Source organism: Limnobacter sp. UBA3528, assembly GCF_002377005.1.
Lineage (GTDB): Bacteria > Pseudomonadota > Gammaproteobacteria > Burkholderiales > Burkholderiaceae_B > Limnobacter.
The window spans coordinates 449-57,631 of record NZ_DFOZ01000011.1 but is presented as its reverse complement, the minus strand read 5'-3'; the positions used below and the strand labels follow the sequence as shown (position 1 = coordinate 57,631).

The window sequence follows — 57,183 nt, the reverse complement described above, 5'->3', positions numbered from 1 at the left end:
TTCGCCCCCAAACAACAGGTGAACCCCTTCAGGAGTCACAATCTCCAGGCGACCTTTTTTCAGTTTGGTCAGCAATTTCAGGGTCCACTGTGCCGACGAAGGTGCGTGGCTGGGCAGTTGGAACTGGGAAAAAGTAATGGCTTGAGTCATGCTTCGAGTTCAGTCTGCGTAATTGTTTGACGGGGTGGGGCAGGCTTGCCATGAAACTTCGCGCCTTTAAACAGCAGTTTCACCGCTTGCCAATGAATTTTTGCAATTACGGCCAATGTAAACCAGCCGTATTTCAATAAGGTTTTACCCCAAAGCAGGGTGCTTGGATGCATCAGTTCTCCGCTCACGCTGGTGCTGAGCTGTTGAACCGATCCTTCAAAGTAATTAATGCGCGCCATGATGCGGTCTGCGTTGCTCACAAACCTGAACTCATAGCGCCCTGACACCGGGAAAAACGGCGACACGTGAAATTCTTTTCGGGCATGCAGCAGCATGCCTTTGTTCAGTGGTGCTTTGCTTTCCGGGGCCGTTAGCAAATAAAAATGTCTTTCACCAAAGGTGTTGTTCACTTCACACATGACAGCGCGGCACTGTTGCGCCTCATCGTGGAAATACCAAAAACTGACTGGGTTGAACACATAGCCCAACACCTTGGGAAAGGTGTGCAAATGCACTGGGCCTTGCAGTGCCATACCCGTTTCCTGTTCAACTTTGCTCACCAACTGGCTGACAAACTCAGGAAATTTCAAGGTGTGCGGCTCAAACCCGTAATTGCGTGCCGAAACCGACACCAAGCCTTTGCCGTCAATCACCGGGTAGGCATGTGTGGGTTTTGAATCGGATTGCGTCGAAAAAACAAGGCGTACAAAGCAGGCACCCGCAGTAAAGCCGTTGGCCTTGGGAAGTGCCCGGTGATGCTTCACCAAGCCCCAGGCCAGTTTTACTTCGTTGAGTTGAAAACGCCCCTGCGCCATCAAGCCGCCTTTTGTCTGGTTTTTGCCAACTTGTCGATCACTGCGCGTGCGGCGTTCAAGCCTGACGTATGCCCGTCTTCGTGAAAGCCGTATTTCATCCAGGCACCTGCCAAATAGACATTGTTCAAGCCCTGAAGTTCGGTCAGGGCCTGTTGAGCCTGAACCGCTGGCACGTCAAACACGGGGTGGGAATAATGAATTTCCCGGAATACCTGCTTTGCATCAGGCTGGATAATCGGGTTCAGCGTCACGAAAATCGGTTTTTTCACTGGCAAAGGTTGAAGCAGGTTGCTCCAGTAGGTTACCGACACACTGGGTTGGGGATTCAACACGTCGCTCAAGTAGTTCCAGGATGACCACGTACTGCGGGTTTTGGGCATCAGTTTCACATCTGTGTGCAAGAAGGCCACATTGGGTTGGTATTTAATGTGTTCAAGCTGGTTTTTTTGCAGGTCGTTGCCCTTGAGCATGCCCAGTGCTTCATCGCTGTGGCATGCCATTATTACATGGTCAAATTCCAGGTCGCCCAGTTTGGTTTTTACGATCGGTTTTGCACCTGTGGAATTGACTTCCAGCACAGGGGTGCTGTGGTGCACTTCGTCGACGAAAGGCAATATTTTTTGCACGTAATTGCGCGCACCGTTTTTCACAGTGAACCACTTGGGCCGGTCATTAACTTGCAGCAAACCGTGGTTGTGACAAAACTGAATGAATGTGGCCAGAGGGAACGCCAGCATCTGCTCGCTGGGGCAAGACCAAATGGCCGCAGCCATGGGAATCAAATACCAGTCGCGGAACTCTGCACTGTATTTTTCCTCGATCAGGTAGTCGCCCAACTGCATTTTCGCTTTGCTTTGAAAGAGTGCTGCTCGGCCAGAGTCGGCCACCATCGCAGTGGCTTCTTTGTTGAAGCGCAAAATATCCAGCAACATGCGAATAAAACGCGGGCGCAACAAATTTCGGCGCTGCGCAAATACAGTGTTCAGGTTCGTGCCTGCCCATTCAATATTCAACTCAGGCAAACACACTGAAAAGGACATGTCCGATTCCACGGTTTCTACCGCAAGTTCATCAAACAGGCGAATCAGGTTGGGGTAGGTGCGCTCGTTGTACACCAAAAAGCCAGTGTCTACGGCAACCTGTTTTCCCTCGACTTCAATGTCTACGGTGTTGGTGTGGCCCCCAATATAATCATTGGCTTCAAACAACGTCGTGTGTGCATGTTCGCGCAGGGCATAAGCGGCGGTAAGGCCAGAAATTCCTCCACCCACAATGGCGACTTTGGGCAGTAATTCTTTTGAATTCTTGATCATGTGTACTCAGGGTTAAAAAAAGCAAGGGTATTCACCAGCATCCTAACCTTTTATTTACTGCAGTAAGTGAAATTGACTCTGGCTTTTCGAGCCAGAGCCAGGTTACCGACTAATTTTGTTTGCGTTTGTCTTCTTCAATCCATGCAACTGCTGAGTGATTGTGGATCGATTCAAAGTTTTCACTTTCAATCTTGTAAGCCAAAACCTTTTTGCTGGCCCTCAGGCGAATGGCAACATCACGAACCAGGTCTTCAACAAATTTCGGGTTGTCGTAAGCGCGCTCGGTGACATATTTTTCGTCTGGGCGCTTGAGCAAGCCCCACAGTTCGCAAGAAGCCGATTCTTCAGCCATGCGAATCAATTCTTCGACAGCGATGCCATCGGCCACCAGGGCGCGAATCGTGATGTGGCTGCGTTGGTTGTGCGCGCCATACTCGGAAATTTTCTTGGAGCAGGGGCACAGGCTGGTCACAGGCACCACCACGGTCATAAACACATCCGTGTTTTTGTCGCCATTGTTGTCCGCTTCCAGGGTCACCTCATAGTCCAGCAAGCTGGCGACACCCGACACGGGTGCAACCTTGCGCACGAAGTAGGGAAACTTCATGGTGATGGTGCCGGCGTTGGAGTCCAGGCGTTGAAGCATGTCCCGCATCATTTGTTTCATGCCCACCGGCGTGAGGGCGCTTTCCTGGGTTTGAAGAATTTCAAGGAAACGCGACATGTGCGTGCCTTTCACATCGCTGGGCAGAAACACTGACATGTCGATGGTGGCCACAGATGGTTGAGGGCCTTCCAGTGTTTCCACAATGATCGGGTGTTTGATCGCGCGCACCCCAACGCGTTGAATGGCAATGTTGCGCTTGTCCGCGCGTGATTGTTCGTCAGGTAAAAAAAGTCCGTCCGGTGCATTCATGAAGAAGCGCTCCAATAATAATTACTGCTCTGTGATTGGATGTGCATCGAGTGCACGGCGAATTGCCTGGGTTATCTGGGGGCTGGTGGGTGAAACACCGCTTTTGAAGGTGCCAACCACTTCGCCCTTGCGATTGATCAGGTACTTGTGAAAATTCCAGCCAGGTTGTTCTCCGCTGGCTTTGGCCAATTGCTTGTACAAGGGGTTGGCCGAATCCCCTTTCACCACGGTTTTTGCAAACATTGGAAATTTCACTCCGAATGTGTTGTTGCAAAAAGCCGCAATTTCCTTGTTCGATTTGTATTCCTGATTGCCAAAGTCGCTGGATGGAAAGCCCACCACACTGAAGCCTTTGGATTTGTACTGGCTGTGTACTTTCTCCAGTTCTTCATATTGGTTGGTGAAACCGCAGAAACTCGCTGTATTCACCACCAGTAGTACTTGTCCCTTGAAGTCACAAAGGGAAATCGTTTTCTCGTCTTGAAGTCTTGGAAATTCGTGATTCAGCACAGCGGGACATTGCTCGCCAGGCTTTGCCTGCGCAGAGTTCCACAACACCAAGCCAAGCAGCGCGATCATTCCGGCCAGAACCCGTTCCCCAAGGTTTACCCGGACTGGACTAGACAGATGCTTGTCTTTACAATGCGCTTTATCCACTTGAATGTCTCTATATGTGTGGTGAAATCTCAGCCAATATGCTAATTTGATTAGTAATCAGGCTTTGAGTTCCATTATTATTCGTTCAGAGTGGCAAGTCAATTTGTCTAGGACAAAACAAAGATGTTGAAGTTTCACCGTGGTCAGGTTCAGGTATGAATGAGCGTGCAGATTTAAGTCAACCCTCATTTTCAATTGCAGCAGTCGAGCGGGATACCGGCTTGCCCAAGGACACCCTGCGTGTTTGGGAAAAACGCTATAACTTCCCGCAGCCTGGCCGTGATTCTTTCGGCGAGCGCATTTATTCCATTGATCAGGTTGAAAAACTGCGAGTCATCAAGCGCCTGCTCGATGGTGGGCATCGCCCAGGAAAAATCATCGGGTTGAGCATTGATGAGTTGGTGAAACTGGCCGAGGTCAGCAGTGCGGGGTCGCGCATGAATGTGGCGCCTGACAGCCTGGATGAGCTGAACAGTTACATGGAACTGATCAAGCGGCACGATGCCGAAGAATTCCGCCAAACCATGTCGCGCCTTGCGCTGACGATGGGGCTGCATCGTTTCGTGGTGGAGGTGGTTGCACCCATGAACGCAATGGTGGGCGATGCCTGGGCGCGTGGTTATTTTGAAATTTTTGAAGAGCACATCTACACCGAAACCGTTCAGGTGGTGTTGCGCAACGCCTTGAACACCATTCCGTCCACACGCAAAGGCCCGCGGGTGTTGCTGACCACACTGCCCAACGAATTGCATGGTTTGGGTTTGCTGATGGCTGAGTGCATTTTTTCCATGGAGGGCGCACAGTGTATTTCTTTGGGCACTCAAACCCCGATTTACGACATTGTGTTGGCCTCGCGCGCGCAGAACATCAATATTGTGGCCCTGTCATTCTCTGTTATTCAAAGTTCGCCCGCCGTGCTGGAAGCAGTGGCCGAGTTGCGTGAAAAATTGCCTCCGATGGTTGAAATTTGGTGTGGTGGCTCTTCTACAGCATTGCGCAAAAAGCCTTCTGAAGATTTCGTGTTGTTGTCCAGCCTAGAGTCCATCAGTGAATCAATTGCAGACTGGCGACTGCGCAACAAATTCAATCAGAATTAATTTCCGTGCCGGATAAGCGGTCTTTCAAAGGCAATAAATCTTATTTGCCCAGCAAGCTTTGCACCGTGTGCGGGAAGGAAATGACCTGGCGCAAAAGCTGGGCCAAGAATTGGGATGACGTAAAATATTGCTCAGAGGCCTGCCGCAAGGCGGCGCCCAGAGCGGGCAGCAAATAAGCAGGCAGTAAATAGCATGAGCAGCAAAACCAAAGCCGTGGTTGTGTTGGGCGATCAACTCGACCTTAACAACCCCGCACTTCTGGCCAACCCCCCGAAATCAGCAGACATACTCATGGTGGAGTCACCTGTTGAATCCACTGTGGTGTGGGTTCACAAAGTGCGAGTCGCTTTGTTTCTCAGTGCCATGCGCCATTTTGCAGAAGAATTGCGCAAGGCGGGTTACACCGTGCATTACCGCAGCTTGCGCGACACGGGCCCAAACAACTTGACCACTGAAGTTGCAAACCTGTGCAAACAGCACGGGTACACCAGCATTGATATGGCCGAGCCAGGTGAGTGGCGCCTGGAACAAGAATTTTTGAAGTTTGCGAAGTCGGAAAATCTGAAGTTGCGACTACTTGAAGACACACATTATTTGTGCAGTCGGTCGGAATTTGCAAAGTGGGCCAGTGGCTACAAACAAATGCGCATGGAGTATTTTTATCGCGAAATGCGCAAGCGCATCGGTGTGTTGATGGAGGGTGCCGAGCCTGCTGGCGGCAAGTGGAATTTTGATGCAGACAATCGCAGTGCATTTCCCAAAGCCGGCCCCGGCGATATTACACCCCCTGCATTTTTTGAACCCGATGAAATAACGCAAGCGGTGTTCGCTGAGGTTGAAGAAAATTTCCCGGATCATCCCGGTACGCTTAAAAATTTCGCATGGCCAGTCACACGCACACAAGCTTTGCAGGCGCTCGATACTTTCATCGAGAACCGGTTCGCCAACTTCGGTACTTATCAGGACGCCATGTGGACCAACACGCCGTTCGGCTGGCACTCGCTTGTTTCCAGTTCAATCAATCTGCATTTGTTACATCCGCTCGAGGTGATACAAAAAGCAGAAGCGGCCTATCGCGCTGGCAAAGTGGATGTGGCCAGTGCAGAAGGGTTCATTCGCCAAATTCTGGGTTGGCGTGAATTCATGCGCGGGGTGTATTGGCTGGACATGCCCAAGATGCGTGAAGACAATTATTTGCAAGCCAAACTTGACCTGCCCAAATGGTTCTGGACTGGCAACACCCACATGAATTGCCTGAAAGATTCGATTGGTCAAACGCTGGACTACGGTTATGCGCACCACATTCAACGCCTGATGGTGATCGGCAACTTTGCCCTGCTGGCGGGGCTTGTACCACAGCAGGTCGAAGACTGGTTTTTGGCGGTGTATGTGGATGCTGTGGAATGGGTTGAACTGCCGAATGTGGCCGGCATGGCGCTGTTTGCCAATGGCGGGCGGTTCACCAGCAAGCCTTACATTGCATCGGGCGCTTACATCAAGCGCATGAGCAACTATTGCACCGGTTGCAAGTACAACCCGGCTGAGAAAACCGGTGAACAGGCCTGCCCGTTCACCACGCTGTACTGGGGTTTTCTGGATCAGCATGAAAAAATGCTGTCAGCCAACCCGCGCACTGGTTTGATGGCCAAAAACATTGCGCGGCTGAACGATACGCAACGCACCGCACTTCGGCAAAAAGTGGCCGACACCTTCAAGAATATTGAACAACTGTAAGCCCGTGCTTTGTTAAGGTAAAGCCTTGTTGTTGAAGTTCAAGGAGTAGAAGCATGGGTTTGCTGGTAGATGGTCAGTGGCGAGACAAGTGGTATGACACCAGTTCAAGCGGTGGCAAATTCCAGCGCGAAAGCGCCAAATTGCGCAACTGGGTTACCGCCGATGGCAGTGCAGGACCAAGCGGTGCAGGCGGCTTTAAGGCAGAAAGTGGGCGCTACCACCTGTACGTATCGCTGGCCTGTCCATGGGCACACCGCACCCTGATTTTTCGCAAGTTGAAGAACCTTGAAAATCACATTGATGTGTCAGTGGTCAGCCCCGACATGCTCAGCAATGGCTGGACATTCAATTTGGATGCCGGCAGTACTGGCGACTTGTTGTTCGGCAGCGAATTCATGCATCAAATTTACACACGCAACAAAAGCGACTATTCAGGGCGGGTCACTGTGCCTGTGCTGTGGTGCAAGAAAACCAATCAGATTGTCAGCAATGAGTCGTCTGAAATCATTCGAATGTTCAATTCCGCATTCAATGAAATCACCGGCAACCACGAAGATTTCTATCCCGAGAATTTGCGCAGCATGATCGACAGGGTCAATGGCCTGGTGTACGACAACATCAACAATGGTGTGTATCGCGCAGGTTTTGCTACTGCGCAGGGTGCCTACGAAGAGGCCTACAACGCCGTGTTCATGGCGCTTGATTCAATCGAGAAAATTCTGGAAAACAACCGCTACCTGGTGGGCCCACAAATTACGGAAGCCGACTGGCGCCTGTTCACCACCCTGATTCGGTTTGATGCGGTGTACCACGGTCATTTCAAGTGCAATCGCCAAAGGCTTGAAGATTTCCCGAATATTTCGAATTACGTGCGCGAGTTGTATCAGTGGTCGGGAGTTGCTGAAACCGTCGATTTTTACCACATCAAACGCCACTACTACTACAGCCACGACATGATCAATCCCACCCGTGTTGTGCCCGCAGGCCCTGCCATCGACTTTGCGCGCGGGCACAACCGCACGCGTTTGCCTGCAAACCACGCTGCATAATTCGATGGTAATCTTGGGCAACACTCATTTTCATGTTGCCCATGGCCCGCCACCCTGAACTGCAAGGTTTTCAAGTAGACCCAGTCATTGAACAACTACCCAACCATGTCAAAGTGTATGTGGTAGGAGGTGCTGTGCGCGACGCGTTGATGGGGCGTGCCAGCAGTGACCGGGACTGGGTCGTCGTCGGTGCAACCGTTGACCACATGCTGGCCGCTGGCTTCACACCGGTGGGTTCTGACTTTCCCGTGTTTCTTCATCCGCGCACCCACGAAGAATATGCCCTGGCACGCACCGAGCGTAAAAGTGGGCATGGCTACAAGGGATTCACCTTTCATGCAGAACCCTCGGTTACCCTTGAGGAAGACTTGGCTCGCCGTGACTTCACCGTTAATGCCATGGCCATGAATTCAGAGGGCGGGCTGATCGACCCGTTTCAAGGTCTTGCCGATCTTGAAAACAAGTGTATGCGGCATGTTAGCCCCGCATTCAGTGAAGACCCGTTGCGTGTACTTCGCTTGGCGCGCTTTTTGGCACGCTTCCTTGACTTCTCGGTGGCTGAAGAAACCATGGACTTGTGCCGCGAACTTCAGGCCAGCGGGGAATTGAAACACCTGGTGCCCGAGCGTGTGTACGCCGAATTGACCAAAGGCATGGGGGAGGAAAAGCCCTCTCGCATGATCAAGTTGATCAGCAAACTCAATGGGTGGGGTGAATTGGCGCCTGCCTGTTCAGTGCCGTTTTCAAGTTTTGACAAGCCTGAATACGATTGCCTCAACAGTCTTTCCGGGGCAGAAGCGCGCTGGGTTTATTCGCTTGGTTTTTTCCTGAACTTGGCACACATCAAAGCCTTGGCCAAGGCATGGCGTTTGCCCCGCACTATCGAAGACCTGTCGGTGTTGGCATGCCATTGCCTTGCCTTTGTGCAGCAGCAAAGCACCGACCCCGACAGTTTCGCCCGGTTTTTCGGTCAGGTAGATTTGTACAGAAAGCCTGCCCGTTTGCGGCAGGTGAACCAGCTTGTAGCACAAATCCATGGGGAAGGGCGGGTGCATGCTTTTGTCGAGCAGGCTGTGGCGGAATTGGAACAGGGGAATTACAAAGCTTTTCTTGGTGATAAAATTGCAAATCACCCGCCTGGCGAACAGGTGGCCCAAGTGGCTGCGAACGCCCGCTTGGCGTGGGTGGAAGAATTGCATTCCAAATACTTTTGATTCTTGAAGTGAGGACGACCTCACCGCTCAACCTTCGATCGGGGACGGCCCCATTTAGTTAAATGGGAGTTGTCATGTCCTGGTTAATTCTGTTTGTAGCAGGTCTCTTTGAAATCGTATGGGCCATCGGCCTGAAGTACACCGATGGTTTTACCCGCCTTGTTCCTTCTGCCATCACCTTGACTGCTGCAGCAATCAGCTTCGGTTTGTTGGGCTTGGCCATGAAAACCTTGCCGGTGGGCACCGCCTACAGCGTGTGGGTCGGTATTGGTGCGGCAGGTACTGTAATGATGGGTGTTGTTTTATTCAATGAGACCGTCAATGCACTGCGCATTGGCAGTGTGGTGCTGATTGTTTTGGGTGTTCTGGGTTTGAAGCTGTCATGAAGAATATTTGTGTGTACTGTGGCTCCAGCGCGGGCAATCGGGCTGAATACACCGAAGGCGCGAAAGCCTTGGCCCGCGCCTTGGTGGGTAATAATCTGGGCTTGGTGTACGGCGGGTCCAATCTGGGTTTGATGGGTGTGGTGGCCGAAGAGGTATTGGCCCTGGGCGGCACAGCCACCGGCATCATTCCTGAATCGTTGGTGACCAAGGAGTTGGCCCACCCTGCATTATCTGAGCTGATCGTGACCCGCAACATGCACGAGCGCAAAGCCATGATGGCCGAGCGCTCTGACGGCTTCATCGCCTTGCCCGGAGGCCTGGGAACTTTCGAAGAGCTGTTTGAAATCCTGACCTGGGCGCAGCTCAGCTTTCATCACAAGCCTGTGGGTGTATTGAATGTGAATGGCTACTACGATGGTTTGCTCTCGTTTCTGGATCATGCCCGCAACGAGTCATTCATTCGTCCCCAGCACCGCAGCATGTTGATGGCAAATACCTGCGCCGATTCGCTTCTCGAGGCCTTCAAAACCTACACCGCACCCGCGGTGGTGAAGTGGGTTTAAGCGGCCATGCACAATGTCATGCACCCAGCTTTTGATATTCGGGATGCCACCTTGGCTGACATGCCCGCCGTGCAGGCGCTTTATGCGCATTACGTACTCAAGGAGTTGGCCACCTTTGAACTGGTGCCCCCCACCCTTGAAGAAATGTGCGCGCGCAGGCAAGCCATACTGGACAGCCATTTGCCCTACCTTGTGGCCCATATCGATGACGTGATCGTGGGCTATGCCTATGCAGTCAGCTACAGGCCCAGGCCTGCTTACCGTTACACCGTTGAAGACTCCGTTTACCTGTCACCCAACCACACCGGCAAGGGCATTGGTGCTGCATTGCTCAACGAGTTGATTCGCCGTTGCGAACAAGGTCCATGGCGGCAAATGGTTGCAGTCATTACTCAAGGTGGTACGGCAGGTTCGGCTGAGTTGCACCGCAAGCTGGGCTTTCAGGAAGTTGGGCGTATGCCCAATGTCGGTTACAAGTTCAATCGCTGGGTAGGCACGCTGATTATGCAACGTGCTTTGGGTGAGGGTGGCAATTCTGCACCCCCGCCACTTTGAGGAAATGACTCTGGACATTAGCAATTACACCCTGATCGTGGGGCTGGCTTTTTTGGTGGCGGGTTTTGTCAAAGGCGTCACAGGCATGGGCTTGCCCCCGATCGCAATCGGTTTAATGGCCGTTGCCGTTGCGCCCGTGCAGGCAGCCGCACTGATTGTTGTGCCCTCCATGGTCAGCAATGTGTGGCAAATGCTGATTGGCCCTGGTTTTTTCAAGGCGGTACGCCGCTTTGCTGCCTTGTTGGTCATGGTGTGTGTTGGGGCCGCTTTCGGGGTCGGCGTTTTAACTGGCAGCACGCCTGCCTATGCCACGCTGGCTTTGGGCCTGGTGTTGTTTGTGTATGCCGTGCTCGGCTTGTTCAAGTTCAACATGCATGTCACTGCGCACAAGGAACGTTGGGCCTCGCCCCTGGTGGGTGGGCTGACCGGGTTTCTGGCCGGTGCAACCGGGGTGTCGTCGGTGCCTTCAGCCCCCTACATGAATTCATTGGGCATGGACAAAGACGAGTTGTTACAGGCTTTGGGTTTGGTGTTTACGGTGGGTACTTTTGCTTTGGCGGTGGGCTTGTACGTCAAGGGGCGGTTTGAACTGGCAGCTGCTTGGGAATCAACTTTGTGCCTGGTGCCGACCATGGCCGGCGTGCTGGCTGGGCAAAAATGCCGTGCCTTGCTGAGTGCCGAAACTTTCAAAACCGTTTTTTTCCTGGGCTTGCTGCTGTTGGGCGGCTACATGATTGCCCGTGTGCTTTGGCTGTAGGCTGATATACACTAAAAGCCGGAAAACCCTAGGGAGAAAAACATGCGTCGCATGTGGGTTGCAATCTGCGTCATCTCAGGCCTTATCGGCCTTCTGAATACAGGCCCGCTGCTAGCCGCACCAATTACGGCAGAGAAAGCCGTTGCCCGTTTGAATCAGGAAGTACAGGTTCAAATGAAAGTGCGTTCCAGCAAACTGCGCACCGATCGCGATGAAGTTGACCTGAATTCACACACCAGTTTTCGTGATCCAGCCAACTTGACAGTCGTTGTCGATGGTCGCGTGGCCGCCTGGTATTCCTATCAAGGTATTCACGACTTGCCAAAATTCTTTTTTGGTAAAAATATTGTGGTGTCGGGGATTGTTGAGCAATTCGGCGATCAAACCCGAATTGTTGTCGTCGATCCAGCCCAAATTCAAATCGTGAAGTAAGCCCATGTATTTGCCCAAGCAGTTTGAGGAAACCTCAATTCCGGTGTTGTTGAGTTTGATCAAGGCTCACCCCTTGGCCACAGTCATTACGCTGTCAACCTCAGGGCTGAACGCCAACCATATACCCATGGTCGTGGCGGAAAATGCGGATGCAACGATGGTGTTGCGCGGCCATGTGGCCAGGGCCAACCCAATGCTGGCTGATTTGGCGGTGTCTGCGCAAACCCTGTTGGTGTTTCAAGGGGCTGAGCATTACATCACACCCTCATGGTATGCCACCAAAAAAGAAACCGAGAAAGTCGTTCCCACCTGGAATTACGCGGTGGTGCATGTGAAAGGTCAAATGCGCGTAGTGGATGACGCCGAGTGGTTACACCAGCAACTGGAAGACTTGACCGCGCAACAGGAAAGCAGCCGAAACACGCCTTGGTCAGTGAATGACGCACCCGCAGAATTTCTGAATCAAATCAAACAGGCCATTGTGGGTTTTGAAGTCCAAATCGAAAGCATGGTTGGCAAATGGAAAGTCAGCCAGAACCAGCCGTCTAAAAACAGGGTCACTGTGGTGCAGGGGCTGGAAGAGGACGGCACAGAAAAAGCCCTTTACATGCGTGATTTGGTGAAAAAACACCTTTAGCCCATTTGTTGCACCATGCCTTCGTCCCGGTTAAAAAGCGGTCAGTGTTTGTGTTGTGGGCGTTTTACTGCGCTAACCTTTCATCACCTCATTCCCAAAAAATTACATCGACGTGCTTTCTATCGAAAAAAGTTTGACAGGGAAACTTTGAACCGGGGTGTCAATATTTGCAGACTGTGTCATGACGGCATTCACGATTTGTACGATGAAATGCAATTGGCCAAGCAATTTTCAAGCGCCGAAACACTGCTGGCCGATGAGGCCTTGCAAAGGCATTTTGCCTGGGTCGCCAAAAAGAAATAAGTCAATCCGTTAAAGGGGCTATCGCCATGAATGAAAACTGGTTGTTTTACCTGAACAGAATTCGCGAAAAGCTCTGGGTCAAGCCTTTGGTAATGTGTTTGCTGTCGATTGTGGCTGCCTTTCTGGCAACCTTGGCTGATCGGCCTGGCGTGGGCGACTGGTTACCCACCGTTAGCAAGGAGTCTGTGGAAACCCTGTTGGAGTTGGTGGCCTCGACTATGTTAGTGATTGCCATGTTTTCCGTGGGCTCAATGGTGTCCGCTTATGCCTCCGCCAGCAGCTCGGCCACACCCAGGTCGTTTCCGCTGGTGGTTGCTGATGACACCTCACAAAATGCCTTGTCTACGTTTATCGGGGTATTCATTTTCAGCGTGGTGGCCCTGATTGCGCTGAAAAATGATTTCTATGAAAAGGCGGGTGTCTTTGCCCTGTTTGTGCTGACGATCTTGGTGTTTGCAATCGTGATTCTTGCGTTCATTCGGTGGGTGGACAGCATTGCCAGGCTAGGGCGTTTGGGCAATACAATCGACAAAGTTGAAGCTGCTACATCGAACGCCTTTGGGCAGCGTCTCGGTATGCCTTATCTGGGCGGGCAAAAAAGCGATGGAAGGGTAGCGAATGGGGTACCTGTGGTTCGTTCCTCAATCGCTTACCTGCAGCGAATTGACATGGTCAAATTACAATCACTGGCTGAAAAATTTGATCTGAAGGTTCATGTTCAATCATTGCCTGGTACCTTTTGTACTCCCAACCGCGCGATCGCCACGGTAGAGCAGCCCTCGCAGGCTGAGGACTTGGCTGAAGAATGTTTGCAGGCCATTGCCGAGTGTTTTGTGTTGTCTGACACGCGCACTTTTGATCAGGATCCTAGGTTCGGTTTGGTGGTGTTGTGTGAAATTGCCAGTCGCGCGCTATCTCCTGCGGTCAATGATCCTGGCACCGCAATTGATGTCATCGGAACTTTGGTTCGTTTGTTTCATCAGTGGGCAGGTGATCAGCAGGACAAAGCCCCAGAGGTGCAATACGATCGAATCATGGTGCCGGGTTTGGACGAGCGGGATATGTTTGACGACGCATTTACTGGCATTGCCCGGGATGGCGCGGGTGCGGTCGAGGTGGCGATTCGCTTGCAAAAAGCGTTTGAAAGCCTCTCAGCGCTTAAGTATCAACCCGTCTCTGAAGCGGCTATCAATCATTCCCGATTGGCGCTGGCCCGCAACGAACTCGCCATGACCTTGCCGCAAGACATTGAGGCTGTCAGAAGCGCAGCCAGGTTCTAGACAGGGAATACTTGGTACAATCAGAGGCTTAGCTCAACCCTGCCTGAACTGTCCCCATGCTTGCCCAACAACGAAATACGCTGATCGCCGCATTTGAAGCGGCCGCTGCTGCTGCCCTTAACCAGCCTTTTGAGGGCGTGGTTACGCTGGAGAAACCCAAAGACGCCAGCCACGGCGATGTGGCGTGTAACCTGGCCATGCAATTGGCCAAGCCTGCCAAGCGCAACCCACGTGAGTTGGCTCAGCTACTGGCTGATCATGTGAAAGCGAACCCTGCCTGCGTCAGCCTGGTTGATGCTGTGGATATTGCGGGCCCGGGCTTTATCAATATTCGTTTAAGCCAGAATGCTCGGGTAGCTGTTGTGGCACAAGTGCTTGAGCAAGGCACTGAATTTGGCAAATCCGGTGCACACGCTGGTGAAACTGTCTTGATCGAGTTCGTGTCGGCCAACCCCACCGGCCCCTTGCATGTGGGGCATGGCCGGCAGGCTGCGCTGGGCGATGCCATGGCAGCGGTCATGCAAACCCAGGGCTGGAAAGTTCACAAAGAGTTTTATTACAACGACGCGGGCGTGCAAATTCAAACTTTGGCCACGTCCGTTCAGGCCCGCGCCAAAGGGCTTAAGCCCGGTGATGTTGAATGGCCCGAAAGTGCCTACAACGGCGACTACATTGCCGACATTGCCGAGGATTTTCTGGCTGGCAAGGAAGTGAAGGCCGCCGACGGCGAACCCGTCAAAGGCACTGGCAACGTAGACGACTTTGAATGCATTCGTGCTTTTGCTGTGGCTTATCTGCGTGCCGAGCAAGACCTCGATTTGAAGGCCTTTGGCGTCAATTTCGATCAGTTTTACCTGGAAAGCTCCTTGTATTCCGAGGGCAAGGTTGAAGCGGCAGTCGCTCTCATGGTTGCGTCCGGTAAAACTTTTGAGGAGGGTGGCGCGCTTTGGTTGCGTTCCACCGATTACGGCGACGACAAAGACCGCGTCATGCGCAAATCCGAAGGTGGTTACACCTACTTCGTGCCCGATGTGGCCTATCACATCCAGAAATTCAAGCGTGGTTTCGGCAAGGTGATCAATATTCAGGGTACCGACCACCATGGCACCATTGCGCGTGTTCGAGCCGGTTTGCAGGCTTGCAACGTGGGCATTCCGCAGGGCTACCCTGACTATGTGTTGCACAAAATGGTCACAGTGATGAAGGGTGGTCAGGAAGTGAAAATTTCCAAGCGTGCGGGAAGCTACGTGACCGTGCGCGACCTCATCTGCTGGTCGGGCGGTGTCGATGAAACCCAGCCCATGCTGAGCCAGCCCGAAGCCTTGACCAAAGGCCGTGATGCGGTGCGCTTCTTCCTTGTGAGTCGCAAGGCTGACACCGAATTCGTGTTTGATGTGGATTTGGCCTTGGCCCAGTCTGATGAGAACCCGGTGTATTACGTGCAGTATGCGCACGCCCGCATTCATTCCATTCTGGATCAGGCTGAAGTTGACCTGTCCACCATTCATGGCGCTGATTTGACCCTGTTGGCGGCACCATCCGAGCTGGCTTTGCTCCGAACGTTGGTTTCTTACCCGGACATTTTGTCCAAGGCCGCCGAGGAACTGGCGCCACACCACATTGCGTTTTACCTGCGTGAACTGGCTGGTGCTTTCCACACTTTTTACAACGCTGAACGCGTACGTATTGACGACATGGCCCTGAAAACCGCGCGGGTTGGGCTGTTGGTGGCTGTGGCCACTGTGTTGTCGAATGGCTTGGCGGTGTTGGGTGTTTCGGCGCCGAAACGGATGTAAGCAGATTTTGATTGTTTGGGCTCAAAACCCTTGTTCAATAAGGGTTTTGAGCGAGAATTGAGGAGGCGCCACTCTAGGCGCAAGTGCCTTGTTTTTGGTACCATGAAAGGCTAAGCAGTCTAAAGGTTTTGCATGAACGCACCCGTCGAATTAAACACTCTGAAACCCTCAGCCGGCGAAACCGCGCGTCTGCGGGAAATTCCGTACAACTACACCTCGTTTTCGGACCGTGAAATCGTGATCCGCCTGCTGGGTGAGTCGGCTTGGAACATTCTTCAAGAGCTGCGTCAGGAGAGAAAAACCGGCCGGTCAGCCCGCATGCTGTTTGAAGTATTGGGCGACATTTGGGTGGTTCGTCGCAATCCGTATCTGCAAGACGACTTGCTGGACAATCCCAAACGCCTGACCGCGCTGATCGAGGCCCTGTTTCACCGCTTGAGTGAAATTGACGCCCGCCGGGTTGAGGTGAAAGAAGCGGCTGTTGAAGTCGATTCTGAAGACCGAAGCGCCAAAGTGCGCGAATTGCTCACTGTGGCTGAAAAAGCCGTGTTCGAGTTCCAGCGCGAACTGGAAGCCATGGCCATTTTGCGTGGCCATGCCCGCAAAGCGCTGGGCGAGCACACCGCGAAAGACAACATTAAGTACGACGGTTTGTCCCGAGTTTCCCACGTCACGGACGCAACCGACTGGCGTGTTGAATACCCCTTTGTGGTACTCACCCCCGACCGTGAATCTGAAATTCCCGGGTTGGTGAAGGCCTGTATCGACTTGGGGCTGACAATCATTCCACGCGGAGGCGGCACAGGCTACACCGGTGGCGCAGTGCCACTCACGGCCATGTCCGCCATCATCAACACCGAAAAGCTGGAAGAACTCGGCCAGGTGACAATGGAAGTGCTGCCTGGCTTGAGCGAAGAATATGCCACCGTGTTCTCCGGCGCGGGTGTTGTAACCAAGCGCGTATCAGAGGCGGCAGAGCATGCAGGCCGGGTGTTTGCTGTAGACCCCACATCGGCTGAGGCCAGCTGTATTGGCGGCAACATCGCCATGAACGCAGGCGGCAAGAAAGCTGTGCTGTGGGGCACAGCGCTGGACAATCTGGCTTGGTGGAGAATGGTTGACCCGCAAGGTGACTGGCTTGAAGTCACCCGGGTTAACCACAACCTGAGCAAAATTCATGATGCACCACAGGCCGATTTCGACTTGGTGTGGTCAGATGGCCGCCAGGCGCCGAATGCCAAAATTCTGAGAACCGAACGCTTGACAGTGGAAGGCGCGCGTTTCCGTAAAGTGGGTTTGGGCAAAGACGTAACCGACAAGTTTCTGGCTGGCTTGCCCGGCATTCAGAAAGAGGGTTGTGACGGCCTGATCACTTCTGCCAAGTGGATTTTGCACCGCATGCCCAAGCACACCCGCACGGTGTGTCTGGAGTTTTATGGTCAAGCCCGCGACGCAGTGCCCTCGATTGTTGAAATCAAGAATTACCTCGACGGCGAAGGCAAAGCCATGGGCGCCATTCTGGCGGGCCTTGAGCACCTCGACGAGCGCTATTTGCGCGCCGTGAAGTACAGCCCGAAATCCAAGCGTGGCGCATTCCCGAAAATGGTGTTGTTTGGCGACATTGTGGGTGACGACGAAAACGCAGTGGCCCAAGCGGCCTCTGAGGTGGTTCGCTTGTCCAATGGTCGCGCTGGCGAAGGTTTTGTGGCGGTCAGCCCCGAAGCCCGCAAAAAGTTTTGGCTGGACCGTGCCCGCACAGCGGCCATTGCGCGCCACACCAATGCTTTCAAGATCAACGAAGACGTCGTGATTCCCCTGCCGCGCATGGGCGAGTACACCGATGAAATTGAACGCATCAACATCGAGCTGTCCATTCGCAACAAGCTGAAGCTGGTTGCAGCGCTACGTTCGTTCTTCGAAAAGCCGCTTACATTGGGCAAAACCGACGAAGTCGATTCCACCAAGCTGTCTGTCGAAGACATTGTAGGCGACCGTGTGGGCCGCGCTGTTGAACTGCTTGAATCGGTACATGAGCGCTGGAGCTGGTTGCTGGGCAATATGAACATGCCTTTGGCGCAGGCCAACCCGGTATTGAAAACCATTGGTTTGGGCCACCTGGATGCTGCGCTTGAAAAGCGCTTGGCCGACCAGCCCGAAGCCACCATGTTCGATGTGCTGCAAGACCGCACCATTCGCGTTAGCTGGAAAACAGAACTACGCCACAACCTGAACCGCATTTTCGAGGGCGGGGTGTTTGTGCCGGTGATGGAAGAGTGCAAAGCCATTCACAAGCAAGTGCTGCGTGGGCGCCTGTTCGTGGCGCTGCATATGCACGCTGGCGACGGGAATGTGCACACCAACATTCCAGTGAATTCCGACGACTATGAAATGTTGCATGAAGCGGAACACACCGTGGACCGAATCATGCAGATTGCACGCAATCTGGATGGCGTTATTTCCGGCGAGCATGGCATTGGCATTACCAAATACCAATACCTGACCAAGGAAGAGTTGCAGCCTTTCCAGGACTACAAGCAGCGCATTGACCCTGAAGGTCGCTTTAACAAGGGCAAGCTGTTGCCCGGTGGCGACTTGACCAACGCTTACACGCCCAGCTTCAACTTGATGGGCCATGAAAGCCTGATCATGAGCCAAAGCGACATTGGCTCCATTGCGACTTCAGTGAAAGACTGCCTGCGCTGCGGCAAGTGCAAGCCTGTGTGTTCAACGCACGTGCCTCGCGCCAACCTGCTGTACAGCCCGCGCAACAAAATTTTGGCCACCTCATTGTTGGTTGAGGCCTTCCTGTATGAAGAGCAAACCCGCCGTGGTGTGTCTATCAAGCATTGGGAAGAATTCGAAGACGTTGCAGACCACTGCACCGTGTGCCACAAGTGTTTGACGCCTTGCCCGGTTGACATCGACTTTGGCGATGTATCCATGAACATGCGTGCCTTGTTGCGCAAGATGGACAAGAAAAGCTTCAACCCCGGCACAGCCCTGGCCATGACTTTCCTGAATGCGAAAGACCCGGCCACCATCAAAGCCATGCGTGTTGGCATGACGGGTATTGGTTACAAGCTGCAACGCGGCGCTTACAAAGTGGCCAAATCGCTGGGCATGTTGAACAAGCAAACAGCCAAGCCACCTGCCACGGTGGGCAAGGCACCGATTCGTGAGCAGGTGATTCACTTCATCAACAAGCCCATGCCCGGTGGTTTGCCCAAGAAAACGGCGCGCGCGCTGCTCGACATCGAGAACAGCGATTACGTGCCAGTGATCCGCAACCCGAAAACAACGCAAGCCGATACGGAAGCTGTGTTCTACTTCCCCGGTTGTGGTTCCGAACGTCTGTACAGTCAGGTGGGTTTGGCCACGCAAGCCATGTTGTGGAATGTGGGCGTACAAACCGTGTTGCCGCCAGGTTATTTGTGCTGCGGCTACCCGCAGCGTGGGGCAGGGCAGTACGACAAAGCCGAGAAAATGATCACCGACAACCGTGTGTTGTTCCATCGCGTGGCCAACACACTGAACTACCTCGACATCAAAACCGTGGTGGTCAGCTGTGGCACGTGTTACGACCAGTTGCAGGGTTATGAGTTCGAGAAAATTTTCCCTGGCTGCCGCATCATCGACATTCATGAATTCCTCATGGAAAAAGGTGTGAAGCTGGACAACGTCACGGGTACGCAGTACATGTACCACGACCCTTGCCACACGCCCATGAAAACTTACGACCCCTTGAAGGTTGTGAACCAGTTGATGAACAGCGAGTTGCAAGGCCAGAACATTACGAAAAATGATCGTTGCTGCGGCGAGTCGGGCACCTTCGGTGTGTCGCGCCCAGACGTGGCCACGCAGGTTCGATTCCGCAAGGAAGAGGAGATGCGCAAGGGTGCCGACAAGCTGCGCGAGAAAGCGCCCGAGGCCGACGTGAAAATTCTGACCAGCTGCCCGTCTTGCTTGCAAGGTTTGAGCCGATACAGCGACGACGCCAACTTGACCGCCGATTACATTGTGGTGGAAATTGCCAAGAATGTACTGGGCAAGGAATGGCTACAGAACTACGTGAAAGAAGCCAACGATGGCGGTATCGAGCGCATCCTTGTCTGATTCCGTTTCACAAAATCCCAATTGCCCCCTGTGTGCCACACCGGGCGGTGATTGGGTGTTCAATTGCAGCAAGTTCCGTGTGATTGAGGCAGTCGATGCAGATTATCCCGGCTTTCTTCGCCTGGTCTGGAACGACCATGTGCGGGAGTTTTCCGATTTAAGCCGTGAAGATCGCATGCTGTGCATGGATGCGGTGGTGTTGCTTGAACAATTCGTGCTTCGCGTATTTAAAGCCGACAAAGCGAATATTGCAACGCTGGGTAACGTGGTGCCGCATTTGCACTGGCACGTCATTCCCCGTTTTACAGACGACAAACACTTTCCTGCGCCCGTGTGGGCTGCAGCCAAACCGGGAGTGTCGCTGTCGCCCCGCCAGCAGTGGGTGCTTGATTCAAAGCCCAAATGGATGTTGGCGCTGCGTGCTGAATTGCTGGCAGCATTTCCGGGCTGAGTCGCTTCGCTCGCTCAGGCGCATACCCTCTCGCGCCAGAAAACCTGTATTTCCCTTTTTGAGATTCACCCTGACTCACCTCGCTCGGCAAAAAAGCGGGCCGAGTCTCGGTGCCGGCCTTTGGCCGACCGTGGCGGGTGAATTCAAACGGGCAGGTTTTCTTGATCGGCGCAGCGAGGATATTGCTACCTTCGCAAGCGAAGCAACGCGCTGACGATTGGCGGTTTGTGTGCTGCATCGCGTTGCCGGATTTGCAAGACTTCCCGGCGGCTTCGCAGCGCGGGGCGATTCCGTCAGGAATCGATGCGAAGACGCCACTGCGTTTCGCATGCCCCAAGCCAGAAGCATCAAGCCGGAATGGAAGTCTTGCTAAGGCGAGGTGATGTGGCATTCAAACCGAACTAAGCGCCAACTACCGTCGTTGCTTCAGCCAAAGCCGCTTTCGAAGCAGCGGCACCAGCCTTCGCCAGCGGCATCAGAATGGTGAAGGTACTGCCTGCATTTGGCCGGCTTTGAATGTCCAGTTCGCCATCGTGGCGTTGCACCACATGTTTCACAATCGCCAAGCCCAAACCCGTGCCGCCACTTTCTCTTGAACGGCTGCGGTCTACACGGTAAAAACGCTCAGTCAAACGCGGAATGTGTTCTGCCGAAATACCAATGCCGGTGTCGCGCACCACAAAAGCGGCACAGGCTTTGCCAATTTCGTTTTCTGCGCGTCGAAGCGTAATCGTGATGTTTCCTTTCTCCGGTGTGTAGCGCACCGCATTGGTCACGATATTCGAGAATGCGCTGAAAATTTCAGCCGAGTTGCCAAAGCCCATCAGGCCCTTTTCAACATCCACAGAAATATTGTGTTTTCCGGCCGACAATTGTTGTGCTTCATCGCCTGTTTTTTGGGCAATTCCGCTCAGGTCAACTGGCTCGCCACCTTCGCCTGCGTTGGGTGAAGACTCCAGCGCCGACAAGGCCAGCAGGTCTTCCACCAGGTTTTGCATGCGATTGGCCTGGGTGTACATCAAATTCAGGTATTCGGTTTGCTGTTCTTTGCTCAACGGCAGGTCCCGGAATGTTTCCAGAAAACCGCTCAGCACAGTCAACGGTGTTTTCAGCTCATGTGACACATTGGCAATGAAATCGCGTCGCATTCGTTCCAGTTTTTCAACCTGGGTGACATCGCGAGACAACACCAGCATTTGTTGGTCGCCGTAGCTGACCAATTGCACCGACAAAACCTTGCTTCGGCTGCGGGGCGCAGTCATGATCAAGGGTTGCTCCCAAGAGCGGCTGCGAATGTACTTGGAAAAGTTTGGGTTGCGAACCAGGTTAATGAGGGGCTGCCCTATGTCGCTGCCCAATTTCAAGCCCAGGTGGTCTTGAGCTGTGTCGTTGCACCAGGAAATGTGCCCCTCGGAATCAAGCGTGACTACCCCGTCGGGCAGGGCTTGCGCGGCAGTGCGGAATGACACCAGTGCATTGGTGAGTGCCTGTTGTTGACGTTGGTGTAAGCGCAGGTAGCGAAACAGCTTTGCGGCAAGGTCATCCCACCAGCCCGACACGTCGGGCACGTTTTCAACCTTGAAGTTGTCCAGCCATTCGATAATTCGAAGGCCGGAGCGCACATGCAGGGCATAAATGAAAAGCGAGGCCAAGATAGACCCCGCCACTGCGCCTTTGTGGCCAGCAACCATTTGACCCACGATGGCGGCTGCACCCAGCACCATGGCCAACAGTATCAATCGAAAAAAGATGAACGCCATAGGTGCGTATTCTAGGGGAATATCCCTTCCAGGGGAGCCCTTAGTTTAGTGCACCCTCATTTTGCGTTGCAGTAAAACGGTAGCCGGCACCGCGAACCGTCTCAATGAGGCGGTCATGTCCGGAAATGGTCAGAGCCTGGCGCAGTCGTCGAATATGTACATCCACGGTGCGCTCTTCAACAAATACATGGTCGCCCCACACTTGGTCCAGCAACTGGGTGCGGCTGTGCACGCGCTCTGGGTGGGTCATAAAGAAGTGCAGCAAGCGGAATTCTGTGGGGCCCATGTCGATAATCTTGTCATGGCCCATAATTCGGTGTGTCACCGGGTCCAGTTTCAGGCCGTGTACTTCAACAATATCGTCAGTCAACTGGGGCGCACGGCGACGCAACACAGCTTTGATTCGTGCCAGTAGTTCTTTGGGCGAGAAGGGCTTGGTGATGTAGTCGTCTGCACCGGCTTCCAGGCCATCTACTTTGTCTTGTTCTTCGGTGCGGGCAGTCAACATGATCACTGGCACATGGCGCGTACGCTCGTGACCGCGCAATTCATGCGCAAACTGAATGCCGGTTTTACCGGGTAGCATCCAGTCCAGCAACACCAGGTCAGGCAATTCAGCGGTGATCAGGGTTTTGGCCTGGTCCGCATCAGCGGCCCGCAGCACTTTGTGCCCAGCAAAGCTTAGGTTGACGGCAATCAATTCTGCAATCGCGGGTTCATCTTCAACAACTAGGATGGTGCTGGACATCTCGTTTTTCCTCTTCTCTGGCATATTTGTTTTGTGCAATGCCACCTAAAGTAGTGGATTTCCATGACAGTAATATGACACTTGAATGAATCGTCATCAAATTAATCCCGCGCGGTGGTGTAAACCGCTGTTGGCCTTGATGAGATACACTTGAGGATTACGCATTCCAAAGACCCTAAGCAGCATGGAAACCACCAATATCCCCACCCCAACCCGCATTGTGGTGCATCAAAAGTCCAAGGTACTCGAAATTGAGTTCGACACCGGCGCCTGTTTTAACCTGCCATTCGAGCTGTTGCGGGTGTATTCACCCTCGGCCGAGGTTCGTGGACATGGCCCTGGGCAGGAAACCCTGCAAGTGGGTAAAAAAGAAGTAACCATCAACAATCTCGAGCCTGTGGGCATGTATGCCATCAAGCCGTTTTTCTCGGATGGTCATGATTCAGGCTTGTTTAGCTGGCAATACCTGCTGTGGATGGGCGAAAACCAGGAAGGTTTGTGGGAAGACTATCTGGAACGCATGAAAGCAGCCGGCGCAAGTCGGGAACCCAACGCACCTGAAAACATTCCATTTGAACAAAAGAAAGGCGGCGCCTGCGCAAGCCACTAAATAACGCCACACATCACGATGAACGACAAAATTACCGATTTCGGCTTCGAGAAGGTTCCTGAAGACCAGAAAGCCAAGAAAGTAGCCGAAGTATTTGATTCGGTAGCGGCCAAATACGACATCATGAATGACCTCATGTCGGGTGGCATGCATCGCCTGTGGAAGGCAAGCACTGTGCGCGCGGCCGGGGTTCGCCCCGGGATGAAGGTGCTCGACATTGCCGGCGGTACCGGCGATCTCAGCAAGGCTTTTCTGGACAAAGTGGGCCCGAGCGGTGAAGTTTGGCTGACCGACATCAATGAAAGTATGTTGCGAGTGGGTCGAAATCGCATGATTGATCATGGGTATTTGCCGAAAATGGCGCTTTGCGATGCGGAAAAGCTGCCATTTCCCGACAATTACTTTGATGTGGTTACCGTGGCGTTTGGTTTGCGCAACATGACCCACAAAGATGTGGCCTTGAGCGAAATGCGCCGCGTGATCAAGCCGGGTGGCAAGGTGCTTGTACTCGAATTCTCGAAAGTGAATCCTTTGCTGGCGCCAGCCTATGATATGTATTCATTCCAGGTTTTGCCAAAGATTGGTCAAATCGTGGCGCAAGACAGTGCCAGTTACCAATATTTAGCCGAGAGCATTCGCATGCACCCGGATCAGGAAACCTTGAAAAGCATCATGCTTGAAAGTGGCTTCGACCAGGTGAAATACACCAACTTCACTGCGGGTGTCGTCGCGCTGCACCAAGGAACCAAATTCGCCTGAGTTTGTCTATTTTGTGCATGCGAAAAATTAATATTCTGGAGGCTTTTGCTGTGAAAACCCGAGTTTGGTCTGTTCGATTGTCTGTGTTGGCCGTTGTGGCTGCATTTCTTGGCTTGAGTGTACTTCCAACCGATGCAGAAGCGCGTCGCTTGGGTGGCGGCGGCAGTTTTGGCCGCTCTGCGCCTTCCCAGTTCCAAAAGTCTCCGTCTACTGCGCCTTCTGGTACCACTAGTACAGCACCCAGCAAGCAGCAGGCTACCAACCCTGCGGGCGCCACCGCAGGCACGGCTGCTGCGCCACGTAACCGTTTCCTGGGCCCATTGGGCGGCCTGGCAGCTGGTTTGGGCCTGGCAGCCTTGTTTGGTTATCTGGGTTTCGGCGCCGGCATGGCTGAATTTCTTGGCACCATGTTGATGATCGCCGCCGCTGTGTTTGCGGTCATGTTCCTGGTTCGCATGTTGCGTGGTCAGCAGGCTGCAAAGCCTCGCCCTGCCTACAGCGCACCGGGCGCAACAAGTTCCGGCCAAAACAGTTATCGTCAAGCGTCAACAAACCCGATTAACGACCCGGTCCCGGGCATGGGCGCGCCGCGCGATGATCAAGGTTTCGGCCAGTTTGGCAATGCATCGGCGTTTGATGCACCCATGCCAGCGGCAACACCGGTAAAAGATTTGCCCGCAGGGTTTGATGAGGCCAATTTTGTGAACAGCGCCAAGAAGTTCTTTGTGACCATGCAAGGGGTTTTTGACAAGGGCGATGTTGACGGTTTGCGTGAATACTGTAGCGACGATGTGGTGGACCATCTGCGTGCTGAAATTGAAGCGCGTGGCAATGCAGTGAACCGCACAGATGTGGTTACGCTGGATGCCCAGCTGATTGGTTTCGAGACCGACGTGGATGAGCAAATCGCGACAGTGGCCTTCACTGGTATGTTGCGCGAGGAGCAAGACGCCGCCGCTGAAGAAATCAATGAGTTGTGGATCATGTCCCGTCCGGTTTCCGGCGGTGGATGGGTTCTTTCAGGCATTCACAATCTGTAAATTTTGACCTCACCCGCCGGGCTTGGCTTGCCCGGCTGGGTTACACTCAAACAAATTTTTGATTGTTGGAAGTGTGCCTTGGCCAGTCCCCCCGTATTGTTTTTTCAGTTCGCCTCCAAACTGCTTTCCTCTGGTCAAGCCAAAGGCGTAGCTGCGGCAGGTGGTTTGCTGTCTGCCCCCTTGAACTTGATGTCAGCCACAGTCACCCAGACTGTGTGCTTGGTACTAAACCATTTGCTGGATCAACAGCGCAGCAGCAAGACCAAACTGCAAAAGGAAGCGGGCAAGGTTCTGACACTCAGCATTGCTCCCATGTCCCTGAACTTGCGTGTCAATGATCAAGGCTATTTTCAGCCGAGCAGTGCCACCAATGGGGTTGCAGCACCCGCTGACACCACCATTTCCATGCAATGGGCCGATTTGATTGGCTCGGTCAGCAACCCCAACAGCATGTCCAGAAAAGCCACCATCGAGGGCGACATGGACTTTGCGCAAACTGTGTCTACCGTAATCAACGACTTGAGCTGGGACCCCGAGCGCGATTTGGCCCGCGTGGTGGGCGATGCACAGGCGGTGTGGGTCATGAATACCTTGTCTGCTCTGGGTACCAATGCCCGCGATGTGGTGCAACGTTTTAAAAGCAACTTGCGCGAGTATGTGGTGCATGAAAAAGCCATGACACCCACTGCTTCTGAGTTCGACACTTTTCGCGATGAAGTAAACCAACTGCGCGACGAGCTGGCCCGGCTGGAAAAGCGCCTTGCCAAGTTGGGTGCGCCCAAATGAAGCTTCGCCGTTTGGCACGCATTGCATTGGTGGCCCGAAAGTATGGCCTGTTCCTGATTGCCGCCGACTCAATCAACAATGGCTTGGCCAAGTGGTTTCTCACGCTGATTTCTTCACGCTCGCATGTGCAGGCCCCGCGCGGCGAACGCATGCGCCGTGCGCTGGAAGACCTGGGCCCCTTGTTTGTGAAGTTTGGTCAGCTGTTGTCGACCCGGCGCGATTTGTTGCCTGAAGACGTGGCCGACGAGTTGGCCAAGTTGCAAGACCAGGTGCCCGCGTTTTCTTCCGAGAAAGCCCGTGAATTGATTGAAGCCAGCCTGGGTCGTCAAATTGATGACATGTTTCTGGATTTCCAGAACATCCCCGTGGCCAGTGCTTCCATTGCCCAGGTTCACTTTGCAGTGATTCGCGAAGGAGCCAATGAAGGTCAGAAAGTGGCGGTGAAAGTACTGCGCCCCGGCATGATTGAGGTGATTGACAAAGACCTGGCTTTGATGAAAACCGCTGCCCGCTGGATTGAAAAAATTTCATCCGATGGCAAGCGCTTAAAGCCCCGGGAAGTGGTGGCCGAGTTCAACAAATACTTGCACGATGAACTGGATTTAATGCGCGAGGCGGCCAATGCATCGCAGTTGCGTCGAAATTTTTCGCCTACTTCGGGCAGTGGCCACTTGCTGCGCGTACCCGAAATGTATTGGGACTATTGCTGTAGCACCGTGATCACCATGGAGCGCATGCACGGCATTCCGATTTCCCAGATCGAGCGGCTGCGCGAGAACAACATTGATTTGAAAAAACTGTCGCGCGAAGGCGTGGAAATTTTCTTTACCCAGGTGTTTCGCGACGGGTTTTTCCACGCGGACATGCACCCTGGCAATATTTACGTGGGTGATCAGCCCGAGGATTTCGGTCGCTACATTGCGTTGGACTTCGGCATTGTCGGCACCCTCAGCGATGTCGATAAACAATATCTGGCGCAAAACTTCCTGGCTTTTTTCCGGCAAGACTACAAGCGAGTGGCCGAGTTGCATGTGCAGTCGGGCTGGGTGCCCAAGGGCACGCGCATCGACGAGCTCGAATCCGCCATTCGTGCCTGCATTGAACCTTTCTTTGGCAAACCGTTGAAGGAAATTTCGCTGGGGCAGGCACTGATGCGTCTGTTTCAAACTTCCCGCCGCTTCAATGTTGAAATTCAGCCTCAACTGGTGCTGTTGCAAAAAACCCTGTTGAACGTGGAGGGCCTTGGCCGCCAACTCGACCCCGATCTTGACCTGTGGAAAACCGCCAAGCCCTACCTTGAAAACTGGATGCACCAGCAAATTGGCTTCAAGGGTTTTCAGTCCAGTCTGCAATGGGAGGCTGCGCAATGGTCACAAATTCTGCCTGCCTTGCCGCGCCTCTTGCATCAAACGCTCACGCACTCCAATGGTCGGGTCGATGATCAAATTGAACAATTGGTCAAGCAGCAAAAGCGATTGAACCGGGCTTTGTTCTGGATGGTGTTGATGCTGGCTGTGCTGTTTGGTGTGGTGGCACTCGACCTGTTGTGGCCGTTTTTAATCGGCTATTCAGGTCCAAAGGGTCTGTTCTAGCCCTGCGCATGTTTCTTGCCTATAATCCGAAATCAATTTTTCTCTCTGGTGGGTTTTCAAGATGTTGCTTGCCTCCGTTGTAGCGTATTTGCTGGTTTCTGTGCTTATTGGCCTGTATGTGGCCAGAAATGTAAGTAGTGCGGCGGATTACGCCGTGGCTGGCCGGCACCTTTCCCTGCCGATTGTCACAGCCACGGTGTTTGCCACCTGGTTTGGCTCTGAAACCGTGCTGGGCATATCCTCCACCTTTGTGGAAGAGGGTTTGAGTGGCATTGTGGCCGACCCGTTTGGTGCTTCCATGTGCCTGATTCTGGCTGGTTTATTCATTGCGCCCAAAATTTATCGCCTGAATTTGCTGACTTTGGGTGACTACTACCGTGTGCGTTACAACCGGGCGGTCGAAATTTTCTGCAGCGCCTGCATTGTGGTGTCCTATCTGGGTTGGGTTGCTGCGCAAATCAGTGCACTGGGATTGATCTTCAATGTGCTCACCGATGGTGCGGTCTCCCAGGAATGGGGCATGGTGATCGGCGCCAGTGTGGTGCTTATTTACACCTTGTTTGGTGGCATGTTGTCAGTGGCGGTGCTGGATTTCATCCAGATGGTGGTGATTGCGGCTGGCTTGGTTTACATCATGTGGATTGTGGCTGACTTGGCGGGTGGTGTAGGCACGGTGGTTGACCATGCAGAGGCTGCAGGCAAGCTGCAGTTTTTCCCGGAAGAATTCAGCTATGTACTCTGGGTGCCGTTTGTGGGCGCCTTTCTGACCATGGCTTTTGGTTCAATTCCCCAGCAGGATATTTTTCAGCGCATCAGTTCAGCAAAAGACGAGAAAACCGCTGTGCGTGGCGCTGTGCTGGGTGGCTCCATGTACTTTTTCTTTGCGTTTATTCCGGTGTTTCTGGCCTATGGTGCCATCATGATTGACCCCGCCACCTTCACCGCCATGGTGTCGGAGGATTCGCAAATGGTGTTGCCCAACCTGGTGTTGATGCACACACCTTTGTTTGCACAGATCGTATTTTTTGGTGCGCTGATCTCGGCGATTATGAGTACGTCCAGTGCCACTTTGCTGGCGCCGTCCGTGTCTTTCGCGGAGAACATTGTCAAAAACATTTATCCAAAAATGAACGACAAGGCCTTGTTGTTGACAATGCGTATTTCAGTGTTTGTATTCACCATCATTGTGGTGGCGTTTGCCATCAACAGTGATTCGTCCATTTTCGAGATGGTGGAGAGCGCTTACGAAATTACCTTGGCTGCTGCTTTTGTACCGCTTGTTTTTGGTTTGTATTGGTCGAAGGCCACCAGCCAGGGCGCAGTTGTGTCAATTGTGGTGGGTGTCAGCAGTTGGCTGATCGCCAAAAACTTTTTCCCAAGCGAAATCTGGCCGCCCCAGCTGCTGGGCATGGTGCTTGGTTTGTTCTCCATGATCATTGCTTCGCTTCTGCCACAGTGGATCGAACACAGGCCAGCGCTGCGTGACGGTGTTGTGCACCCACATTAAGCTAAAATAGCCGGATTACCTTTGTTTAAAAGTGATCCGGCTGTGAAATACCTCACCATTGAAGACACCATCGGCAACACCCCCTTGGTGCAATTGCAACGTTTGCCTGGCCAAGCCAATGCCGATCGTGGCAATGTAATTCTGGGCAAGCTAGAGGGCAATAACCCAGCCGGCTCAGTCAAAGACCGCCCGGCGATTTCCATGATCAAGCGTGCCGAAGCCCGCGGCACCATCAAGCCTGGTGATACGCTGATTGAAGCCACATCAGGCAACACCGGTATTGCCTTGGCCATGGCTGCAGCCATTCGCGGTTATCGCATGGTGCTGATCATGCCGGAACACCTCAGTATTGAACGCCGCCAAACCATGCGTGCCTTCGGCGCGGAAATTATTCTGACCCCACAAAAAGGCGGTATGGAATATGCGCGTGACCTGGCTGAGCAGATGCGGGATCAGGGCAAGGGCGTGATTCTTGACCAGTTCGCCAATGAAGACAACCCGCTGGCGCACTTTGAAACCACGGGCCCTGAAATTTGGCGTGATACGGGTGGCAAGGTGACCCACTTTGTCAGTGCCATGGGCACCACAGGCTCGATCATGGGTGTGTCGCGTTACCTGAAAAGCCAAAACCCCAATGTGCAAATCATTGGCGCTGAACCCAGCGAGGGGTCGCAAATTCCGGGTATTCGCAAATGGCCGCAAGAGTACCTGCCTAAAATTTACAAGCCAGCCGGGGTAGACCGTGTTGTGCAGGTTACCCAGCTTGAAGCCGAAGAAATGGCCCGAAAAATGGCGGCCGAAGAAGGTATTTTCTGCGGTATTTCAGCAGCAGGCGCAGCGCACATTGCCCTGAAAATTGCCGAGGAAGTTGAAAATGCCACCATCGTGTTCATTGTGTGCGACCGCGGCGATCGCTATTTGTCCACAGGTGTATTTCCAGCCTAGTTGGGCGCTGTTGCCCCTCAGTTCAGCATGTCCCTTCTAAGTTTCAACGCTTCGCTAAGTTCCAGCACGGCGTTGGCATAGAAGGAGCTGCGGTTGTAGCGGGTCACCACATAAAAGTTTTGTCCGCCTGCCACGAATGCAGGCTCGGCTTCACCACGTACCAGTTCAATCAGCGCCAGTTTTTCATCGGGCAGCGTCTCACCATTCAATTTCACGCCTTTTTGCTGCATTACGGCTGGGGTAAAGGTTGGCACAATGTCGGGCGCCAGCAATTCTTTCAAATTGTCCGCATGTTCAATGTCCACCAGCACGCGAGTGGCTTTGCCAGTTTCCCAGCCGTGCACTTTCAGGAAATTGGCCACACTGAAAATTGCATCGCGGCGGCTGTGGAATAAATCCACGATGCCGTCGGCGTCGCCATCGACTGCAAATGCAGTCCATGAGCTGGGCATGAACTGGCCCAAACCAATTGCACCCGCATACGAGCCTTTCACCTCCAGTGCATCCAGGTGAGTTCTGTTGCAAAGGGCGATGAAGGCCTCGAGTTCACTGAGAAAAAACTCGGATCGGTCGCGTTGGCCTTCAGGGTAAGCAAAGGCCAGTGTGGCCAGTGAATCGAGTACCCGGTAATTGCCAATGTGTTGCCCGTAAATGGTTTCCACACCAATAATGGCCACAATCACTTCCTGTGGAATGCCGTATTGGGCCTCAGCCTCTTTCAAGGTTTCCAGGTTGGCGTCCCAAAACTCCACGCCTTTGCGAATGCGGTAGGGTTCCACAAAACGGCTGCGGTAGGTGTCCCAGTTGCGCACGCCCTTGGTTTTGGGTGGCTTTACGGCCTTCACCACTTGGGGCAGAAGTTCCGCCTGTTTCAACAGTTCAAGTGTGGTGCTCGCTGGGATGCCTTCTTTGGCTTTCAGTCGCTCTGCCAGGGCTGTCGCATTTTTGTGTTCGGCAAAATTAACCTTGTCGGTCTCTTGGGCCTGTACGGCTTGAGTGCACAGTGCTGTGCTGATTAGAATGGTGGCAAAGCTTGATAAGATTCGTTGAGTAGTCACAAAAGGAGTCAGCATGTCCGGTATAGGCGTAATAAAAAGAAGTAGCGGTCGACCCGGCGCGTGTTTGCTTGAATTGGCAGGTCTGTTATTCACTATAACCCAGCATTCCCTTGCTGTTCGGGCCTAAGCCATGACCACAGCCTATATTTCCCATTCTGATTGCGCCCTGCACAATCCCGGTCTTGGTCACCCCGAGAGCATGGCTCGTTTGCGCGTGATTCGAGAAAAACTGGAATCTTCCGAGCTTTGGCCACGTTTGGTGCATTGTGAGGCTCCAGAGGTGGCATGGTCTGCCGTGACCGCAGTGCACAACCCGGCCTATGTTGAAAGTATCAAGGCCCGTTTCCCTTTGAAGCGCAACATCGACATCGATGGCGACACCACCTTGTCCGAGTTCTCGCTGGATGCCGCACGCCGCGCCGCGGGTGCTTGCGTGCATGCGGTCGATTTGGTGATGGCCCATGCTGTGAACAATGCCTTTTGCGCAGTTCGTCCGCCAGGTCACCATGCCTGCGTAGACCGGGCCATGGGCTTTTGTGTGTTCAATAACGTCGCCATTGCCGCTCAACATGCCATTGATGCCTACCGCTTGGAGCGTGTGTTGATCGTGGACTTTGATGTCCACCACGGCAACGGCACTGAGCATGCGTTTGCCAACAATCCCAAGGTGTTGATGTGCAGCACTTTTCAGTCGCCGCTTTATCCCTTCAGCGGTGGGCTCGACGGTGCGCGCAACATGGTGAATTGCCCGATTCAACCCGGCGGTGGTCGCGAGGAAATCAAGCAGGCCATTCAAACCCACTGGGTCGATGCAATTGATCGCTTCAAGCCTCAGCTGGTGTTGGTTTCGGCCGGGTTTGATGCCCATGAAAGTGACCCACTGGCCGACATGCAATTGACCACTGAGGACTACGGTTGGATCACGCAGTTTTTGAAACGGGTGGCTGAAGAATATTGCGACGGAAAACTGGTCAGTACGCTGGAAGGTGGTTACGAGTTAGAGGCTTTGGCCGATTCTGTGTATGCCCATGTGGAGGCGCTTGCATCTTGATATTTTCGACACCTGCGCCCTATTCAGAGGAACGACTCGGCGAAATGCTGGCACGCAATGCCGAATGGGTGTCGCAAATTACCGCTCAGGATCCCGATTATTTCAAGCGGCTCTCGGCGGGGCAAAGCCCAGCTTTTACCGTAATCAGTTGCTGCGACAGTCGGGCCGACCCCAACACCCTGCTGCAAAGCAATCTGGGCGAACTGTTCGTTTATAAAAACGTGGCCAATCAGGCCGGTTTGAACGACCTGAGTTTGCAAACTGCCATTCAGTTTTCTATTGACAGCTTGAAGGTGAAACACCTGTTGGTGTTTGGGCATCACAACTGTGGCGGCGTACGCATTGCTTTGGGTTTGCATGCGGGCGGTTCGCCAGGCGACTGGCTTGAGGGTGTGCGTGAACTGGCCCACGATCACCAGCTGTTCAACCCGGCATCGCCCGAAGAGGCCCACCGGAATGTCGACAAGTTGTGCGAGCTGAATGTGATTCAGCAGGTGCGCTTGGCGGCTTTGAGCCCGGCCGTGAACGCTGCCTGGGCGCGGGGAGAGCCGGTGGCGGTGGGGGGCTTGGTGTATAGCCTTTCAACCGGGCGGGTCATTGATCTGGATTGCACGATTCGAAGCCGGGCCGAGATCGATGAGCGCTGCTTTTCAGCCATGAAAGCGATCTGCGCGCGCTACCAATAACCTCGACAAACCCCCCCTTAGAGTGTAGACTCTATGAAAAATCGAACGATCGTGCGTTTTTTGAGAAAACGCTTCGTATAATCCAAATTACACATTTTCCAATTTCAAGAAGGGATGGCTTGCATGAAGATCCTAGTACCCGTTAAACGCGTAGTCGATTACAACGTAAAAGTGCGCTGCAAAAGCGATGGTTCTGGCGTAGATATCGCCAACGTAAAAATGTCCATGAACCCCTTCGACGAAATCGCCGTAGAAGAAGCAACACGCCTGAAAGAAGCTGGCGTTGCAACTGAAGTGATCGCCGTAAGCTGTGGCGTGGCCCAATGTGTTGAAACACTGCGCACTGCGGCTGCCATTGGCGCGGATCGCGGCATTCTGGTTGAAACCGATGTTGAGCTGCAGCCCCTGGCCGTGGCCAAAATCCTGAAAGCGATTGTTGAGAAAGAAGGCATTGACCTGGTCATCATGGGCAAGCAAGCCATCGACGACGATTGCAACCAAACTGGTCAAATGCTGGCTGCCTTGGCCGACATGCCACAGGGCACATTCGCATCGAAGGTTGTGGTTGAAGGCGGCAAAGTGAATGTAACCCGTGAAGTAGACGGCGGCCTGGAAACAGTCAGCTTGAGCCTGCCAGCGGTTGTTACCACTGACCTGCGCCTGAACGAGCCACGCTATGTGACTTTGCCCAACATCATGAAGGCCAAGAAAAAGCAGATCGACACCATCAAGCCCGCAGATTTGGGCGTGAATGTTGATCCACGTATCAAAACCCTGAAAGTAAGTGACCCCCCCACACGTTCCGCTGGTATCACCGTGCCCGACGTGGCCACGTTGGTCGACAAGTTGAAGAACGAAGCGAAAGTCATTTAAGTCAGGGATTCAAGGAGCACAAATCATGTCAGTACTCGTTATTGCAGAACACGACAATCAAAGTATCAAGCCCGCTACGCTGAACACCATCGCTGCGGCCCAGAAAATTGGTGGCGACATTCACGTGCTGGTTTCCGGCAAGGGTTGTGGCGCTGCTGCGGAACAAGCCGCCAAGGCTGCTGGTGTGGCCAAGGTATTGGTTGCAGATTCTGACTCACTGGGCGACCAGTTGGCAGAAAACTTAGGCGCGCAAATTCTGGCAATTGCTGGCAACTACGGCCACATTTTGGCACCCTCAACCAGTGTGGGTAAAAACGTGTTGCCGCGTGTTGCCGCCAAGCTGGATGTTGCTCAAATTTCCGACATCATCAGTGTTGAAAGCGCAGACACCTTCACACGCCCAATTTACGCCGGCAACGTGATCGCCACGGTTCAGTCTTCTGACGCCACCAAGGTAATCACCGTTCGCACCACTGCATTCGACCCGGTTGCGGCCGAGGGTGGTTCCGCTGCCATTGAAAACCTGAGCGCCGCTGCCGATTCTGGCAAGTCCACATTCGTAAGTCGCGAAGTGGCCAAGAGCGATCGTCCTGAACTGACAGCCGCAGGCACTATTATTTCTGGTGGTCGCGGTATGGGCTCTGCTGAAAACTTCAGCGTGTTGAACCCCTTGGCCGACAAACTGAATGCGGCCATTGGCGCTTCTCGTGCTGCGGTGGATGCAGGCTACGCACCCAACGACTGGCAAGTGGGCCAAACCGGCAAAATCGTAGCGCCCCAGTTGTACATGGCCTTCGGTATTTCCGGTGCCATTCAGCACCTGGCCGGCATGAAAGACAGCAAGGTGATTGTGGCTGTGAACAAAGACCCCGAAGCACCAATTTTTGGTGTGGCCGACTATGGTTTGGTGGGCGACCTGTTCGACGTAGTGCCACAGCTGACTGAAAAGCTGTAATTACAAAACTGTAAGTAATCAAAAACGCAAAGCTGTATCAGGAGACGACAATGAGTTACAACGCCCCAGTCAAAGACATGATGTTTGTCTTGAAAGAATTGGCCGGCTTGGATCAAGTATCCCAGTTGCCCGGTTGTGAAGATGCGACCGAGGAAACCGTGGATGCGGTTCTGAATGAAAATGCGAAGTTCACCAGCGAAGTGGTAGCCCCATTGAACTGGTCGGGCGACGTAGAGGCCGCCAACTGGAAAGACGGCGTTGTAACCACAGCCAAAGGCTTCAAAGAGGCATTCAAAGCCTTCGGCGAGCAAGGCTGGCAAGGTCTGCAGCACCCCGCTGAATTTGGCGGCCAAGGTCTGCCCAAGCTGGTGGCAACACCTTGCATGGAAATGGTCAACGGCGCCAACCTCAGCTTTGCGTTGTGCCCCTTGCTGACCGATGGCGCAATTGAAGCGTTGTTGGTGGCAGGCAGCCAGCAACTGAAAGAAACGTATATCCCCAAAATGATTTCCGGCGAATGGACCGGCACCATGAACCTGACCGAGCCACAGGCCGGTTCAGACCTGGCGCTGGTGCGTTCCAAAGCCGTGCCGCAAGGCGATGGCACCTATCGTATTTCTGGCCAGAAAATCTACATCACCTACGGTGAACACGACATGGCCGGCAACATTGTGCACTTGGTGCTTGCCCGTACCCCCGATGCGCCCGAAGGCGTGAAAGGCATCAGTCTGTTCGTAGTGCCCAAGTTTTTGGTGAACGAAGACGGTTCTTTGGGCAAACGCAACGATGTGTACTGCGCATCCATCGAACACAAGCTGGGCATCAAGGCCTCGCCAACCGCGGTGCTGCTGTACGGCGACAACAAGGGTGAAGTGGGCCAGGGCGCGATTGGTTACCTGGTGGGTGAAGAGAACAAGGGTTTGCAGTACATGTTCGTGATGATGAACGCCGCCCGTTTCCAGGTGGGTGTTCAGGGCATTGGTTTGGCCGAGCGTGCTTATCAAAAAGCCGTGCAGTACGCCAACGACCGCGTGCAGTCTCGCCCGGTTGATGGCTCTGCCAACGAAGCCGTTGCCATTATTCACCACCCCGATGTGAAGCGCATGTTGATGAGCATGCGTTCGCAGGTTGAAGCTGCGCGCGCCATGGCTTGCGTGGCCGGTGCTGCATACGATGCCGCCCATTTCCACGCCGATGAAGCCACACGCAAGCAAAACATGGCTGTGTATGAATTCATGGTGCCGCTGGTTAAAGGCTGGTCGACTGAAATGAGTATCGATGTGACATCCACCGGTGTGCAGGTACACGGCGGCATGGGCTTCATTGAAGAAACAGGTGCAGCGCAGTACTACCGCGATGCAAAAATCCTGACCATCTACGAAGGCACAACCGCCATTCAGGCCAACGACCTGGTGGGCCGCAAAACCTCGCGTGACGGTGGCGCCATGGTCAAAGCCCTGTGTGCGGAAATTGCACGCACAGTGGTTCAGTTGAATGAATCCGGTTCTGCACACGCCAAGGCAGTGGCAGCCCGTCTGGATGCGGCTCGCGCCTCATTCCTGGATGCTGCACAGTTTGTAGTCGACAATATGAAAGGCAACCCCAACGCAGTGTTTGCCGGTTCAGTGCCTTATCTGAAACTAGCTGGCACCACAGTGGCTGGCTGGCAAATGGCGCGTGCGCTGTTGGCCGCAGAAGCAAAAATCAAGGCTGGCGAAACAGACAGTTTCTACAGCGACAAGATTTTGACTTCCCGCTTCTTCGCCGACCATGTGTTGAATACAGTGCCTGGCTTGCGCGACAGCATTGTGAATGGTTACCAGGGTGTCACAGAAATGGCAGTTGCAAATTTCTGATTGACCCTGGTTGTTCAGTCATTAAAAAGCCCCTCACATCGAGGGGCTTTTTGTTTATGCTGCCTGCATGAACTATTCACATTTTGCTGACTTGGTGCTCTTGATCCACTTTGCCATTGTGCTATTCGTGGTGGGTGGCTTGCTGCTGATCGTATTGGGCAATTTCTTGCGTTGGTCTTGGGTCAACCACTGGTGGTTCAGGGCCATGCACTTACTCGCAATTTCAGTGGTTGTTCTTGAAAGCTGGCTGGGCATTGAATGCCCGCTCACCACACTTGAAAACTGGTTGCGCCTGCATGCAGGGCAGGGGGTTTATCAGGGCAGCTTCATTCAACACTGGGTTCACGGGGTCATGTTCTATCAGGCCCCAGGCTGGGTGTTTGCCTTGGCTTACACCCTGTTTGGCCTTGCTGTTGTGGCGGCTTGGTGGCGCTGGCCGCCGCAGCGAATTTGTAGTTAATACTTTGTTTTTGGTTCATGCATTGCCTTGGCAATCGCTTGAATCACCACATCATGGTGTGTGGTTTGTTGGGCAATTTCCGTTGTCTTGGTGGCCTTGGCTTTCTCGCATTCGGTCATCGGTTGATTCACCGGGTTGTTTGCCAAAGCAAGGGTGGATGCTGTGCTTATGGCGATTGCAAAGCAAGTTTGTGCGAATGTTTTCATGGCGGTCTCCAGTGGTTGAAGATTCGGCACGACCTCGTACCGAATCCAGTTCCACTGTGCGACCTTTCGAATGACAAACTTCCCACTGCATGATTACAGTTGTGTCATTCTGGTCTTACCAACCCCCAATGCTGGCGCCCGCTGCGTCAAACCCGCCAATTGCACCATCGGAAAACCAGCCGGAAAAGTTCAGCCATTCCGTGGTTTCGGTCACCAGCACGGTGGGCAGCTCAGTGGTCAGATTCGTGGCTTGGGCCAGGCCAATGCCAGCCAAAACAATCAGCAAAATTAATGTTGTCCTGAGTGCCTTGTTTGCGGTTTCAAACAGGTTCCAGTTCAGGTCCAGGCCAGTGAGGTTTTCGGGCCATTCGTTCATGATTCACACTCCTTTTGAGATGGTGTGAAGTCATGGTATTGATGTACATTGTGCAAATAAACTACCGGTATCGAATTACACCATTGCGCCATGAGCAACAATTTCAATGAACTTCAAGCAGCTGAAACTTTCCTGATGGTGGTCAACACAGGTAGCTTTGCGGCTGCGGCCAAGCTGAAAGGCGAGAACCCGTCCAGTATCAGCCGAGCCATTGCGCAGCTCGAGGCCCATTTGAATATCCGTCTGCTTAACCGCACCACGCGGCAGGTCAAAATTACCGAGGCAGGCGAAATTTATAAACTGTATGCGCAGCGCATGCTGGAAAGTCAGCAAGAGGCGCGTGATGCGATTACCCAACTGCAAAGCGGGCAGCCGCACGGAACCGTTCGTATCAGCCTTCCGGTGATCGTGGGCGAAAAGATTCTCGCACCCCGCCTGCCTGAATTTCATGCCAAGTACCCCGATGTGCAACTGCAAGTGGACCTCTCCAACCGCAACGCAATGATTGTAGAAGAAGGCTTTGACATCGCTTTGCGTGTTGGCTTGTTGCAAGACTCCACCTTGCGGGCCCGCAAAGTGGCCACCATTTGGCGAAAGTTGTATGCCGCGCCTGCTTACCTTGAAAAGCACGGTGTGCCGCAAACTCCGGCCGATCTGGTACACCACCAGTGCATTGCATTTTCTCAGCGCGGAGACCAAAAGGAATGGGAGTTCTGGCCTAAAAACGGCGCGCAGCCCAGTCAAAAGCACCGGGTGATTTCATGGCTTACCTGTTCCAGTCCAATGATGGTGGTGCGTGCCATTCAGTCGGGTTTGGGTTTGGGTCGAAGCGCAGACTGGATGCTGCAGGGCGCCTTGGCACGTGGCGAACTGGTTGAAATTCTTGCAGATTGGTATTGCGACAACCCGGCCACAGGCGGTTTGCCCATGTACTTGGTGTTTCCACCGGGTTTAAGCAGCCAGTTGTCCCTGAAAACCCGGGTGGTCGCCGACTTTCTGGAGCAAATTGTTCGCACAGAATTCAAAAAGGCAGATTAAACCGCATTTTGCTGACAGCGAATCTTTCAGCCATCGGCTACATAGCTGAACAACAAAAAATATTCTCGGAGACACAATGCTCGGCAACACCTGCATCACGATCGGTATGGGTTTAAGCCTGACCGTGGAAGATTTTCGACGCACCGCATCACACCCCCGGTTGCGATGGAACTGTAAATCAACGAAGCCGTGAAGCAGGCGGTGATGCGCACATGGAATTTAACTTACACCTTTGGTAAGTACCTTTCCCCAACTGCGGAGGCATTTTGTTATTTCATACTGGAGCGAGGTGAGCCCTTTTTGATCTCCGAATTTCAAGAGCATCACCTCAACCTGATGCAAAATACAATCAAGCCTTGACGGCAAGCAAACCTACTTGCCTGCCGCTGCCTTGGCAACATACTTGGACAGCACTTTGATCTGCTCTGCCGTCAAACTGTTTTTGTAAGAAGGCATTTGTCCCAAGCCATCCCGCAAGGCCCTGGCCACTTGGTCTTCGCTGGGTTTCAGTTCATCCAGTACCGGCCCTATTGCCCCTTCAGAACCTGCATCTGCCAAGGTGTGGCACACAGCGCAAGCAGGCACTGCTTGAGAGGTGAAAAGTTTCTTACCCAAGGCCATGTCTTCTGCTTCCCCTGCCGAGGCTGCTGTTGCAAAGGACAGCACCAGGCCGAGCATCCATACAGTCTTTGATATCATGCCACACTCACTTTGATTGAATGGTCCAGCCAACTGTTGTTGTTGTAACCACTTTTGTTTTCAACACGGGCTTCGGGCTGGCTTTCACCGCTTGTGTCGGTCGCGCGGCTGGCCAGCTGGTATTCACCCGGCTTCAAATCGGCTTCCAGTACAAACTGGCGCCATGCATATTTGCCAAGGTCTGGACCTACAAACTTCGCAGCAGTCCATGTTTTCCCGCCGTCAGTGGACACCTCAACACCCTTCACTGCATGGGTACCCCCGAAGGCCACACCGTGGATTTGAACGCGCCCAGCCTTGATGGCGCCATCCTCCGGCAAGGGTGCGTTGATCCAGGACTTGATCGACATCTGTTGAACCGAAGGCAGGTCTGGACCAGACGTGCCCCCGATGGGCGTGATCCGGTAACCGTGCGACATGATCTTGGCCTTGGTTTCCTGTTCGGTGAATGCCAGGCGCTTGATGTACTTGATGTTGTTCACACCGGTAAAGCCCGGCACGATCAGGCGCAAAGGTCCGCCATGTGCCAGGGAAATGGGTTCGCCATTCATTTCCCAGGCCAATAGTGCGTCTTCCATGGCATCAGCCGACACAGATCGTTCCACAATTACACTCAAGGGATCCAGCCCGTCTGGCAACTTTTCACCACCTGTTCCTGTCATGTATTTTGCACCTGCTTTCACGCCACCGTGGGCTTGAACCAGTGCGCGAACGGGTACGCCGCTCCACACCACACAGCCAGCCGCGCCCACTTTCCAGGGGGTGCCGCTTGGTTTGTGCGGGAAGAATCCACGCCCGTTTCCGGAGCACTGCAGCACCATGGCGGTTGTCTCAAGCCCCATGGTTTTCAGTTCGGCCAGTGTCAATTTTGCGGGTTTGGCAACCCCGTCAATTTCCACCACCCAGGCATCCCGATCTTTCAGGATTTCAGCATCGGGAGGTGGTAGATTGTTGCGAACAAACAGTTGGTCGTTGGGTGTAATAACGCTGGTGCCATAGGCGCTTCGTTTGGTCTCCAGTGTGTTGTTGCTATGTACGATAATGTCGCCAGGAATTTTCCAGTCGGCGTAACCCGGCAGGGGTTTTGCGTCTGCGGCAAAACCAAGTTTGGTCCAGCTGGCCAGCCCCGCCATGGCCATGGCCGCGACAGTACCCTTAAGCACATGTCTTCTGGCATTCGATGAAATTGTGTTTGACATCTCGTTCTCCTTTGGTTTGTTTTAACTGCTTTTTGCTTCAATCAATGCACGGTTCGCGGCTGAAATCGCCTTCTCTTTCTGTGCAACCATTACAACTGCCTTGCCATCTGCGTTGTGCCTGACCTGCCAGTACACATCACGCCACCAGCCACTGCCTTGTGGAATGTGAACACCTTCCTCAAAGGCAAACAGGGTGACCATGCCGCCCTTCTCAAAAAAGGTTGTCAAGTGATACGCCAAATTTCCGTCGATATCGCAAGGGCGCATCAGTTGCGCGAAGCCGGGCACTGGCTTGTTGGCGGGCAAGCCAAACTTTGGCATCAGTTCTGCTGATGTTATGAACTGTCCCCTCAGGGTTCGTTCGTAATATTCATGCTCAATAGCTCCGCGGACCAGTTCCGGTGGGCGAAGCGCAAAGAACCCGCCGCCCACCATTGCGAACAGGCCCAGTGCCAACAAACCGCTGACAAGCGGCGTGCGCCAATAGCGTTCGCGTTTGTACAGGCTCGAGGGGGCTTCGCCTGGCTGGTACGCCAGGGACAATTCAGCACGGGCATTCAGATCGAACTCGCTGTCGATTGATGCGTCAGGAAAAGTGTTGCGAGGGTCATCCATCTTTAGACCGAAGAAGAGTAGTAATTTTGTTGGACGAATCAACGGGAGGCGCAGGATTCATGACCTGCTTCAACGCGTCGCGCGCACGGGCCAGTCTGGACATCACGGTGCCTGGCGCAATTTCAAGTGCCTCGGCAATGGCCATGGTGCTCATGTCATCGAAGTAATACAGCACCAGCACTTCGCGATGAATGGGTGCAATTCTGGCCAAGGCCCGAACTGAATCAATACGGGAGTCGCTGTCTGGCGCGAACTGATCAATGTTGCCGTTTGCTTCGTCGTCCAGTCGCGAGGTTTTTGGTTGTGCGTGGCGGATCACGCAGCGCCGCATGATGCGAAACAACCAGGCTCGCGCCAGGGATTCATCTTTTAACTGTTTGCGATGCTTCCATGCCAAAAAATAAACATCCTGAACAATGTCTTCAGCCAGCACCTTGGAGCCCGTCAACGCCCATGCACTGCGCATCAAAAAGCGGTAATGCTCTTTGACCCACTGGTTGTATCTGCTTTCGGCGCTGGACAGAAAAAGGCTCATAGTCGTATAAGAGCACAGATGCGAGCATCTCATTCCATGGTTTGCAAAATAAAAAACCGGTTGCCACAGGGGGATGCTTAAAATGTGAACTCAAGTCCATGTGGGCGCAAATTGTGGTGGGCGGTTTGCTGTTGATTGCGTTGGGCATCGAATGCCCGCTGACCTCGTTCGAGAACTGGCGGCGGCCTGGTGGCGATGGCCGCCAAGGTGATTGGAACTATTTGATCGGTCGGGTGCAAAAAGGCGGAAAAAACGTCAATTTGCTGACAGCGCATGGGTTCGGCATCGGCTACATTAGCTGAACAACAAAAAATATTCTCGGAGACACAATGCTCGGCAACACCTACATCACGATCGGTTTACCGGTTTCCCTTTTTATCATCATGATCGGTATGGGTTTAAGCCTGACCGTGGAAGATTTTCGACGCATCAAAGAACAGCCCAAAGGGGTGATCGTTGGTACAGTGTTGCAACTGCTCGGTGTGCCTTTGCTGGGGTTTGCAATCGGCGGTCTTTTCGGCGGCGGGGTCATGGCGGCTGGTCTGGTTTTGTCGGCGGTCATGCCTGGCGGCACCACTTCGAACGTCCTGACTTACATGGCCAAAGCCAACCTGGCTTTGTCCATCACCTTGACTGTGATTGCCAGCCTGTTGACAGTGCTCACTATTCCCTTTTACATGTCCTACGCGCTTCCGCTGTTTGTCGGGGCCAACACCGAGCTGCAACTTCCTTTTCTGAAAACCCTCATTACCATGATGGTGATCGTGATTATTCCGGTGTGTATTGGCATGTTTGTTCGTGCCAAGAAACCTGAGTTGTCCCAGAAATTTGAGCCAGCAATCAACAAGTTTGCGGTGTTTGTGCTGGTTGCGATTATTGTTTTGATCGGGGTGAGCGAATCTGAAAATATGCCCACTTGGTTTGCTCAGGCCTGGATGCCTGTCGTCGCTTTGAATTTCGCCGCAATCGCCCTGGGTTTGTTGGGTGGAAAGCTCAGCGGTTTGAATGCCCGTGACAGTCTGACCGTTTCAATAGAGATGTGTGTCAAGAACTCTACGCTGGGTTTAACAATTGCATTGTCTTTGTTGGGTAACGCGGAAATTGCTGTCCCAGTCGTTGTTTATGGGCTGTTGATGTATGTCACTGTTGCTTTGCTTTGTTGGTACGGCAGAAGACTTCCCAACTGATTTGCGACCAAATTCTTCCAAACTTCTGGATAGGCCGCACTTCGGTGTGGCCGAACCCGGCTGTTCCGGGTATAATTCTCGGCTAGCTGAATGATTCTTAGGCAAAAAGCCTGCGCGGGTGTTATTTGTCCCCGGGTGTTTTGTCGCATCTATTGGAGTTTCCCTTGTCGAAATTAGTCGCAAGCGCCCACCCGCGCGCCTTGCTCGCGCTCGCAGACGGCACAGTATTCGAGGGCATTTCTTTTGGCGCCCCCACCACGAAAGTGGGTGAAGTGGTTTTCAACACCTCGCTCACGGGCTATCAAGAAATTGCCACCGACCCATCGTATTGTCGTCAAATTGTTACCCTCACCTATCCGCACATCGGGAATGTGGGCACCAACCCGCAAGACGAAGAATCCTCAGGGCTTCATTTGTCAGGTCTGGTCATCAAAGACCTGCCCGAACTGGTGTCGAACTTTCGTTCAACGCTGCCGTTGGCCGATTACCTGAAAAAGCATGGCGTACCAGGCATTGCAGGCATTGATACCCGCAAGCTGACCCGTATTCTGCGTGAAAAAGGTGCCCAAAATGGCTGCCTGTTGACCGAGGACAGCGGCGAAACTTTCAGCGCTGAACGCGCCATTGAATTGGCCAAAGGCTTCCCTGGCTTGGCCGGCATGGACCTGGCCAAGGTGGTTTCCTGCACCGAGGTTCATGAATGGGTTGAAGGCGAATGGGCCTTGGGCGTGGCCGCTGAAGAACCTCATTTCCAAACCGGAGAGCGTCCGCACCACGTGGTGGCGTTCGACTACGGCGCCAAGCGCAATATTTTGCGCATGCTGGCCCAGCGCGGCTGCCGTGTCACGGTTGTGCCTGCACAAACGCCAGTGGAGAAAGTACTCGCCTTGAACCCCGATGGTGTGTTCTTGAGCAACGGCCCAGGCGACCCCGAGCCTTGCGACTATGCAATTTCCGCCATCAAGCACATTCTGGACAACACCAAGCTGCCTGTATTCGGTATTTGTTTGGGTCACCAGTTGATGGCTTTGGCCAGCGGCGCCAAAACCATGAAAATGAAGTTTGGCCATCACGGTGCAAACCACCCGGTTCAAGACCTGAAAACCAAGCGCGTGGCCATTACCAGCCAGAACCATGGTTTTGCGGTCGATGCCGACTCATTGCCTGGCAACTTGCGTGTCACCCATGTGTCGCTGTTCGATGGCTCTATTCAAGGCCTTGAGCGGACCGACCGGGCTGCCTTCTGCTTCCAGGGTCACCCGGAAGCCAGCCCAGGCCCACACGATCTGGCTGAATTGTTCGACCGTTTTATTTCAGACATCAAGGCAGCCAAAGCCTAACCGGCCCCAAGTGCACACCTTCGTCTGAACCGTATTGAATTTTTTAAAATTAAAGGGAAGTTATGCCAAAGCGTAACGATCTAAAAACAATCCTGATCATCGGCGCCGGCCCCATTGTGATTGGTCAGGCCTGCGAATTCGATTACTCAGGTGCCCAAGCCTGTAAAGCGCTTCGCGAAGAAGGTTACAAAGTGGTGCTGGTCAACAGCAACCCGGCCACTATCATGACCGACCCGGAAATGGCCGATGTCACCTACATCGAACCCATCACTTGGCAGGTTGTTGAGCGCATTATCGAAAAAGAGCGCCCCGATGCCGTGTTGCCCACCATGGGTGGTCAAACTGCATTGAACTGTGCGCTTGATCTGGCCAAGCACGGTGTTTTGGCCAAATACAATGTCGAGTTGATTGGCGCGAAAGAAGAGGCGATTGAAAAAGCCGAAGACCGCTTGAAGTTCAAGAATGCCATGACTAGCATTGGTCTGGATTCTGCAAAAAGCGGTGTGGCCCATTCCATGGAAGAAGCGCTGGAAGTGCAGGCCCGCATTGCCAAAGAAGTAGGCAGCAATGGCTTCCCGGTCATTATTCGCCCCAGCTTCACCTTGGGTGGTACCGGTGGCGGTATCGCTTACAACGCCGAAGAGTTCGAAACCATTTGCCGCCGTGGCCTGGAAGCCTCGCCCACCAACGAGCTTCTGATTGAAGAAAGTCTGATTGGCTGGAAAGAATACGAAATGGAAGTGGTGCGCGACAGCGCCGACAACTGCATTATCGTGTGTTCTATTGAAAACCTCGACCCCATGGGCGTGCACACCGGCGACAGCATTACCGTAGCGCCTGCACAAACACTGACCGACCGCGAATACCAGTTGATGCGCAATGCCTCCATTGCCATTCTGCGCGAAATTGGCGTAGATACTGGTGGTTCAAACGTGCAGTTCTCGATCAACCCGGCCAATGGCCGAATGATCGTGATTGAAATGAACCCTCGCGTGTCGCGTTCGTCTGCACTTGCTTCTAAAGCAACCGGCTTCCCGATCGCCAAAGTGGCAGCCAAGCTGTCTGTGGGTTACACCCTCGATGAGCTGAAAAACGATATCACTGGTGGTTTGACACCCGCGTCGTTCGAGCCATCGATTGACTACGTGGTTACAAAAATTCCACGTTTTGCATTCGAAAAATTCCCAACAGCCGATGACCGCCTCACCACACAAATGAAGAGTGTGGGCGAAGTAATGGCCATGGGCCGCACATTCCAGGAAAGTTTCCAGAAGGCCCTGCGTGGCCTGGAAGTGGGTGTGGACGGGTTGAACCAGAAAACAACCGATCGCGAAGTGATTGAGCGCGAGCTGGGTGAGCCCGGCCCGGAGCGTATCTTCTATGTGGGCGATGCTTTTGCCCAAGGCTTTAGCCTGGAAGAAGTGCACCAGCTGACCAAGATTGACCGTTGGTTCCTGATCCAGATTCAAGACATTGTTGAAACCGAACTTGAACTGGAAACGAAAACCCTGGCTGATTTGACTGAGCCGGTTTTGCGGCTGCTCAAGCGCAAAGGTTTCTCCGATCGTCGTTTGGCCTATTTGCTGGACGTGTCCGAAGCGGAAATTCGCAAGTTGCGCCACCAGCACAATGTGCGCCCCGTGTACAAGCGCGTGGACACCTGTGCGGCCGAATTCAAAACCGGTACGGCCTACATGTATTCCACTTACGAAGAGGAATGTGAGGCTGCGCCTACCGACAAGAAGAAAATCATTGTGCTGGGTGGTGGCCCCAACCGCATTGGTCAGGGCATTGAGTTCGATTATTGCTGCGTGCATGCTGCCATGGCACTGCGTGAAGATGGCTATGAAACCATCATGGTCAACTGCAACCCGGAAACAGTTTCAACCGATTACGACACTTCCGATCGCCTGTACTTCGAGCCATTGACGCTTGAAGACGTGCTGGAAATTGTGGCCATCGAAAAGCCTGTCGGCGTGATTGTTCAATACGGTGGCCAAACGCCATTGAAATTGGCGAAGTCACTCGAAGCCAATGGTGTACCCATTATCGGTACCAGCCCTGAAAGCATCGACATCGCCGAAGACCGCGAGCGTTTCCAGAAGTTGTTGACCAAGCTGAACCTGCGCCAGCCGCCTAACCGCACCGCGCGCACTGAAGCCGAAGCCATTGCCCATGCTCAGGAAATTGGTTACCCCTTGGTGGTGCGCCCAAGTTATGTGTTGGGTGGTCGCGCCATGGAAATTGTGCATGAGCAGAAAGACCTTGAACGCTATATGCGCGAAGCCGTGAAAGTAAGCAATGACAGCCCCGTGCTGCTCGACCGCTTCTTGAACGACGCGATTGAAGTAGACGTGGATGCCTTGTGCGACGGCCAAACCGTGATGATTGGCGGTGTGATGGAGCACATTGAACAGGCTGGTGTGCACAGTGGCGACTCGGCTTGCTGCTTGCCCCCGTACAGTCTTTCGGCTGACATGGTGACTGAATTGAAACGTCAGTCCGAACTCATGGCCAAAGCCCTGAATGTGATCGGCTTGATGAACGTGCAGTTCGCCATTCAAAACGACACCGTGTATGTGCTGGAAGTAAACCCCCGCGCTTCACGCACCGTGCCTTATGTGTCCAAGGCGACGGGCAAGCAATTGGCCAAAATTGCAGCGCGCTGCATGGCGGGCCGTACTTTCGCAGATCAAGGCATCACAGAAATTCCAGTGCCCAAGTACTTCTCAGTGAAAGAAGCCGTGTTCCCGTTCGTGAAATTCCCGGGCGTTGACACCATTCTTGGCCCTGAAATGAAGTCGACTGGTGAAGTCATGGGCGTGGGCCGTACATTCGGTGAGGCTTTTGTGAAGTCGCAACTGGCTGCTTCAGTCAAGCTGCCCGAGGGCGGTACAGCCTTTATCAGCGTGAAAACCGAAGACAAGAAGCACACCGTGAAGCTTGCCAAGGGTTTGATCGATCTGGGCTTCAAGATTATTGCAACGCGAGGCACGGCAGCGGCCATTGCTGAAGGTGGTATTGAATGCACCGTGGTCAACAAGGTGCTGGAAGGTCGCCCGAACATTGTCGATATGCTGAAAAACGGTGAAGTCCAGTTGGTGGTGAACACGGTTGAAGAGCGCCGAAGTGCGATCAACGACAGCCGTTACATTAGAACCACTTCACTGAGTTCTCGTGTTACGATCTTTACAACCATGGCAGGTGCATTGGCTTCAGTCGAGGGCATGAAACACCTCGGCGCAATGGACGTTTACAGCGTTCAAAGCCTGCATGCGGAACTCTCCGCTTAATCTGCCTGTCTGAACCTTTAAGCCGTCTCATAGCAATGTTTGCTATCAGGCGGCTTTCCATTTGCAGGAACAACTGAATTTATGGCCACTATTCCATTGACCGTCAAGGGTGCTGAAAAGCTGAAACAAGAATTGCACCGCCTGAAAACCATTGATCGCCCCGCAGTGATCAATGCCATTTCCGAGGCGCGCGCGCAGGGCGATTTGTCCGAAAACGCCGAATACGATGCAGCCAAGGAAAAGCAGGGTTTTATCGAAGGGCGCATCAAGGAAATTGAAGGCAAGATGAGCAATGCGCAGATCATCGACCCCACCAACGTGGACGCCGAAGGCCGCGTGGTGTTCGGTGCCACTGTAAAACTGGAAGATATTGAAGCCGGCGCAACTGTTGAGTACCAAATTGTGGGTGACGATGAGGCAGACATCAAGGCTGGCCTTATTTCCATCTCCAGTCCGATCGCACGTGCCTTGATTGGCAAGTACGAAGGCGATGTGGCCCATGTTCAGGCTCCAGGCGGTTTGCGCGAATACGAAGTACTGGAAGTGAAGTATATTTGATGTTGAATCAATAAAGGAGTTCAGGAACAATGACTTGGCGCGGTTTTCGGGGTGCGGAACTGGCGTTCTGGGCAATTTGGCTCGGGGCTTTGTGGTTCATGGCCATTCTGGTTGCGCCAGGTTTGTTCAAGTGGTTGCCGCGCCCTGAGGCTGGATTGGTAGCCGGCCGGTTGTTTTACATGCTGGCCCTGTACTCCCTGGTGAGTAGCGCCGTATTGCTGGCCTTGTCAAATTTTGCTGGCGAGTTGCGGGCCAGTTTTCGGCTCAGTGGTTTGATGGCTGTTATTTTGGCAGTAAGTGTAATTGAGCTGGCCTGGCTTCAGCCCTACATGAATACCCTGCGTGCGGCCATGGCTGATTTGCAAGGTGACGAGCTGGCGGCCATGCGCAGCCAGTTCGGCAATATGCACGCCATTTCAAGCGTGCTGTATTCCGTCAAAATGATTGGGGCTTTGGTGTGGGGCCTGAACCGGTTTGGTGTCAAACCGGTTTCGACTTCAGTAGGATAAATCAGGCCTTCGACGCAAACTGACGCTTGGTTTGGCGCGGTCCCTTGGGTTTAGGTCGGCTTTTGGCTTTGGCTTTTTCGGAGTCTTCTGCTTTGGGGCGGAACAACACCAGCAACTTGCCGATGTGTTGAACCAGGGCTGCGCCAGTTTCATCGCAAATGGCTTGCGCATACTCAAGGCGTGCTTCCCGGTCGTCGCCCGCAACGCGTACCTTGATCAGGCCGTGTGCGTTCAGGTTCATGTCGATTTCTTTGACAACGTTGGGTGTTAAGCCCTTGTCGCCGATCAAAACTACCGGATCCAACGCATGGGCCTGGGCTTTAAGCGCCTTTTTCTCGGCGGGTGTCAGGGTTACAGCTGTGGTGTCCGTCATATTAATTTTTCACTCGGTTGGGTAATCGGTGGCTAAAAAGAAGAAACTCAATAAAAACTGGTTGCATGACCACATCAACGACCCTTACGTGAAAATGGCCACGAATGCGGGTTATCGAGCTCGCGCTGCCTTCAAATTGAAGGAAATCGCAGAGCCGGAAGGATTGTTGAAGCCGGGCATCAAGGTGGTCGACCTGGGCAGTGCGCCAGGAAGTTGGTCGCAGGTGCTTCGGGAAGCCTTGGTCGGGCCCGGTGGTGTCATCAACGGCCGTATTATCGCACTGGATCTGCTTCCAATGGAACCAATTGCAGGTGTTGAATTCATTCAAGGGGATTTTCGCGACGAAGCGGTGCTAGAGGACCTGAATCAACGCTTGGGTGGCGAAAAACTGGATTTGGTGGTTTCTGACATGGCCCCCAATCTTTCCGGTGTTGCCGCGGCCGATTCAGCCCGCATTGAACATGTGTGCGAGCTTGCCATTGATTTTGCACTGAATCACCTCAAGCCCAATGGAGCCCTGATCGTGAAGATTTTTCATGGATCCTCTTACAGCAATATTGTGCACCAGATGAAGCAGGTGTTTAAAAGCGTATCGCCGCGCAAACCCAAGGCCTCGCGAGATCGTTCTCGTGAAACCTTTTTGCTTTGCAAGGGTCTTAAATAGGTATTTTGCAGCATCATGATCCAAGTGATTGCGATTGTTAATCCACACCATGAAATAGTGTGATGGCGTATTTCATTCGCTTGGGTTTAAAATGGACATCCTGTCCCCATTTCCCTAGGGTGGTGGCAGAGTCCTCGAGGAGAAGTGGCATTGAATAATTCGTTTTCCAAAGCAGCAGTTTGGTTGGTTGTAGCGCTGGTGCTCTTTACTGTGTTCAAACAGTTTGAAGGGCAGCAAACACGCTCCAACGAAATGACCTATTCCGAGTTCATGCAGGATGCGCAAAATGGACGCATCAAGAGCGTGATCGTTGAAGGCCGCACCGTGCGTGCCCTCACCACCGACGACCGTGAGCGCGTGGTGTATTCACCCGGCGACATCTGGATGGTGGGTGATCTGCTGAAGTACGGTGTGCAGGTGCGCGCCAAACCCGAAGAAGAACCCTCTTTGTTGATGAGTCTGTTCGTCAGCTGGTTCCCCATGATCCTGTTGATTGGCGTGTGGATTTTCTTTATGCGTCAAATGCAGGGCGGCGGCAAGGGCGGAGCGTTCAGCTTCGGTAAAAGCCGTGCCAAGTTGCTGGATGAAAACACCAACCCGGTTACTTTTGCAGACGTGGCCGGTTGCGACGAAGCCAAAGAAGATGTGCAGGAAATGGTGGATTTCCTGAAAGACCCCACAAGGTTTCAAAAGCTGGGTGGCCGAATTCCACGTGGTGTACTGATGGTGGGTTCACCAGGTACCGGTAAAACCTTGCTGGCCAAGGCGATTGCGGGTGAAGCCAAAGTACCTTTCTTCGCGATTTCCGGTTCTGATTTCGTTGAAATGTTTGTGGGTGTGGGCGCAGCCCGTGTTCGTGACATGTTCGAACAGGCGAAGAAGCAGGCACCTTGCATTATTTTCATTGACGAAATTGATGCGGTAGGGCGCCAGCGCGGTGCAGGTTTGGGTGGCGGTAACGACGAACGCGAGCAGACCCTGAACCAGATGCTGGTTGAAATGGACGGTTTTTCGACCGACCAGGCGATTATCGTGATTGCGGCCACAAACCGCCCCGATGTATTGGATCCAGCTTTGCTGCGTCCAGGCCGTTTTGACCGCCAGGTGGTGGTCAGCCTGCCCGATATTCGTGGTCGTGAGCAGATTTTGAAAGTGCACATGCGAAAAATTCCAATGTCGCCCGATGTGAATGCATCTGTGTTGGCGCGTGGTTGCCCTGGTTTTTCAGGCGCAGATTTGGCCAACCTGGTGAACGAAGCTGCTTTGTTTGCTGCACGTCGAAATGGCCGTGTGGTTGAAATGAACGACTTTGAAAAAGCCAAAGACAAAATCATCATGGGCGCCGAGCGCCGCAGCATGGTGATGCCCGAAGAGGAACGCCGCAACACGGCTTACCATGAGTCGGGCCACGCTGTGGTTGCCAAGTTGATGAGCAAAACCGACCCTGTGCACAAAGTGACCATTATTCCGCGGGGCCGTGCTTTGGGTGTGACCATGCAGTTGCCCGAAGGTGACCGCTACAGCATGGACAAAGAACGCATGCTGTGTACCATCGCTGTGCTGTTTGGTGGTCGTATTGCTGAAGAAATTTTCATGAACCAGATGACCACTGGTGCATCGAATGACTTTGAGCGTGCAACAGCCATTGCCCGCGACATGGTGACGCGTTACGGCATGACCGAGGCCCTAGGCCCTATGGTGTATGCCGAAAACGAAGGTGAGGTGTTTTTGGGCCGCTCTGTGACCAAGACCACACACATGAGCGAGCAAACCATGCAAATGGTGGATGCTGAAATTCGCAAGATCATTGATTCCCAGTACAAAGTGGCTTGGGACATCCTCGATCAAAACCGTGACAAAGTACACGTCATGGCCAAGGCCTTGTTGGAATGGGAAACCATTGATGCCGATCAAATCAATGACATCATGGAAGGCAAAGACCCGCGCCCACCTTCAACTGGCGGTAGTACACCTCCTGCGGGCGGCAGCCCCAGTTCCAGTGGTGGCGGTGGCGAGAAGGTTACACCTGCGCCTCAGCCTGCACCTGCTGCGATGAGTGTGAAAGCAGATTAAACGCTGCTGAGTTTGTTAAACATGAAAGCCGTTGGTTTTGCGACCAGCGGCTTTTTTGTTGGCTTCGCGCGGCAGTGTTCTGGGTAACGCTTCTGCAGCGCTTTACGAGTCTTAGGTGCTGAGTCGCTTTGCCTAAGCAATGCTTCTCATCCGGCTTGACGCTTCTTGCTTGGGGCATGCGAAACGCGAGCGCGTCTTCGCATCGGTTCCTAGCGGAACCGCCCCGCGCTACGAAGCCGCCGGGAAGCCTTGCAAAGCCGGCAAGGCGGCACAGCGCCCAAGCCTCGCCCGAACTAACGCCAGCAGCGCCAACGCCCGCGCTAGTAGGCCAGTAAGCCAGTACGCTAACTCCGTTGCCGGTACGCACCTGAGCGGGCCCAGGCAAACGGATAAGCTGTGAGCGCAGCAGGCGAACTGAGCTGCTGCTATGCCGTAAAATGGTCACTACAGCAACTTACAAGGCAGCACATGGTTCGCACTTGGAAAGCAGGTCGTTTCGAGCTTACCTACACCCACGGCAAGCCCCTGATTATGGGTATTGTGAATGTAACCCCCGACTCATTTTCGGATGGCGGGCGGTACAACCAAACCAGCCTGGCCATTGAGCATGCCCGCAAGCTGGTGGAGCAGGGCGCGCAAATTCTGGACATTGGCGGGGAGTCGACCCGCCCAGGTGCGCAGGGCGTTGATGCCGACGAAGAATGGGCGCGTGTTGCAGACGTTCTGAAAGAGTTGATGAACTGGAATATGCCCTTGTCCATCGACACCATGAAAGCCAATGTGATGGCGCGTGCCGTGCATTTGGGTGTGGATATTTTGAACGATGTGAACGGTTTTCGGGATGCGGGTGCGGAGGCGGTGCTTGCGCAGTCGAATGCAGGAGCGGTGGTGATGCACATGCAAGGCGAGCCGCGAACGATGCAAAAATCGCCCCAGTACACCAATGTGGTCAGCGAGGTTGAGGGGTTTTTGAACCAACGCATGGTGGCGCTTGAGCAGACAGGTGTGCAATCCAGCCGTGTTCTTGTTGACCCTGGCTTTGGTTTTGGCAAAACACTGCAACACAACATTGATTTGCTGAAAGCAACACCTTTGTTTTCAACCTTGGGTGCGGGCGTGTTGGTGGGCGTATCGCGCAAGCGCATGATTGCTGAGCTAACCGGGCAAGCCGACCCGGGTTTACGTACTGCGGGCTCGGTGGCTGCGGCTACCTATGCGGCGCAACATGGGGCGGCTGTGTTGCGGGTGCATGATGTGCGTGAAACTGTGGAGGCTTTGAAAGTGGCCTTCGCCTTGAATCAATGATGCAGGCTGCCAGCGTGCTCAAGCTGCCCACGATTTTCGTGAGTGTCGCAGCGTATTGCGAGCCCCATCTGCATTTGACCATTCATCAATTGTTTGCCAAAGCAACTTATCCGCAGCGAATTTATGTGGGTTTGGTTGATCAGTCCGAGCAGTTGAACCCGGCATGGTTAAGTCAGTTTCCTGCGCGTAAAAACATCAACTATGTGGGCTTGTCGCCTGTTGATTCCCGCGGGGTTAGTTGGGCGAGGTCGATCGCTTTTTCTTTGTACAACGATCAGGATTATTTGCTGCAAATTGATTCTCATACTTTGTTTGATCCAGCTTGGGATGAGTTGTTGATTGATCAACTGCAGCAACTGCAGACCGCGCACCCAAAGCCTTTAATTAGCACATACCCTCCAGGTTTCCGGTTTGATGTGCAGGGCAGGGCGGTGGCGGATGAACCTTCAAAATCGGATGAGATATTTTTCATTGATCGCGATCCTGGCAGTGTATTGACGGCAGATCGAGCGGTGTTGCAGTTCCGGGTGGTTCGCAAGCGGACTGAGCCGCCCGAAGTGACCCACCTTCCCGGTTTTCATGTGGGGGCGTGTTTTCTGTTCACGACCGGCGATTTTACCCAGCAGGTGCCGTACGACCCCTATTTATATTTTCGGGGTGAGGAGCAAAGCCTGTCCCTGCGCGCACATGCCAAGGGTTATCAGGTGTTTCACCCCCGGCACAATCTGATTCCGCTGTATCACCTGTATAAAGAAGTGGGCCGAGTGGTTGAAGGCCAGCATTGGCACCCCGACATGGAGGCCAAGCGCCACACCGCTTTTGGCTGGTTGCAACAGCGCTCCAACGAACGCACCAACGCCTTGTTCACGCCGGGCGCTGATTTGGGGGTGTACGGTATTGAGAATCCGGCGCACCTCGAAAGCTTTTGTAAATTAAGCGGGATCGATTACCTGGGGCGCAGCGCAGTTCCCGTAAAATCAGACTTATAAACATTATTCACCTATTGTAGATATTCCATGAGCAGACAATATTTCGGTACCGATGGCATTCGCGGCACAGTGGGACAAAACCCCATGGTTCCCGATTTCGTGTTGCGTTTGGGGCAAGCCGCCGGCACGGTGCTGGCCAAACACGAAGGTGATGGAAGGCGCCCGCGTGTGTTGATTGGCAAAGACACCCGCGTGAGTGGCTATTTGCTGGAAAGTTGTCTGGAAGCGGGTTTTACTTCGGTGGGTGTAGATGTCGTGATGGTGGGGCCGATGCCCACTGCGGGTGTGGCCTATTTGGCACGCGCCTTGAATATGTCGGCTGGCGTGGTGATCAGTGCGTCCCACAACCCTTACCAAGACAATGGCATCAAGTTTTTCTCGGGTGAGGGCACCAAATTGCCCGATGCCTGGGAAATGGAAATTGAGGCACAACTGGCGCTGAATGCGCCTTGCAAGTCGTCAGAAGAGTTGGGCAAGGCCAAGCGCTTAAACGACGCTGCGGGCCGCTACATCGAATTTTGTAAAGGCACCTTTCCCCGGGACAAACACCTGCGTGGTTTGAAAATTGTGGTGGATTGTGCCAATGGTGCAGCCTACCAAATTGCGCCTGCGGTTTTCCGTGAACTGGGGGCCGATGTGGTGGTGTTGGCCGATCAGCCCGATGGTTTGAACATTAACCGTGGTGTGGGTGCCACCTATCCTGATTTCGTGGCCAGGGCTGTGTTTGAACACAAGGCCGATTACGGTTTTGCGCTGGATGGCGACGCGGACCGCTTGATTTGCGTCGATGGTAGCGGCCGAATTTACAACGGCGATGAGTTGTTGTTTGCCTTGGTGGCCGAGCGCTTGCACATGCAGGGCAAGGTGGACGGCGTGGTGGGCACTTTGATGAGCAACCTGGGGCTTGAACTGGCCTTGAATAAACTGAATGTGGGTTTTGAGCGCGCCAAGGTGGGTGATCGCTATGTATTTGAAAAACTGCAGGCCAATGGCTGGCAGTTGGGGGGTGAAAGTTCAGGGCATTTGTTGGTTCTTGACCGCCATTCCACTGGTGACGGCATTGTGAGTGCCCTTCAGGTGCTGCGCGCTGTGCGCAACCTGGGCCTGCCCCTGGCCGACATTTTGAAGCCCGTGGCCATGCTGCCACAGGTGCTTAAAAACGCCCGTTTGCCGGTTGGGTACGATTGGGCCAACGATGTGAAAGTGCAGGGTGTATGTGAGGCTGTGAAGGCTGAGTTGGGTGGCAATGGTCGTTTGTTGATTCGTCCTTCTGGCACCGAGCCTGTGTTGCGCGTGATGGTGGAAACGGCCGACAAATCGACAGCCAATCGCCTGGTCGATTCCATTCTTGAAGCCTTGCCCAAAGCCTGATTCAGCTTTACTCAGCTTGCCGGAAGCGTTACCCAACTGCACACCTGTAAGTCTTTTACAGAGTGTTGAAGGTAGCGCCCCTGCCGAACTTCATACCGACCATATTGAAAGGTGACGCCAGCCGCTTGTTGTTGGCTGGCGTACTTCAGGGCTGAATCCAGATTGTTCTCGTGCGGCAGGTTGAGTGGCGAGTAATTTTTCGGATAACCCTCCAGGTAATAGCCTTGCGCTGTTTGAATGATGGCGCGCTCGCCCTTCAAGCGATTGAGGTTCAATCGCAGATGCGTGTCGCTGGCACCGCCGCCGGTTTGGCAAGATACGATGTCATAGCCCATCAAAATCAGTTTTGAGATCAGCCGATGAATGGTCTCGCTGTCAGATAACTTGTTGGATTCAAAAATAATTTGATGCGGCCATTGTCCGGGTTTCGCATCGCTGAAAAAGTCATTCAGTATGACTGCATCATGGCCTTCGGTGTCGACCTTGAGCATGAACACCCCGTCAACTTCGTGTTGTTTAAAAACGGTTTGCAGTCGAAGGCACGGTACTGCCTGGGTCACCAAAACTTCTTCTTGGGCCAAGCCTGTTTTCTGAAGGTGTTTTGTCACTGTGGGGTGAGGTGCGCCGATTGAATTACAGCCGCGAAGCCAGTTGGGCAGTTTGTGTTTTGCCAGAGTTTGAGGTGGTATGAAATAGACATTTACCGAGCCTTCAACATTGGAGATGGCCGCGTTGATTTTTTTACAGCCTGGGCGATTTGGAAGGCGGTCGATGTAAAGTGATATGGGATCAATGGACAGGCCGCGCGTATTGGGGCCCGCCGCCTGAATCAGGGTGTTGAAGTCGGAGGTGCCAATTTCAATGAAGTCCAGGAACATAATGTTTTCAGTCAGATTTCAGTAAAGAAATGATGCAAATAAAAGAAATATGCCGATATTTGCCGAGCCAGGTTTTCAGTGTAATCAAGCCTGAACCGCATTCGCTCTGCTTGCCCGGATTGTTGGTATTTTTAATCCTTGCGCAGTCTGCGTGGGCCAAGCCTCACCCCAAAGCACTTTACACCCACAGTGTGGCTGAAGGGGTGTTCAGGGTTTTCTACACCACCGAAGGCAAACATGCCGTTCCTCCAGATGACCGGAATGGCAATGGGGTTCCCGATCGAGTAGACGATATTTTTGTGCAACTAAAGGCTGCGGATTGGTTATATCAAACCCAGCTGAATTTGGTTCCGCCTTTGAAACACCCGAGATACGCTCAAAGCGATGGAATCGAGGTGCATATTCAGCACTTCGACCAGGGTACAGGCCTTGCGTTTGATGAGCCCACCAAACCCAACTGGTACGAGGGTCAGTCCTCCAAGGCCTTTACGCTGAAAATAAAAATTGGTTCACAGGTGGACCCTCGCCTGAGCACTACGCCCGCCCATGAACTGTTCCATGTGTACCAATACGCCTATTCGCCCTTTAAAACCAAGTGGTTTACCGAGGGTATGGCCAGGTGGCTGGAGGAGCCTTTTTCCCGGCAAACCCAGTTTGCAGTGCCGCCCTCGCCATCCACCTGTCGGGAGTTGACTGGCATGGCTTACAACGCGAATGGGTTTTTTGCCCAGCTTGCAGAGCGGCAAGTGAGCGGGTTTGATCGGGCAGCCATTGCCGATGAATATCGGCAGTTTGTGTATTCAGATGGCAGCCCGGCGATCAGAAACCGATCGGTTTTCAAGTTTCGCCCAGTTAAAACATGGCTGGAACGTGCTGCTGAGTTGGGAGCGAAGGAATCGCGCAAACTTGGCGTAGTTGAAGGCAAATGGCCTGAGCCCCTTCAACGCAGCGCCCAATTTGACTTAACGCTGTGTGAGGCCTTGACGAAACCTTGAAATCAACATAAAATTCCGCTTCTTTGTCGGGGCATAGCGCAGTCTGGTAGCGCATCTGGTTTGGGACCAGAGGGTC

Annotated in this window: 57 protein-coding genes (1 of these 57 running past the window's edge); 41 read left to right on the top strand and 16 right to left on the bottom strand. The window is 53.4% G+C overall.

The features are described 5' to 3' along the window. The 5 genes from B4N58_RS02625 to B4N58_RS02605 form a co-directional block, all read right to left on the bottom strand. Nucleotides 1-150: the 5' end (the start) of an SAM-dependent methyltransferase gene (locus B4N58_RS02625; RefSeq protein ID WP_291745508.1), read on the bottom strand. 1,077 nt of this gene lie to the left of the window's left edge; the window shows 150 of its 1,227 coding nt (coding positions 1-150); the start codon lies at nt 148-150; the stop codon falls past the left edge of the window. Then, nucleotides 147-965, bottom strand: coding sequence for a DUF1365 domain-containing protein (locus B4N58_RS02620; RefSeq protein WP_291745506.1), 819 nt, complete (start codon nt 963-965; stop codon nt 147-149). Before B4N58_RS02620 ends, B4N58_RS02625 begins: the two co-directional genes overlap by 4 nt. Next, nucleotides 965-2,278, bottom strand: coding sequence for an NAD(P)/FAD-dependent oxidoreductase (locus B4N58_RS02615; protein ID WP_291745504.1), 1,314 nt, complete (start codon nt 2,276-2,278; stop codon nt 965-967). Before B4N58_RS02615 ends, B4N58_RS02620 begins: the two co-directional genes overlap by 1 nt. A 109-nt stretch (nt 2,279-2,387) precedes the next feature. Then, complete coding sequence (gene folE2, locus B4N58_RS02610; RefSeq protein ID WP_008250275.1) at nt 2,388-3,194, bottom strand: GTP cyclohydrolase FolE2; 807 nt, start codon at nt 3,192-3,194, stop codon at nt 2,388-2,390. A 21-nt stretch (nt 3,195-3,215) separates the two neighbouring features. Further along, nucleotides 3,216-3,773: a glutathione peroxidase gene (locus tag B4N58_RS02605; protein WP_291745502.1), complete on the bottom strand. Its 558-nt coding sequence runs from the start codon at nt 3,771-3,773 to the stop codon at nt 3,216-3,218. Nucleotides 3,774-4,006: 233 nt separating this feature from the next. Between B4N58_RS02605 and B4N58_RS02600 the strand changes: the two genes are divergently transcribed. The 15 genes from B4N58_RS02600 (at nt 4,007) to B4N58_RS02530 (ending at nt 20,218) form a co-directional block, all read left to right on the top strand. Next, the gene (locus tag B4N58_RS02600; protein WP_291745500.1) at nt 4,007-4,948 is read left to right on the top strand and encodes a MerR family transcriptional regulator; all 942 of its coding nucleotides are present in this window, start codon (nt 4,007-4,009) and stop codon (nt 4,946-4,948) included. 5 nt (nt 4,949-4,953) lie between these two features. Beyond that, complete coding sequence (locus B4N58_RS15645; RefSeq protein ID WP_008250280.1) at nt 4,954-5,124, top strand: DUF2256 domain-containing protein; 171 nt, start codon at nt 4,954-4,956, stop codon at nt 5,122-5,124. A 16-nt stretch (nt 5,125-5,140) separates the two neighbouring features. Continuing rightward, complete coding sequence (locus tag B4N58_RS02590) at nt 5,141-6,682, top strand: cryptochrome/photolyase family protein (RefSeq protein ID WP_291745498.1); 1,542 nt, start codon at nt 5,141-5,143, stop codon at nt 6,680-6,682. A gap of 53 nt (nt 6,683-6,735) precedes the next feature. Beyond that, nucleotides 6,736-7,731, top strand: coding sequence for a glutathione S-transferase family protein (locus B4N58_RS02585; RefSeq protein WP_291745496.1), 996 nt, complete (start codon nt 6,736-6,738; stop codon nt 7,729-7,731). A gap of 41 nt (nt 7,732-7,772) precedes the next feature. Further along, a complete protein-coding gene (locus B4N58_RS02580; RefSeq protein WP_291745494.1) occupies nt 7,773-8,945 on the top strand; it encodes a multifunctional CCA tRNA nucleotidyl transferase/2'3'-cyclic phosphodiesterase/2'nucleotidase/phosphatase in 1,173 nt (390 codons plus the stop codon). Nucleotides 8,946-9,019: 74 nt separating this feature from the next. Next, nucleotides 9,020-9,331 (top strand): quaternary ammonium compound efflux SMR transporter SugE, encoded by a 312-nt coding sequence (sugE, locus tag B4N58_RS02575; protein WP_291745492.1) that lies wholly within the window; start codon nt 9,020-9,022, stop codon nt 9,329-9,331. Further along, the gene (locus tag B4N58_RS02570; RefSeq protein ID WP_008250289.1) at nt 9,328-9,894 is read left to right on the top strand and encodes a TIGR00730 family Rossman fold protein; all 567 of its coding nucleotides are present in this window, start codon (nt 9,328-9,330) and stop codon (nt 9,892-9,894) included. The genes sugE and B4N58_RS02570 overlap by 4 nt, the downstream gene beginning before the upstream one ends. A 6-nt stretch (nt 9,895-9,900) precedes the next feature. Beyond that, a complete protein-coding gene (locus tag B4N58_RS02565; protein ID WP_291745490.1) occupies nt 9,901-10,449 on the top strand; it encodes a GNAT family N-acetyltransferase in 549 nt (182 codons plus the stop codon). A 4-nt stretch (nt 10,450-10,453) separates the two neighbouring features. Next, nucleotides 10,454-11,206 carry a sulfite exporter TauE/SafE family protein gene (locus B4N58_RS02560; RefSeq protein ID WP_291745488.1) on the top strand — a complete coding sequence of 251 codons (753 nt, stop codon included), beginning with the start codon at nt 10,454-10,456 and terminating at the stop codon, nt 11,204-11,206. A 42-nt stretch (nt 11,207-11,248) separates the two neighbouring features. After that, nucleotides 11,249-11,638, top strand: coding sequence for a hypothetical protein (locus tag B4N58_RS02555; RefSeq protein WP_008250294.1), 390 nt, complete (start codon nt 11,249-11,251; stop codon nt 11,636-11,638). 4 nt (nt 11,639-11,642) lie between these two features. Next, nucleotides 11,643-12,275, top strand: coding sequence for an FMN-binding negative transcriptional regulator (locus B4N58_RS02550; protein WP_291745485.1), 633 nt, complete (start codon nt 11,643-11,645; stop codon nt 12,273-12,275). A 329-nt stretch (nt 12,276-12,604) separates the two neighbouring features. Then, nucleotides 12,605-13,858: a DUF2254 domain-containing protein gene (locus B4N58_RS02545; protein ID WP_291745483.1), complete on the top strand. Its 1,254-nt coding sequence runs from the start codon at nt 12,605-12,607 to the stop codon at nt 13,856-13,858. Between the two features lie 56 nt (nt 13,859-13,914). Further along, nucleotides 13,915-15,654 carry an arginine--tRNA ligase gene (gene argS / locus B4N58_RS02540; RefSeq protein WP_008250302.1) on the top strand — a complete coding sequence of 580 codons (1,740 nt, stop codon included), beginning with the start codon at nt 13,915-13,917 and terminating at the stop codon, nt 15,652-15,654. A 132-nt stretch (nt 15,655-15,786) separates the two neighbouring features. Beyond that, on the top strand, nt 15,787-19,767 hold the full coding sequence (locus B4N58_RS02535; protein WP_291745480.1) for an FAD/FMN-binding oxidoreductase: 3,981 nt from the start codon (nt 15,787-15,789) through the stop codon (nt 19,765-19,767). After that, entirely contained in the window at nt 19,760-20,218 is a 459-nt protein-coding gene (locus B4N58_RS02530) for an HIT family protein (protein ID WP_291745478.1), read from the top strand. Before B4N58_RS02535 ends, B4N58_RS02530 begins: the two co-directional genes overlap by 8 nt. Before the next feature lie 401 nt (nt 20,219-20,619). Here the strand turns inward: B4N58_RS02530 and phoR are convergent, their stop codons facing one another. Together phoR and phoB are read right to left on the bottom strand one after the other, a co-directional pair. Beyond that, complete coding sequence (phoR, locus tag B4N58_RS02525; RefSeq protein WP_291745476.1) at nt 20,620-21,978, bottom strand: phosphate regulon sensor histidine kinase PhoR; 1,359 nt, start codon at nt 21,976-21,978, stop codon at nt 20,620-20,622. 40 nt (nt 21,979-22,018) lie between these two features. Beyond that, entirely contained in the window at nt 22,019-22,726 is a 708-nt protein-coding gene (gene phoB / locus B4N58_RS02520; RefSeq protein WP_008250307.1) for a phosphate regulon transcriptional regulator PhoB, read from the bottom strand. Between the two features lie 184 nt (nt 22,727-22,910). Between phoB and B4N58_RS02515 the strand changes: the two genes are divergently transcribed. The 7 genes from B4N58_RS02515 (at nt 22,911) to cysM (ending at nt 29,965) form a co-directional block, all read left to right on the top strand. Then, on the top strand, nt 22,911-23,336 hold the full coding sequence (locus B4N58_RS02515; protein WP_008250308.1) for a gamma-butyrobetaine hydroxylase-like domain-containing protein: 426 nt from the start codon (nt 22,911-22,913) through the stop codon (nt 23,334-23,336). A gap of 18 nt (nt 23,337-23,354) precedes the next feature. Continuing rightward, a complete protein-coding gene (gene ubiE / locus B4N58_RS02510) occupies nt 23,355-24,095 on the top strand; it encodes a bifunctional demethylmenaquinone methyltransferase/2-methoxy-6-polyprenyl-1,4-benzoquinol methylase UbiE (RefSeq protein ID WP_008250309.1) in 741 nt (246 codons plus the stop codon). Nucleotides 24,096-24,112: 17 nt separating this feature from the next. Further along, nucleotides 24,113-25,135 (top strand): Tim44 domain-containing protein, encoded by a 1,023-nt coding sequence (locus B4N58_RS02505; protein WP_291745474.1) that lies wholly within the window; start codon nt 24,113-24,115, stop codon nt 25,133-25,135. A gap of 78 nt (nt 25,136-25,213) precedes the next feature. Further along, complete coding sequence (locus B4N58_RS02500; RefSeq protein WP_291745472.1) at nt 25,214-25,921, top strand: ubiquinone biosynthesis accessory factor UbiJ; 708 nt, start codon at nt 25,214-25,216, stop codon at nt 25,919-25,921. Continuing rightward, complete coding sequence (ubiB, locus tag B4N58_RS02495) at nt 25,918-27,513, top strand: ubiquinone biosynthesis regulatory protein kinase UbiB (RefSeq protein ID WP_008250318.1); 1,596 nt, start codon at nt 25,918-25,920, stop codon at nt 27,511-27,513. Before B4N58_RS02500 ends, ubiB begins: the two co-directional genes overlap by 4 nt. Nucleotides 27,514-27,574: 61 nt before the next feature. Continuing rightward, nucleotides 27,575-29,020, top strand: a complete 1,446-nt coding sequence (locus B4N58_RS02490) for a sodium:solute symporter family protein (protein ID WP_291745469.1) — start codon at nt 27,575-27,577, stop codon at nt 29,018-29,020. 42 nt (nt 29,021-29,062) lie between these two features. After that, nucleotides 29,063-29,965, top strand: coding sequence for a cysteine synthase CysM (gene cysM, locus B4N58_RS02485; protein ID WP_291745590.1), 903 nt, complete (start codon nt 29,063-29,065; stop codon nt 29,963-29,965). A 17-nt stretch (nt 29,966-29,982) separates the two neighbouring features. Here cysM and mltB read toward each other — a convergent pair whose 3' ends face one another. Then, complete coding sequence (mltB, locus tag B4N58_RS02480) at nt 29,983-31,023, bottom strand: lytic murein transglycosylase B (protein ID WP_291745467.1); 1,041 nt, start codon at nt 31,021-31,023, stop codon at nt 29,983-29,985. 130 nt (nt 31,024-31,153) lie between these two features. Between mltB and B4N58_RS02475 the strand changes: the two genes are divergently transcribed. The 6 genes from B4N58_RS02475 (at nt 31,154) to B4N58_RS02450 (ending at nt 36,904) form a co-directional block, all read left to right on the top strand. Then, nucleotides 31,154-32,074: a histone deacetylase family protein gene (locus B4N58_RS02475; protein WP_291745465.1), complete on the top strand. Its 921-nt coding sequence runs from the start codon at nt 31,154-31,156 to the stop codon at nt 32,072-32,074. Continuing rightward, the gene (locus tag B4N58_RS02470) at nt 32,071-32,760 is read left to right on the top strand and encodes a carbonic anhydrase (RefSeq protein ID WP_291745462.1); all 690 of its coding nucleotides are present in this window, start codon (nt 32,071-32,073) and stop codon (nt 32,758-32,760) included. Before B4N58_RS02475 ends, B4N58_RS02470 begins: the two co-directional genes overlap by 4 nt. A gap of 123 nt (nt 32,761-32,883) precedes the next feature. After that, nucleotides 32,884-33,633: an electron transfer flavoprotein subunit beta/FixA family protein gene (locus tag B4N58_RS02465; RefSeq protein ID WP_008250324.1), complete on the top strand. Its 750-nt coding sequence runs from the start codon at nt 32,884-32,886 to the stop codon at nt 33,631-33,633. 25 nt (nt 33,634-33,658) lie between these two features. Beyond that, on the top strand, nt 33,659-34,588 hold the full coding sequence (locus tag B4N58_RS02460; protein ID WP_291745458.1) for an electron transfer flavoprotein subunit alpha/FixB family protein: 930 nt from the start codon (nt 33,659-33,661) through the stop codon (nt 34,586-34,588). Nucleotides 34,589-34,638: 50 nt separating this feature from the next. Then, complete coding sequence (locus tag B4N58_RS02455; RefSeq protein WP_291745457.1) at nt 34,639-36,444, top strand: acyl-CoA dehydrogenase; 1,806 nt, start codon at nt 34,639-34,641, stop codon at nt 36,442-36,444. A gap of 67 nt (nt 36,445-36,511) precedes the next feature. After that, on the top strand, nt 36,512-36,904 hold the full coding sequence (locus tag B4N58_RS02450) for a DUF2784 domain-containing protein (protein ID WP_291745455.1): 393 nt from the start codon (nt 36,512-36,514) through the stop codon (nt 36,902-36,904). Here B4N58_RS02450 and B4N58_RS02445 read toward each other — a convergent pair. Next, on the bottom strand, nt 36,901-37,110 hold the full coding sequence (locus B4N58_RS02445; protein ID WP_040512957.1) for a hypothetical protein: 210 nt from the start codon (nt 37,108-37,110) through the stop codon (nt 36,901-36,903). The genes B4N58_RS02450 and B4N58_RS02445 overlap by 4 nt on opposite strands. A gap of 115 nt (nt 37,111-37,225) precedes the next feature. After that, complete coding sequence (locus B4N58_RS02440; RefSeq protein WP_138517562.1) at nt 37,226-37,486, bottom strand: hypothetical protein; 261 nt, start codon at nt 37,484-37,486, stop codon at nt 37,226-37,228. Nucleotides 37,487-37,576: 90 nt separating this feature from the next. Between B4N58_RS02440 and B4N58_RS02435 the strand changes: the two genes are divergently transcribed. Further along, nucleotides 37,577-38,524: a LysR family transcriptional regulator gene (locus B4N58_RS02435; protein WP_105028378.1), complete on the top strand. Its 948-nt coding sequence runs from the start codon at nt 37,577-37,579 to the stop codon at nt 38,522-38,524. A 372-nt stretch (nt 38,525-38,896) separates the two neighbouring features. On the opposite strand, the gene B4N58_RS02430 is transcribed toward B4N58_RS02435, so the two are convergent. Genes B4N58_RS02430 through B4N58_RS02415 form a run of 4 tightly spaced genes read right to left on the bottom strand, consistent with a single transcriptional unit; the run spans nt 38,897 to nt 41,572 of the window. Next, nucleotides 38,897-39,223, bottom strand: a complete 327-nt coding sequence (locus tag B4N58_RS02430) for a c-type cytochrome (RefSeq protein ID WP_105028379.1) — start codon at nt 39,221-39,223, stop codon at nt 38,897-38,899. Then, entirely contained in the window at nt 39,220-40,422 is a 1,203-nt protein-coding gene (locus B4N58_RS02425; RefSeq protein WP_105028380.1) for a sulfite oxidase, read from the bottom strand. Before B4N58_RS02425 ends, B4N58_RS02430 begins: the two co-directional genes overlap by 4 nt. A gap of 21 nt (nt 40,423-40,443) precedes the next feature. Further along, nucleotides 40,444-41,037, bottom strand: coding sequence for a hypothetical protein (locus tag B4N58_RS02420; protein WP_138517564.1), 594 nt, complete (start codon nt 41,035-41,037; stop codon nt 40,444-40,446). Then, a complete protein-coding gene (locus B4N58_RS02415) occupies nt 41,030-41,572 on the bottom strand; it encodes an RNA polymerase sigma factor (protein WP_291745449.1) in 543 nt (180 codons plus the stop codon). The genes B4N58_RS02420 and B4N58_RS02415 overlap by 8 nt, the downstream gene beginning before the upstream one ends. A 98-nt stretch (nt 41,573-41,670) precedes the next feature. On the opposite strand from B4N58_RS02415, the gene B4N58_RS02410 reads away from it, so the two are divergent. The 6 genes from B4N58_RS02410 to B4N58_RS02385 all read left to right on the top strand — a co-directional run bounded on the left by B4N58_RS02410 (nt 41,671) and on the right by B4N58_RS02385 (nt 48,459). Beyond that, nucleotides 41,671-41,874: a hypothetical protein gene (locus tag B4N58_RS02410; RefSeq protein ID WP_291745447.1), complete on the top strand. Its 204-nt coding sequence runs from the start codon at nt 41,671-41,673 to the stop codon at nt 41,872-41,874. Nucleotides 41,875-41,901: 27 nt separating this feature from the next. Beyond that, nucleotides 41,902-42,759, top strand: a complete 858-nt coding sequence (locus tag B4N58_RS02405) for a bile acid:sodium symporter family protein (RefSeq protein ID WP_008250335.1) — start codon at nt 41,902-41,904, stop codon at nt 42,757-42,759. Between the two features lie 164 nt (nt 42,760-42,923). Beyond that, a complete protein-coding gene (gene carA / locus B4N58_RS02400) occupies nt 42,924-44,099 on the top strand; it encodes a glutamine-hydrolyzing carbamoyl-phosphate synthase small subunit (protein ID WP_040513056.1) in 1,176 nt (391 codons plus the stop codon). A gap of 62 nt (nt 44,100-44,161) precedes the next feature. After that, on the top strand, nt 44,162-47,392 hold the full coding sequence (gene carB / locus B4N58_RS02395; RefSeq protein ID WP_008250339.1) for a carbamoyl-phosphate synthase large subunit: 3,231 nt from the start codon (nt 44,162-44,164) through the stop codon (nt 47,390-47,392). An 81-nt stretch (nt 47,393-47,473) separates the two neighbouring features. Then, the gene (gene greA, locus B4N58_RS02390; protein WP_008250341.1) at nt 47,474-47,950 is read left to right on the top strand and encodes a transcription elongation factor GreA; all 477 of its coding nucleotides are present in this window, start codon (nt 47,474-47,476) and stop codon (nt 47,948-47,950) included. 29 nt (nt 47,951-47,979) lie between these two features. Then, on the top strand, nt 47,980-48,459 hold the full coding sequence (locus B4N58_RS02385) for a DUF4149 domain-containing protein (protein WP_008250349.1): 480 nt from the start codon (nt 47,980-47,982) through the stop codon (nt 48,457-48,459). Between the two features lies 1 nt (nt 48,460). Here the strand turns inward: B4N58_RS02385 and yhbY are convergent, their stop codons facing one another. Further along, entirely contained in the window at nt 48,461-48,832 is a 372-nt protein-coding gene (gene yhbY / locus B4N58_RS02380; RefSeq protein WP_008250351.1) for a ribosome assembly RNA-binding protein YhbY, read from the bottom strand. 28 nt (nt 48,833-48,860) lie between these two features. Here yhbY and B4N58_RS02375 point away from each other — a divergent pair, with 28 nt between their 5' ends. From B4N58_RS02375 to glmM, 5 genes are all read left to right on the top strand, one after another. Beyond that, entirely contained in the window at nt 48,861-49,496 is a 636-nt protein-coding gene (locus tag B4N58_RS02375; RefSeq protein ID WP_008250353.1) for an RlmE family RNA methyltransferase, read from the top strand. A 150-nt stretch (nt 49,497-49,646) separates the two neighbouring features. Then, nucleotides 49,647-51,569, top strand: coding sequence for an ATP-dependent zinc metalloprotease FtsH (gene ftsH / locus B4N58_RS02370; protein ID WP_291745440.1), 1,923 nt, complete (start codon nt 49,647-49,649; stop codon nt 51,567-51,569). Nucleotides 51,570-52,037: 468 nt separating this feature from the next. Beyond that, nucleotides 52,038-52,874, top strand: a complete 837-nt coding sequence (gene folP, locus B4N58_RS02365) for a dihydropteroate synthase (protein WP_291745438.1) — start codon at nt 52,038-52,040, stop codon at nt 52,872-52,874. Then, the gene (locus B4N58_RS02360; RefSeq protein WP_291745436.1) at nt 52,871-53,863 is read left to right on the top strand and encodes a GlcNAc-transferase family protein; all 993 of its coding nucleotides are present in this window, start codon (nt 52,871-52,873) and stop codon (nt 53,861-53,863) included. Before folP ends, B4N58_RS02360 begins: the two co-directional genes overlap by 4 nt. A 27-nt stretch (nt 53,864-53,890) precedes the next feature. Next, nucleotides 53,891-55,234 (top strand): phosphoglucosamine mutase, encoded by a 1,344-nt coding sequence (glmM, locus tag B4N58_RS02355; protein ID WP_291745434.1) that lies wholly within the window; start codon nt 53,891-53,893, stop codon nt 55,232-55,234. 11 nt (nt 55,235-55,245) lie between these two features. On the opposite strand, the gene B4N58_RS02350 is transcribed toward glmM, so the two are convergent. After that, nucleotides 55,246-56,112: an FkbM family methyltransferase gene (locus B4N58_RS02350; RefSeq protein ID WP_291745433.1), complete on the bottom strand. Its 867-nt coding sequence runs from the start codon at nt 56,110-56,112 to the stop codon at nt 55,246-55,248. Between the two features lie 110 nt (nt 56,113-56,222). Between B4N58_RS02350 and B4N58_RS02345 the strand changes: the two genes are divergently transcribed. Next, complete coding sequence (locus B4N58_RS02345) at nt 56,223-57,107, top strand: hypothetical protein (RefSeq protein ID WP_156799615.1); 885 nt, start codon at nt 56,223-56,225, stop codon at nt 57,105-57,107. The last annotated feature ends 76 nt before the right edge of the window (nt 57,108-57,183 follow it).

Bases quoted from the DNA above. Each gene is read 5' to 3' on its own strand.
- B4N58_RS02460 (WP_291745458.1), top strand. From the start codon at position 33,659: ATGTCAGTACTCGTTATTGCAGAACACGACAATCAAAGTATCAAGCCC.
- B4N58_RS02415 (WP_291745449.1), bottom strand. From the start codon at position 41,572: ATGAGCCTTTTTCTGTCCAGCGCCGAAAGCAGATACAACCAGTGGGTC.
- B4N58_RS02445 (WP_040512957.1), bottom strand. From the start codon at position 37,110: ATGAAAACATTCGCACAAACTTGCTTTGCAATCGCCATAAGCACAGCA.
- B4N58_RS02350 (WP_291745433.1), bottom strand. From the start codon at position 56,112: ATGTTCCTGGACTTCATTGAAATTGGCACCTCCGACTTCAACACCCTG.
- sugE (WP_291745492.1), top strand. From the start codon at position 9,020: ATGTCCTGGTTAATTCTGTTTGTAGCAGGTCTCTTTGAAATCGTATGG.
- B4N58_RS02560 (WP_291745488.1), top strand. From the start codon at position 10,454: ATGACTCTGGACATTAGCAATTACACCCTGATCGTGGGGCTGGCTTTT.
- phoR (WP_291745476.1), bottom strand. From the start codon at position 21,978: ATGGCGTTCATCTTTTTTCGATTGATACTGTTGGCCATGGTGCTGGGT.
- argS (WP_008250302.1), top strand. From the start codon at position 13,915: ATGCTTGCCCAACAACGAAATACGCTGATCGCCGCATTTGAAGCGGCC.
- B4N58_RS02505 (WP_291745474.1), top strand. From the start codon at position 24,113: ATGCGAAAAATTAATATTCTGGAGGCTTTTGCTGTGAAAACCCGAGTT.
- B4N58_RS02490 (WP_291745469.1), top strand. From the start codon at position 27,575: ATGTTGCTTGCCTCCGTTGTAGCGTATTTGCTGGTTTCTGTGCTTATT.
- B4N58_RS02435 (WP_105028378.1), top strand. From the start codon at position 37,577: ATGAGCAACAATTTCAATGAACTTCAAGCAGCTGAAACTTTCCTGATG.
- carB (WP_008250339.1), top strand. From the start codon at position 44,162: ATGCCAAAGCGTAACGATCTAAAAACAATCCTGATCATCGGCGCCGGC.
- B4N58_RS02425 (WP_105028380.1), bottom strand. From the start codon at position 40,422: ATGTCAAACACAATTTCATCGAATGCCAGAAGACATGTGCTTAAGGGT.
- B4N58_RS02555 (WP_008250294.1), top strand. From the start codon at position 11,249: ATGCGTCGCATGTGGGTTGCAATCTGCGTCATCTCAGGCCTTATCGGC.
- B4N58_RS02550 (WP_291745485.1), top strand. From the start codon at position 11,643: ATGTATTTGCCCAAGCAGTTTGAGGAAACCTCAATTCCGGTGTTGTTG.
- B4N58_RS02600 (WP_291745500.1), top strand. From the start codon at position 4,007: ATGAATGAGCGTGCAGATTTAAGTCAACCCTCATTTTCAATTGCAGCA.
- folP (WP_291745438.1), top strand. From the start codon at position 52,038: ATGGTTCGCACTTGGAAAGCAGGTCGTTTCGAGCTTACCTACACCCAC.
- B4N58_RS02565 (WP_291745490.1), top strand. From the start codon at position 9,901: ATGCACAATGTCATGCACCCAGCTTTTGATATTCGGGATGCCACCTTG.
- B4N58_RS02440 (WP_138517562.1), bottom strand. From the start codon at position 37,486: ATGAACGAATGGCCCGAAAACCTCACTGGCCTGGACCTGAACTGGAAC.
- B4N58_RS02360 (WP_291745436.1), top strand. From the start codon at position 52,871: ATGATGCAGGCTGCCAGCGTGCTCAAGCTGCCCACGATTTTCGTGAGT.
- B4N58_RS02580 (WP_291745494.1), top strand. From the start codon at position 7,773: ATGGCCCGCCACCCTGAACTGCAAGGTTTTCAAGTAGACCCAGTCATT.
- greA (WP_008250341.1), top strand. From the start codon at position 47,474: ATGGCCACTATTCCATTGACCGTCAAGGGTGCTGAAAAGCTGAAACAA.
- ubiE (WP_008250309.1), top strand. From the start codon at position 23,355: ATGAACGACAAAATTACCGATTTCGGCTTCGAGAAGGTTCCTGAAGAC.
- B4N58_RS02535 (WP_291745480.1), top strand. From the start codon at position 15,787: ATGAACGCACCCGTCGAATTAAACACTCTGAAACCCTCAGCCGGCGAA.
- B4N58_RS02475 (WP_291745465.1), top strand. From the start codon at position 31,154: ATGACCACAGCCTATATTTCCCATTCTGATTGCGCCCTGCACAATCCC.
- B4N58_RS02585 (WP_291745496.1), top strand. From the start codon at position 6,736: ATGGGTTTGCTGGTAGATGGTCAGTGGCGAGACAAGTGGTATGACACC.
- folE2 (WP_008250275.1), bottom strand. From the start codon at position 3,194: ATGAATGCACCGGACGGACTTTTTTTACCTGACGAACAATCACGCGCG.
- B4N58_RS02620 (WP_291745506.1), bottom strand. From the start codon at position 965: ATGGCGCAGGGGCGTTTTCAACTCAACGAAGTAAAACTGGCCTGGGGC.
- B4N58_RS02410 (WP_291745447.1), top strand. From the start codon at position 41,671: ATGTGGGCGCAAATTGTGGTGGGCGGTTTGCTGTTGATTGCGTTGGGC.
- B4N58_RS02615 (WP_291745504.1), bottom strand. From the start codon at position 2,278: ATGATCAAGAATTCAAAAGAATTACTGCCCAAAGTCGCCATTGTGGGT.
- phoB (WP_008250307.1), bottom strand. From the start codon at position 22,726: ATGTCCAGCACCATCCTAGTTGTTGAAGATGAACCCGCGATTGCAGAA.
- B4N58_RS02545 (WP_291745483.1), top strand. From the start codon at position 12,605: ATGAATGAAAACTGGTTGTTTTACCTGAACAGAATTCGCGAAAAGCTC.
- B4N58_RS02465 (WP_008250324.1), top strand. From the start codon at position 32,884: ATGAAGATCCTAGTACCCGTTAAACGCGTAGTCGATTACAACGTAAAA.
- glmM (WP_291745434.1), top strand. From the start codon at position 53,891: ATGAGCAGACAATATTTCGGTACCGATGGCATTCGCGGCACAGTGGGA.
- B4N58_RS02570 (WP_008250289.1), top strand. From the start codon at position 9,328: ATGAAGAATATTTGTGTGTACTGTGGCTCCAGCGCGGGCAATCGGGCT.
- B4N58_RS02420 (WP_138517564.1), bottom strand. From the start codon at position 41,037: ATGGATGACCCTCGCAACACTTTTCCTGACGCATCAATCGACAGCGAG.
- B4N58_RS02405 (WP_008250335.1), top strand. From the start codon at position 41,902: ATGCTCGGCAACACCTACATCACGATCGGTTTACCGGTTTCCCTTTTT.
- B4N58_RS02455 (WP_291745457.1), top strand. From the start codon at position 34,639: ATGAGTTACAACGCCCCAGTCAAAGACATGATGTTTGTCTTGAAAGAA.
- B4N58_RS02605 (WP_291745502.1), bottom strand. From the start codon at position 3,773: ATGATCGCGCTGCTTGGCTTGGTGTTGTGGAACTCTGCGCAGGCAAAG.
- B4N58_RS02430 (WP_105028379.1), bottom strand. From the start codon at position 39,223: ATGATATCAAAGACTGTATGGATGCTCGGCCTGGTGCTGTCCTTTGCA.
- B4N58_RS02450 (WP_291745455.1), top strand. From the start codon at position 36,512: ATGAACTATTCACATTTTGCTGACTTGGTGCTCTTGATCCACTTTGCC.
- B4N58_RS02515 (WP_008250308.1), top strand. From the start codon at position 22,911: ATGGAAACCACCAATATCCCCACCCCAACCCGCATTGTGGTGCATCAA.
- B4N58_RS02385 (WP_008250349.1), top strand. From the start codon at position 47,980: ATGACTTGGCGCGGTTTTCGGGGTGCGGAACTGGCGTTCTGGGCAATT.
- yhbY (WP_008250351.1), bottom strand. From the start codon at position 48,832: ATGACGGACACCACAGCTGTAACCCTGACACCCGCCGAGAAAAAGGCG.
- ubiB (WP_008250318.1), top strand. From the start codon at position 25,918: ATGAAGCTTCGCCGTTTGGCACGCATTGCATTGGTGGCCCGAAAGTAT.
- B4N58_RS02590 (WP_291745498.1), top strand. From the start codon at position 5,141: ATGAGCAGCAAAACCAAAGCCGTGGTTGTGTTGGGCGATCAACTCGAC.